This is a genomic window from Streptomyces sp. NPDC094147 (assembly GCF_044764265.1).
In the GTDB taxonomy this organism is placed as follows: domain Bacteria; phylum Actinomycetota; class Actinomycetes; order Streptomycetales; family Streptomycetaceae; genus Streptomyces.
Map to the genome: position 1 here is coordinate 171432 of NZ_JBIWHT010000011.1, position 55933 is coordinate 227364.

Consider the following 55933-nt stretch of genomic DNA (forward strand, 5'->3'; position numbering starts at 1 on the left):
GATCTGTCCAACTACATCGTGGCCGACGCCATGCGGGCTCTGTTCGAGCACGACGTCGACCCGATCGTGCCCGGCGAACCACGCCTGCACGCCCATGCCGTCTCCAGCGCCTTCGGGCTGCTCGGCTACCACACGGGCCGGGACCTGCTGGAGACCGCGGGCGAGGCCTCGTCCGCACAGCGCCCGGAGTCCTTTCTCGTCCAGCACCTGCACACCCCGGACATGGTGCTCAGCCAGCGCTTCGGCAGCTTCGACCGCCGCAACGCGCCCTCGTACGCCTGGGATCCGCAGCTGCGGCTGTACCGCCAGGACACCGAACCGTGCTTCCCCTACGCGACGGACAGCCCGAGCGAGATTCTGGATCCGACCTTCTACACCCATCGGCCGCCCACCGCGGATCGCATGAACGACATCATCGCCAAGTTCGGCGGTGGCGGAATCGTGGTGTCACGGCACGAGTGCTTGCAGCATTACCAGGCCATCCGCGATGAACTGGCCGACGCCGGGTTCTCATTGCCCGAGAAACCGGACCAACTGGCCGAGTGGTCACTGGTGATGGCGATGACCGGTGTACGCGAGGGTGTGCGGCGCGGGCTCATCGGTCCGGAGCGGACTGTGGTGATCCACGCCTCGGGCAGTTACACGCGGGGCGACTACGAGCCGTTGGAGGACGACGAGGTGCATGTGGTGCAGGACCTCGCCGACGTGGCCGCCGTCCTTGTAGGCGCCGGCTGAATGACCCTCGCACGGCTCAACCCGGTCACCGGCAGTTCCCCTGCTCGCCTGATGTGAACTCTGCCGCGCGGCACCGGCCGGGTACGGCATGTACGCGCCGTACCCAGTCGCTCCCCCGGCCGCCCGACCGCCCAAGCAGTACCTCCAGCCGCTCACCGCGTCGCACGAAAGGTTGGCGCCAGTGGAGTTGGGAACCCACCCGTGGCCCGGTGTCCCTCCCTTCCCTACAACGCACCGCAGTTCCCCGGACGACATCTGCCGGGTGCTCCGCCACGAGCTGCGCGACTGCGGAACGTGGCTGCACGTCCAGCCGGTCCCCCTGGAGCCGTTCGCGGTCTCCCGGTCCGCCTACGACGAACTGTTTACCGCCGCCCGGGAGTTGCTGAACCTGCTGCGCCGGGCCGTGCTGGAGGCAGCACCCACCCGGCAGGGCAGACTCGCGGCCGTGGGCGTCAGGCCCACCGCTCACACCTTCCCGTTCTTCGTTGACGACGACGCCTTCGAGCTGCGCCACTGCGACGCCATGGCGCGCCCCGACGTGGTGATCGGGCCGGACGGCCCACGCTTCGTGGAGTTCAATGTCAGCGGAGCGTTCGGCGGCCCCACCGAGACACACGGGTTCGGGCAGGCCTGGACACGCCTGTACGGCGGCCCGGGAGGGACGCTGCCCTTCACGGTGGACGACCCGTTCGCGGCCCGCGCCGACCTACTTGAGGAGGTGTGCGCGGAACTCGCGCTGCCGAGGGCGGTGGCGTTGGTGGGAAACCGGGTGGACCGCCGCGGAGAGACAACCCGCTATTTCGACGGCGAAGCCACGTATCTGCGCGAGCGGGGTTTCGACTCCGAGGTTCTCGAACCGCACGACCTGCCGCAGAAGATCGGCCGCCCTGGCAGCTTGCGGTTCCCGCTGGCGCTGCGCTACTTCTCCCCCGGCGACTGGGTCTCGCGCGGTGAACCGCTCGGCCCCGTGCACGCCATGATTGCCGCGGGCTGCATCCTCTACCCGTCGGAAAGCAGCTACCTGCTGGCCAACAAGCGGCTGCTGGCCTGGCTGTCGGAGGGACAGCCCTGGATGTCCGACGACGACCGGCGGCTGGTCCACCGGTACGTGCCCTGGACCCGCGTCGTCCAGGAGGGCAAGGTCCAGTGGAGGGGCGATCCGGTGGACCTGCGCCAGCTCCTGACCGCACAGCGGGAGTCGTTCGTGCTCAAGCCGGCGGTGGGCATGGTGGGCCGCGGAGTGGTGCTCGGCAGTTCGTGCCCGGAACCCCAGTGGGAGGCGAACGTCACCCGGGCGTTGGGCGCCCGTGACGCGATCGTGCAGGAGTATGTGGAACCGGTCCGCTACCAGCTGGAGATGGTCAGGGACCCCGGCACGCCGCCGTACCGCGTCGCGGTTGCCCCGGTCCTGAGTCCGCTGCTCTTCGGCGGCCGGGCGGGCGGGGTGTACGCGCGCTACTACCCGGACGGACGCGGCGGGGTGATCGGTGTGGCCCAGGGCGGCGCGATGGAGAACGTGGTGCTCGCCGCCTCCGCCTGAGCCCTCACAGCACAGCTCGAATCCATGGGAACGAGGAGGTGGCTGAGCCACATGTCGGACGGTACGTGGAGAATCGATCGACTCACCGGGAGCATAGGCGCACAGTTGTCGGGGCTCGACGTCCGCCGGGCGGGGTCGGCCGACACGGCCCGGCTCCGCGAGCTGGTCACAGAACACGGCGTGCTCTTCCTGCGCGGCCAGCCGGCCGACCCTGCGGCTCTGGCCGACTTCGCCGCCCTGCTCGGCGACGCGCTGCCCGCCCACCCGCTCAAACACGGGCTGCCCGACCACCCCGAGGTGCTGGCGAACCAGACGGGGAACGTGCGCCCGCAGGACACACGCTGCCGGGACGCGCACAACAGGCACGGCACCAACTGGCACGTGGACGGCACTTTCGTCCGCGAGGTGCCCACATACTCGCTTCTCCAGGCTGCACGCGTGCCGCAGGTCGGCGGCGACACCCTCTTCGCCGACCTGGCGGGGGCCTACGCCGCGCTGTCACCGCCCTTGCGTACCCTCGCGGACGGCTTGAGCTGCCGTCACGATGTGCGCCGCCTGTACGCGGAGTGGCTCGCGCCGGACGCCGACCCGCTCCAGCGCGAGCGGCTGCTGGCCATGCCCCTGGTGAGCCACCCTCTCGTCGCCGTCGACCACGGCGCCGACGGCCGCCGCTCCCTGATCCTCAACCCCAACTGCGTAACCACGATCGAGGGCCTGTCCGACCTGGAGGGCCACACCCTGCTGGAACTGTTCATGCATCACGCCCTCGTTCCGGAACGGACGGTGCGCTGGAGGTGGGCCGTGGGTGACATCGCCGTGTGGGACAACGTCCGTCTCCTGCACAACTATGTGCTGGATCACGGCACTTCCGACCGCCTGATCCACCGCGCCCTGGCCGGTTCGAGGCCGCTGACCGGCGTGAGTTCCAAAAGCCATGAGATAGCCCCGACCTCGGACATGCCGTACAGCCGATGAGGATCCTGCCGCGATGAACTCTCCGCCCGACCACTCGGACAAGGTGCCACCGGACTCGGTCCTTGAGCGCTTCCACCTCCTGGTGAACGCACCGGCCCTCTTCAACGCCCTGGCCACCGCACTGGAACTGGACCTGTTCACCACCCTGTCGGGACGGCCTTCGTCGTTCGACGATCTGCGAGCCGCCACCGGACTGCCACCGCACTCTCTGCGCGTACTGCTGCATGCCGTCTGCACCACCGGACTGCTCGAACGGCACGATGGCCAGTACCAGAACTCTCATGTCGCCGAGGACATGCTCACCGGCGACAGCCCCGACAGCTGGCGGCACATTCTGATCGGCTGGCGAGAGGTGTACTACCCCGCCTTCACCCACCTGACCGACGCGCTCAGAGCCGGTACGAACACCGCCCTGGACGCGTATCCGGGCAGCGAGCCGACGCTCTACCAAAGGCTCCCGCACAGACCCGAATTGGAGCTCGTCTTCCACCGCGCCATGACCGCCTTCACCCTGCGCAGCGTGGACGCGCTGGTGGACAGCGGCCAGTTCGCCTCAGTGCGTCGGCTGCTCGACGTGGGCGGCGGCGACGGCACCACCAGCGGTCGGCTCGTCGCGCGCCACCCGGAACTGACCTCGACCATCTTCGACATTCCGAGTGTGTCGCGCATCGCGGAGCGGACCATCGCACCGGACTTCGCGGGCCGGATCACCATCCACCCGGGCGACCTGTTCGCCGACCCCTTCCCGGCGGGCGCCGACACCGTGCTGTTCAGCCACGTACTGGAGATCTTCTCCCCTGAGCAGATCACCGCTTTGCTGGTGAAGGCCCACGACGTCCTGCCGGCCGGTGGACGGGTCCTGATCTACGGATACAACGCCTCGGACGACGAGACCGAGGGCTGGTACTCGGCCCGCCTCTCGCTCTACCTCAATGCCCTGGCCAGCGGTCAGGGCATGGCGTACCCGTCGTGCGATTACGAAGAGTGGCTGCGACGGGCGGGGTACCACCAGGTCCGCACCCTCAGGGGCTTTCCTTACGAACACGGCTTGCACATCGGGGTGAAGTGAACCGCCCAGCCGCTCGCCCTGGTTGACGGCATCCCTCCCGCCGCCCCGGGGCGGCGGCCGCCCGCGAGCCGGTCGTGACCTCCCTATGTGCCCCCGCACAGCCGCCAATCCCCTCGCTTGTGCGATACAACAGGAGACTTTCTCCTCGCATCTGCGGCAGAGTGACCGCTCGACAAAGGCGCCGGCGGGGCCTCACCGCGCCGGCCCTGATGTGCTCGAACTGCCGGGTGGCTGTGGGGTCTTCGCGACTCAGGGGCGTCAAGGACATCACTTCCCCTCCTTCACGTCGCTGCTTGCGGACCGCGCTGCCGTGCCGCGTTCACCACGTAGCGATGACAGAGGGAGAATCGGATGGGCAAGAAGGTCCTGTGGCGCTCCGCCGCAGGGAAGGCGCTGATGCTGGGCGCCCTGCTGGTCGTGGCGGTGCCGGGAAGCGCCTACGCCAACACCGTGAGCGTCACCGTGAAATCCCCTGGGGCCACCAGCGGCCCGACCACCATCGACTCCGAGATCTCGACCCACGCGGACTGCGGCAGCGGCCTCATTTCCGGCGGCGGGGTCAACCAGGCCATCGGCACCGGCGCGGGGCTGAACGGCAACCACGTGATGGGCACCTCGCCCAGCCCCGACGGCACCACCGAATACACCGGCACCACCGGGGTCGTCGGCACCGACGTGACGCACTGGCTGGCCATCGGCGGAAGCGGGGGCCAGGTCAACTCCTCGTTCTCCACCACCCCCTACGCGATGTGCTTCACCAGCAACCTGATCAACCACACCCAGGTCGTCATGAACAAGGTCAACGCACCCACCACGGCGACGACGGTGGGCCTCGTCACGGCGAGCTGCCCGGTCAACACCCGCCTGATCGGCGGCGGCGCCCGCACCACCCCGGCCAGCGTGGGCAACTTCAAGGTGATCGCCAGCTTCCCCACCTTCAACGACTCCGCACACGACTTCGGCAAAAAGGCCGCGGCCGACGGAGACTCCAACCCCGACTCCTGGACCGCCGTCGGGTGGGACGCCGGCGCCGGCAACACCAGCAACGAGACCTACGCCTACGCGATCTGCAGCGGAAACGGCATCAGCGTCAGCGGCGCCACGGTGAAGGTCCGCCACAGCGAGGTGAGCGGCCCGACCACCGGGAGCACCGGCCAGACGGCGACCGTCGGCTGCGGCACCGGGGACGGGAACCTGATCAGCGGGGGCGCGGCCATCAGCGGTGGCAGCGTGACGACCACCGACTTCACGGGACCGGGTGCGGGCGGCGACCACCTCAACGGGAGCTTCCCGAGCGACTCTTCCGGCAACCCGGTCGGCGACGGGACCACCACGGCGGCGTACTGGACGGCCTCCACCCATACCGGAGGCCAGAGTTCGGCCAATACCCACTCCGACGTCTGGGCGCTGTGCGCAGACGACGGCGTCTGACACACCGGCCACGACGATCCGCCGACGGCCACAGCGCCGAGCACGGCACTCGTTCGAGCCTGTCCGGACATCGGTTCTTCGCTGTGGCCGACGCTGTCCGGACCACCTGCCGCACCACATTTCGACGTTGACAGAGGACAGGGAGAATCCGATGAATGGCAAGGTCCTGCGGGGTTCCGCCGCAGGTAAGGCGCTGATGCTGGGCGCCCTGCTGGTCGTGGCGGTGCCGGGAAGCGCGTACGCCAAAACCGTGAGCGTCACAGTGAACACCCCCGGGGCCGTCACTGGCCCCGCAACCCCCTTCACCGGGGTCTCGTCCCACGCGGACTGCGGCCGGGGGCTGATATCCGGCGGCGGGGTCGACCAGGCCATCGGCGCGGACGTGAGTTCCAACGGCAACCATGTGATGGGGATTGCGCCCAGCCCCGACGGCAGTACCGAATACACCGGATCACCCGGAGTCGTCGGCACCGACGTGAAGCACTGGCTCGCGTTCGGTGGCAGCGGGAGCCACAGCAGCCCCTCCTTCTCCACCACCCCGTACGCGGTGTGCTTCACCAGCCACCTGATCAAGCACACCCAGGTGGTCATGAACAAGGCCGCCGGGCCCGCAACCGGGCTGACGGACCGTCTCGTCGTGGCGACCTGCCCGGCCAACACGCGCCTGCTCGGTGGCGGCGCCCGGACCACCCCGGCCAGCGTCGGCAGCCTCAAGCCGATCGCGAGCTTCCCCACCTTCAACAACGCGGCACACGACTACGGCAAGAAGGCCGCGGCCGACGGCGAGACCAACCCCGACTCCTGGACGGCCGTCGGGGGAATCGGCGGCGGACGCGACAGCAACAACACCACCTACGCCTACGCGATCTGCAGCGGAGACCGGATCAACGTCCGCGACGTCACCACGCGCGTTCACTTCCGGGAGGTGAGCGGCCCGAGCGAGGCTGCCACGGGCCGGACGGCGACCGTCGGCTGCCCCAGCCGCCGCAAGGACGGGAGGCTGGTCAGCGGGGGTGCCGCCATCAGCGGTGGCAACGTGACGACGGCCGACTTCACGAAGACGGCTTCGGGCGGCCCCCACCTCAACGGAAGCTTCCCGAGCGATTCTTCGGGCAAGCCGGTCAGCGACGGGACCGCCGGGCCGGCGTACTGGACGGCCTCCACACACGCCGGGGGCTCGCCCTCACCGAACAGCTACACCGATGTCTGGGCGCTGTGCCTGAACATCCACCGCGAGCGCGGAGAGTAATGGGTTCCGCCGCGTGATGACAGCCGCTGACGGATGGTCAGCGGCTGGCAGCGCGCTGCCATAGTGGGGCGGACGGCGTCACAATCGCGGATACGCCGCCCGTCCCACCACGGCCACTCCACTCCCCCCGACGTGTGATCGATGTCAACCATGGGCACCCCCTAACGGCGAGCGCCAAGACGCCGCCGAGGCCGGATCGCTGTTGCTGATCAACAGTCCGGCCTGCGCCGCTGCGGGGGAACCTGATCGTTCACGGAAGCCGCCTTCCCGCAGGCGTCTCTGTGATGATGTGGCCTTCCGTGTCCGAGTCCAGGGAGGCCTCAGTGTCCCGAACGCCGCAGGAGATCTTCCAGAGTTACCTGTACGCCGGTTCCATGACCCGGAACGCCGATGCCCTTGCCGAGAACTTCACCGAGGACGCTGTCTTCGAGGCGCCGCTCATGCCCGCCGGCGCCGCATTCCCCCGGCGGTTGGTGGGTCGTGAGGAGATCCGTAGCGCCATGTCGGCGTACTACGAGCAGCAGGTGAAGGGCGGCGACCACTCACCGAACCTAGAGAAGTCCGGCTACGTACTGCACACCACCGCCGACCCCGACGTGTTCATCGCCGAGATCGACACCGTCTTCGACGGGGACGGGGACGGGGACGACGTGACTATCTCGCTGGTACAGATCTTCCGCATCCGCGACGGGAAGATCGCCCGGCTGCGCGACTACTTCGCGCCCGAGCTCATGAGCTGAGTACGTCCGAGCGGTCTCCGCCACAAGCATGCCCTCGGTGGGGCACTCGGGCCAAGGCTCATCACCGGCACGACGACAACTTTCGTGACCCGGCACCCCGTTGAACCGCCATGCCTTTAGCGCCGTGACACCCTCCAACTGGCTTGCTTTTCAAGGGCTTTCCAGGAAATTAGCCCTCTCTTGCCGGGGTGCGGCGACCTTCACCAAACCGCCACATGACGGACGCATGACAAACCCACGGCCGATCTATGCGCGTAAACCAAGCGCTGCCAGACTGCCCGGTGCACTCGCGGTACGGGCGTCTCCGGCACCTCTGACGCCTCCGGCACAGAAGTTCCCCAGCTCCTCCCGCACCCCCCGCTTCCGTCCGACCCCGGGAGATCCCCGCCATGCGCACTTCCCTCATACGTCGCGCCGCACTCACCCTCGCAGCCTGCGGCACCGCACTGGCGACCACGCTCGCCGCCACCCCGGCCCACGCCGCCGGTACGTACTCACTGCTGGTCTTCCCCGACCAGAGCCACACCAGCGTCTACGACTTCATCAACTCCGCGTCGAAGTCCATCGACCTGACCATGTACGAGCTGCGGGACACGACCGCCGTGACGGACCTCATCAACCGGCAGAAGGCCGGCGTCACGGTCCGGGTGATCCTCGACGCCGCGCACACCTCGGTCAACGGCTCCGCGTACTCGAAGCTCAAGGCCGCGGGCGTCGGCGTCACGTACTCCTCGTCGTCCTTCGTCTACACCCACCAGAAGACGCTCACGGTGGACGGCACCACGTCGCTGATCCTGACGGGCAACCTGGACTCCACGTACTACTCGTCCAGCCGGGACTACGGGGTCTTCGACTCCGACGCGGCCGATGTCACGGCGATCGAGGACGTCTTCGCCGCCGACTACGCGCAGACCGCGATCACCCCGAGCGACGGTGACAACCTCGTCTGGTCGCCGACCGACTCGCAGGACCGGCTGCTCGCGCTGATCAACGGCGCCCAGCACTCGCTCGACGTCCAGCAGCTGGAGTTCGGCGACGCGGCACTGGTCGACGCCATCGTGGCGGCCGAGCAGCGCGGGGTGACGGTGCGGGTCGTCGGGATGAACCCGAGCAGCTACGGCACCGAGTTCCAGAGCGTCGTCGACGCGGGCGGCAAGGTCGTGACGTACAGCAGCACGACCGGCCTGTACATCCACGCCAAAGCGATCGTGGCCGACGCCGGCACCGCCACCGCGAAGGTGTTCGCGGGCTCGGAGAACTTCTCCGACAACTCCCTCAACAACAACAGGGAGTTGGGGCTGATCACGGACGACGCCGGCGTGTTGGGCGGCATCGAGTCGACGTTCGGCACCGACTTCACCAACGGCACGCCGTACGGGGCCTGAGCACTCAGGTAGCGGCCGCGCCGGGCCGGCGGGCACCCGAGGATGCCCGCCGGCCGGTCAGCATGGCGCGAGCCGCGCGCAGTATTTCGTGGCACCGAGGTACCGGCCCTCCAACAGGCCGACTGTGATGGGTAGTTGGAGGCAGTGGACTGCCCATAGAGCCGCAGCTCCGTCCCACGCCCGGCGCGGGCGGCGGCGGTCCGGCAACGCCGGAAGAAGAGCGCAGGCACTCCCCCTCCCTTGGCGCTTGGCGCTTGGCGCTTGGCGCTTGGCGCTTGGCGCTTGGCGCTTGGCGCAGAAAAGCCCCTCGGAAACCGAGTAGCCGACAGCGACGTCCTATCCCAATGCCTGCCGAGAGTCTCTGCCAGAGGCTGCCGGCAGGCCCAGGCACGTCGAAGTCGGCGCTCAAGGAGAGGCACACACCGATGGCAACCTCCGCATCCAACCGGCAGCAAGACGCGAACCAGGCCCGGATCGCCGCCACTCTGACAACCCTTCAGGCCGACCTGGCGCGTTCCGACACCAAAGCGAGCCTGCTGCTGGCCTTGACGGGAGGCGCCCTGGTGGCCCTGGCCTCGACGGCATCGAGCCTCCATCCGACCGCCCCGGCTGCGGTGTTCACGTCCCTCGCCACCGCCGCGATGCTGGCCGCGACCGTGATCCTGCTACTCCCGGTCCGTCCGCACCTTGGAGGCAGCGGCTGGACAAGCTGGTCCCGGCTCGACACCGACCAGCTGCACGATCGGCTGGCATCGGGCTACCAGGAGGAGCACCTCAGCTTCATCGCCACACTCGCCATGCGGAAGTTCCGCCTCATTCGGGCGGCGGTTGACTGCATGCTCGCCGGGCTGGGCCTCCTGGCACTCACGGCCACCCTCGTCGCAACCGCTTGATCTCGCTTTCCCAAGCGGCTGGGACGGCATCCGTCGCGTACGCCCCCCCCACGGCACGACACCTAGGTCCCGTCTCCTCGATCACGAGCGTAGCCAGATGAGGAGTGCGGCCACGGTGACGGTGGCCGTGGAAGGCCCCGGAGTCCCAGCTCAGACACCAGCCGCGCACTAGCGGTCAGGACTTCATGACGGCGGTCTTCTTCGGCTGGCGGGGCACGGTCTTGACCTTGTCGAGGTGTCCGTACACCGTCGACCGGGGCACTCCGAACAGGTCGGCGATCTGCTGGACGGTCTTCTCACCGGCGTCGTAGAGCTGCTGGGCGAGCGTAGCCTGCTCCTCGGTGAGCTTCGGGCGTCGCCCGCCGACGCGGCCGCGGGCCCGTGCGGAGGCGAGTCCGTCGTTGGTGTTCGCCACGATCAGCTCCCGCTGGAGCCCTGCCAGTACGGACAACATCCCGAACATCGCCCGGCCCTCCACGGTGGCGGTGTCGATGCCCTGGGCGGTACGCCTTCGCGCCGCTGGCGACGTCGACGTTGATTTCCGACGCGAGTTGCCCACCGTGCACACCTGCGGGTCCGCGACCCCGGCCATGACCCACCGAACACCCCCTAGACCGGTCGCCGTTGCACGACGTCGGCGATGACCGCTGTGACGAGCTTGTTGACGACTGCCGTGGCCGGCGGGCCGGGGTCGCGGTCTGCGAACAGGAGATGCCCGCCACCGACCAGGGAGAGGGTGAGCGAATCGATGTCGGCGTCGGCCGCGATGCGGCCCAGTTCACGCTCGGCGGCCAGATAAGCGGAGATTGCGGTCGTGGTCTGAGCCAGGATCGCGATGCCGCCTCCGGGCCTCGCCTTCCGCAGTCGTGCGCGCAGCTCGTCCCGAAAGGTGATGAGCGGGATGATTGCCACCGGAATCGGTCCGAACAGGGTGGTCAGCGCGCTGGTGAGGTTGTCGGCCACCGTGCCGGTGCCGGTGGACTCACGCAGTGCACTCGCCTGCCTCTCAAGCTGCGCGGCCCGGTCCAGCACAAGGTCGGCGAGGAAGGCGTCGAAGTCGCTGAAGTGCCGGTGCAGAACGCCTTTGGCGCAGCCCGCTTCGTCGGTGACGGCCCGGCTGGTCAGCCCGTTCGGCCCGTCCCGCAGAAGCACGCGTTCGGCAGCGTCGAACAACTGCTGCCGCGCGTCACGAAGGTGCACCCCAGTCGGCACTCACAGATCCTCTCGTGCGTCAGCCTGCCGGCATCCGTTGCCCAGTGGGCATGCGCCCACTAAAGTGGGCACATGCCCACCTTACCGCGAGAACAACCAGAACCGTCCCCGGCGGAGCCGCATAAAGCCCGGCTGATGGCCGAGTCGTTCGGCGTGGACGCGCAGCGCTACGACCAAGCCCGGCCCGGCTACCCCGATGCGTTGGTGGCACGGATCGTCGCTGGTAGCCCGGGGCCTGACGTGCTCGACGTCGGCTGCGGTACCGGCATCGCAGGCCGCCAGTTCCAGGCCGCCGGCTGCGCCGTGCTCGGCGTGGAGCCCGATGCGCGGATGGCCGACTTCGCGCGAGCCCGTGGCCTGGAGGTCGAGGTGGCGGCCTTCGAAGCCTGGCAGCCGGCCGGCCGGACGTTCGACACGGTCGTCGCCGCCCAGTCGTGGCACTGGGTGGATCCGGTCGTCGGTGCGGCGAAGGCGGCCCGTGTGCTGCGTCCAGGGGGTCGGCTGGCGATCTTCGGGCACGCGTACGAGCCGCCTGCTGAGGTGGCCGAACCGTTCGCCGCTGCCTATCGGCGGGTGGCGCCCGACTCTCCGCTCAACGGCCAACCCGCCCGACGTCCGCTCGGCCTCTACCAGGCGGCATACTCGAAGTTCGCCGACAAGATCCGCGAGACCGAACGGTTCAACGATCCCGAACAGTGGCGATTCGACTGGGAGCAGTCCTACACACGCGACCAATGGCTGGACCTGCTAGCCACCACCGGCGGCCTCACCCAACTCCGTCCAGATCAGCTGGCCGAGATACTGGACGCGGTCGGGCGCGCCATCGACTCCCTGGGTGGACGCTTCACGATGGACTACACCACCCTGGCCGCGACCGCCGTATGCGTCGGCGTCGCCTGAGTCCATCCGCGTTCCTTGCCTCTGACGCCGCCGGCTACATCACCGGGGACAACCTCATCGTCTCCGGAGGCATCGGCATCCACGCTCGCCCCGCCTGGCATCAGACCCACATCACGTTGCGGGACGGGTGGGGTGACGGCGTCGCGCGCCGACCGGTCTGAATGACCGTCAAGGGACTACTGGGACCGGGTCTCGCCAGATGTCCATCGGAACGGCGCGGACCGCGCGTCCGTCCGCGTCCAGGATCCGGCCCATCCGTTTCACGGTGCGCAGCGACACGTGGCGCTCGGCCACCTGGAGATCGGGGAACCTGTGGACGAGTGCGGCTTCCAACCGCTGACTGTCGGCGAGGGAGCGCAGCCAGACGGAGAGGACGAAGTTGTGCGCGCCGGTGACGGACGCGCACAACCGGGCCTCGGGGAGTCGGGCGAGCTGGGGGCCGACCTCGTCGAGCCGGTCCGGGGGAAGGACGACCCTGAAGGTCGCCAGGACCGGCCGTCCGGCATCGCGGGCGGCGATCTCGCAGCGGAAGCGGATCGTGTCGGACGCGGCCATCCGGTCGAGGCGGCGGCGCACCGTGGACGGGCTGAGCCCGGTGGCGGCGGCCAGCTCGGCTTGGTCGAGACGGCCGTCGATGCCCAGCCGTATGAGCAACTCCCGTTCCTCTTCCCGGACTTCGGCCGATGACCCGTTGCTCGCCTGGTGATCGTGGCGCAGCTTCAGTCGCTGGGCGGGGGCCAGTGAGTCCAGTCGCCAGCGTTTCCCCTCGGAGTAGAAGCCGGTCGCCAGGTGGACGCGGACGGAGTTGATCCCGGGGAGCAGGCCGAGCCGTTCGGTGCTGTACCGGGAGACCATCGCCAGGTCGGTGAAGGCCGCGGTGACGACGAGGTCGCAGCCCTGGGAGAGATGTTCGATGCCCAGCACGTGCGGGTCCTCGGCCAAGTCGTCGGTGATCTGCCGGAGCCGGTCGGGAGCGCAGTCGAGGTCGAGGAAGGCGATGCACCCGCGGTCCTCGGGGCCCGGCAGTCCGTAGGCGGTCGCCCAGGCGATCCCGGCCTCCGAGAGCCGGCGCCAGCGGCGGGCAGCGGTAACCGGGCTGATCCCGAGGGTGTGGCCGAGCAGCGACCAGGGTGCCCGGGGCCGCAGTTGCAGCGCGTTCACCAGGGCGAGGTCCAGCTCATCCACCCTCACGTCGGGGCCGGTGGTCACCATCGGCTGCCGGTGGATTCGTTCATCGGAGAGCCTCCTCATGGCGTGATCCTGCGAAATCGCTTGAAAGTCCTGCCGAGAGATTCAGAATCACCGAACAAGATCGCACCGCACAAGATCCCACCGCACGCGGGGTCGATGGGAGATGCCTGTGTCCCTGCACGACGACGCTCTCGGGCTGGCCCCGGACCTGGTCCGGCTCCGCCACGACCTTCACCGGTTCCCCGAGTTGGGCCTCGATCTCCCGCGCACCCAGGAGCGGGTGCTGGAGGCGCTCGACGGACTGCCGCTGGAGGTGAGCCGGGGCTCCGCGCTGAGTTCGGTCACCGCGGTGCTGCGCGGCGGCCGACCGGGGCCGGCGGTGCTGTTGCGCGGCGACATGGACGGTCTGCCGGTCGCCGAGAAGGCCCCGCTGCCGTTCGCCGCCGACAACGGCGCCATGCACGCCTGCGGCCACGATCTGCACACCGCCATACTCGCGGGTGCCGCACACCTGCTGGCCGCACGGCGGGAGCAGCTCCACGGCGACGTGGTCTTCATGTTCCAGCCCGGCGAGGAAGGTTGGGACGGAGCCGGCGCCATGCTGGCCGAGGGCGTGCTGGACGCGGCAGGCAGGCGCCCGGTCGCCGCATACGCCTTGCACGTGGCGTCGGCCATGCCGCACGGGGAGTTCAGCTCCCGGCGCGGACCGATCATGGCCGCTTCCGGTGCGCTGCACGTCACCGTCCACGGTGCGGGCGGCCACGGCTCGGTACCTCATCGGGCCAAGGACCCCGTCCCGGCGGCCTGCGAGATGGTCACCGCCCTGCAGACCATGGTGACCCGCCGCTTCGACGTGTTCGATTCGGTGGTGATCACCGTCGGGCTCCTCCAGGCCGGCACCCAGCGCAACGTGATCCCCGAGACCGCCCGCTTCGAAGCGACCGTACGCACCTTCTCCGCCCAGGCGCAGTCCCGGGTCGCCGACACCTCGGTGGAGCTGGTCAGGGCTGTCGCGGCCGCCCACGGCCTGCGGGCGCGGGTCGAGTACGTTCCCGAGTACCCGGTGACCGAGACCGACGGGGCCGAGACCGACTTCCTGGCGGACACCGTCCGGGAGGTCTTCGGCGAGGAGCGCTTCCGGCCGATGCCGAACCCGATGACCGGGTCGGAGGACTTCTCCCGGATACTCGACGCGGTTCCCGGCTCGTTCGCGTGGCTCGGCGCCGCCCCGAAGGGGATCGACCCCGAGAACCTGCCGCTCAACCACTCGCCGTACGCGGAGTTCGACGACGCGGTGCTCGCCGACGGCGCCGCGCTCTACGCCGAACTCGCCGCCCGCCGTCTCGCGGCCTGAACCGTACGTCAGCGCTGCCACGCACAAAGAGCTAAGCCGGTCGAGAGAGCGATGCGCGTCAATCGCCTGCTCCGCCGACGCGGCCTAGGTGGTCGATGAGCGACAGGGCAGCAGGAGATGACGGGACGTTCAGGCAAGGAAGGAATGATCATGCGCATGACCGATCCGCGCGAAGTGGTCGAGCAGCAGCTCGCCGCCTACAACAGCCACGACATCGACGCCTTCGTCGCCACCTATGCCGAGGACGTCCTGGTCCAACGGCGTAACGGCAGCCGACTGCAAGGCCGTCAAGCTCTGCGTGACACGTACGCCGGACTCTTCGCAGAAGGCCGCTGCCGGGCGGAGATCCTGGCGCGGCTCAGCGAAGGCGACTGGGTGGTCGACCACGAACTCGCCCACGGCCTGGCCGACGATCCGATCCGCGTCCTGGTGGCCTACCGCGTATGCGAAGGCCTGATCGACCGCGTCGACTTCCTCGGCTGAGTCCCTCCCACGTAGCGGCTCGTAAGGTGCAGGCGGAACCGACAGCACGGCGCTCGCCACCGTCGGCGCGCGCCGCCTTCGCGCCTCACCCTGCTCCCCCGAGCGGCAACTCCACGTCGTGACTGAGCAGTGCGAGATGCTCGGCCCCGTCCAGATCTCACACCATGGCTGATGACACGGGCATCGGTGTCGGACCCCTGGGTGAACGAGCGCTTCCTCGACGTGATGAACATGAGACGTCATCCCTCCAGCCTGAAAACGCCCCGGTTCTGGGCCCGTGTCGCTCGCGCACTGCTCGCCCAGCGCCAGCTCTGAGCGGCCGGCTCACCGGCGCACAGTGCCAACCGCCGCCATCAACTCTGCTTCCTGACGGGCTTGTTGGGAGTCAGTGCCCTTTTCGTGTGGTCGGCGCATCCCCGATGGGATGCGTGACCGACTCGCGTCGTGGCAGCAGGGCCGCCGCGCCCAGCGCCATGGCCACCAGGAGGCAGGCGGCGAGCACGAGGCTCTCCCGCATGCCTTGTGCGAAGTCCCCTGCGAGGAGCGCGCCGAAGACGGCGATGCTGAGCGCTCCGCCCGTCTGGCGGCTGGTGTTGAGAAGTGCTGCTGCCGTGCCGGCCCGCTCGGCGGCGACGCTGTCGAGCATCAGGGAGGTCAGCGCCGGCATGGCCAGGGAGCCGCCGGTGCCCAGCGGGATCATCAGCAGGGCAGTGACCCACGCGGGCGTGCCCGTGTCGACGGCGAGCAGCTCGCCGCAGCCCAGCGCGCAGGTCAGCAGGCCTGCGACGACCACTGTCCGTGGGCCGAAGCGGGCGACCGCACGCGGCGAGAGGTAGTTGAAGTTGGCGGTGATCAGCGCCATCGGCACGAACATCAGCCCGGCCGAGAACGCCGACTGCCCCCGCTGCTCCTGGAAGAAGAGGCTGAGGACGAACACCCCACCGTAGAAGGCTGCGTTGAGGGCGAAGCCCGCGATGACCGGCACGGTGACGCCGCGCTGCCGGAACAGCTCCAGCGGCAGCATCGGGGCGCGTCGCCGTGCCTCGATGGCCACGAAACCGGCCCCGGACACCACCGCGACCCCGGCCGCGGCCAGCACGGTGCCGGTGAGCCCGTGGTGCCCGCCCTCGATCACGGCGAAGGTCAGTCCGGCCAGCGCGAGCACCGCCGTCAGCTGCCCAGGCAGGTCGAACGCGGCACGGTGGCGCGGGGAGCGCGCCGCCCGGAGCAGGGTCAGGGACGCGGCGATCCCGGCAGGCGCGTTGAGGCAGAACACGGCGCGCCAGGTCCACGCCGTGGTGAGCAGCCCGCCCAGAACGGGCCCGGCGGCGATGGCCACCGCGCCGCCGACCGTCCACAGGGCGATGCCACGTGCCCGCGCGGCCGGTTCGGGGAACGCCTGCCGGATCAGCGCCAGCGAGGCGGGCACCATCACTGCCGCCGCGCTCCCCTGCACCAGGCGCGCCGCCGTCAGCGTCCCGAGCGTCGGTGCCGCCCCGCACACCAGCGAGGCGAGGGTGAAGACGCCGAGTCCCCAGCCGTACGCGCGCCGCGCGCCCACTGCGTCCGAGAGCACACCGGCGGAGAGCATCAGGGCCGCGAACATCAGCGTGTAGCTGTCGGCGACCCACTGGAGCCCGGACATTGAGCCGCCGAGCTCTTCACCCATGGCGGGCAGCGCGACGTTGACGCCGGAGACATCGAGTGTGATCACGAAGAAGCCGAGGACGGCGGCGACCAGAGCTGCTGCGGCAGAACCTGGCCGCTCCGACTCACCCCGGGTGCCTGCCCTCGCCCCAACTCCCGTGCCTGCCCCGGCTTTCGCCACACTCATCGTGCACTGCTCCTCACCGCGCCGCCCCTGTCGGACACGGAAGCAGCATGCTCGGCGCGTGCGAGCCCCGGAAGACCGAGCTGTACGGGGGAGCGCTGTTCCTGGCCCTGATACGGCCCCCCTGCACGTCTGGCCCTTTGCGACAATGTCGGGATGAGCGAAGGTACGGAGCTGGGCCGCTTCCTCCGCGCCCGCCGCGGGCAGATCCGCCCGCAGGACGTGGGCCTGCCCGCCGGCACAGGCATCCGCCGCACTCCGGGGCTGCGGCGCGAAGAGCTGGCGACGCTGGCCGGGGTCAGCGTCGACTACTACACGCGCCTTGAGCGCGGCAGCGAGACCCGTCCCTCGCCCGCCGTCGTCACCGCGCTCGGCAAGGCCCTCCGGCTCGCCCCCGATGCTCTGAAGCGGCTGCACGAGCTGGTGGCGCTCGCCGCGGGCCAGACGCCGGCGCCGTCCCCGGGCCCGGCGCGTGAGGTGCGGGAGTCGGTTCACCTCCTCCTTGAGACGCTGCGCCCCTCACCGGCGTACGTCGTCACCCGCGCCAACGACCTGCTCGCCGCCAACCGGCCCGGCCTGCGCCTCTTCCCCGGCATCACGGACTGGCCGCCGGAGCGCCGCAACGTCACCCGCTACATGTTCCTGCACCCCATGGGCCGCAGCCTGTACCGCGACTGGGAGAAGATGGCAGCGCACAGCGCGGCCCACCTGCGTGCGATGGCGGGCGCCGACCCGGACATGCCGGAGCTGGCCCAGCTCGTCGGCGAACTCGTCGTGAAAAGCCCGGAGTTCGCCCGTCTCTGGGAGCGGTACGACGTACGGGCGCGGGGCGGCGGACAGAAGCACTTCCAGCACCCGGAGGTCGGCTCGATGTGCCTCTCCTTCGAGGTGATGGCGATCTTCCACACGGACGGCCAGCGCCTCGTCACCTACCAGGCGCCGCCCGGCACCCCGGACCACGACGCGATGCTGCTCCTTGACATGGCCAGCCCCAGGGAGACAGCACCCTCCGAGGGGGCCGAGCGGTAGCCGACCGGACCAACCGGATTCCGCTGCCGGGCGCAACGCGGCTGCCACGACCACCGGGTGCGCCGGCTGGCGGATGGCTATTCGGCCCAGGGGGAGTCCAGGATCGTGCGGACGAAGTCCCCGCGCTCGAAGCCGGGCACGTAGTGCGCAAGCACGTCGGCATTGACGGTGCCGAACGTGGTCTGCGGCCTGGTCTGGAAACCGTCGGTGAAGGCCTCAAGGATCCGCTGTTTGAAGCGGGGGCGCGGGTGCAGGGCGACGACTGCGGCGCGGTCCGTCTCGTCGACGTCGTGGTATCGATGCCGAGGACGTCGTACTCGACGCCTGCGGTCACCAGGGCCACCTCTGGCTCCATGAACTCGGGGATGCCCGGGGTGGTGTGCAGGGCGATGGCGGTCCACACCCGTCGGATGCTGTCCTCCGGCAGCTGGTGGCCCTGCAGGAAGCGGCGGGCCTCATCGGCGCTGTCCACCTCGAAGCGCCGCCCGCTGCCCCGGAAGGGCCGGCCGAGGCCGAGGTCGTGGAACATGGCCGCGATGTAGAGCAGCTCGGGGTCGAAGCCGAGGTCGCGGTTGCGACCCTGGAGGCTGCCGAAGAAGTACACACGGCGCGAATGGTCGAAGATCAGCTCCTCGTGCTGTCCCGTACGAGTTCGGTCGCCTCGCGCGCGAGCTTCGAGTCCGGCACGCGTACCCCGGCCGGTGCGGAGAAGTCGCCAGTAACTGCCATCACCTGCTCCCTTTCGGCCTGCCGGTCGCTCCGGCGCCACTTCCAGTCTCCGAACCATCGCATCGCTGCGCCATGACTGTGCGGCTGTATGGCCCACGGTGGTGGTGACCCGTGAGTCGTATCCAGAGCGAGGAGCTGTGCGAAACCGGCTCCCCGGGGCCTGTGAAATGGTGCGGAGTTGTGCGCTTTTGCTCGCAGCCCGGGGCAGTCCCCAGCGGGTCGGCTCACAGATGCAGATGCGCGAGCAGACGGTCCAGCGGCCGTGGTACTTGGGTCAGGTCCAGGTCATCGATGAGCGATCGTGCGTACTGGCTCTTGCGGCCGCTGATGGTGCCCATGAAGCGCCGCAGCTGCTGCTCGACCTTCCGCTCCCGCTGGGCGGGCTGCTTCTGGAAGATGCGGAATGCCCGCAGGTCGCCTTGGGCGTCGAGGACCTGTTGCACGGAGTCGGCACCGAGAGAGCGGATCAGCTCCTCTTCCAGGTCGGCGACGCACACGTAGAAACCGAGCGGCTCCATGTCGGCGCGAGCGAGGCCGCAGCCGAGACCTGCTCGCTCCAGGGCGCGCGAAAAGTGGCCTTCCTCTCCGGCGTCGCACAGGCCCGCCAGTGCGACGTCGAGCCCCTGGGGACCCAGCAGATTCAGGAATCTGCCGATACTGGTCGCGCCGCCGAGCGGGATGACGGCGATGCCCTCGGCACCGAGGGCGCGGCCGTGACGCGCAGCCAGCGCTTCGAGCGCGACTTGGTCGCTGACCCCTTCGACGAGTACGGCCGTACGCACAGCGGAGGCGGCAGCCAGCTCGTGTGCGGCCACGGCGGCGGCCGGTGCCCCCGCACCGCCGGCCGCCCACTCGATGACCGCCAGTCGGAACCGTGTTGTCGCATCCACAGTCCCTAGTCTCTCAGCCACGGCCGGGCAGTCCGCAATGAACTTTTTGCGCGGAGGGCAGGCGCACGGGCAGGGCGAGCCTGCCTGTGCGGGCCAGGTGGAGGACCAGCGCGGACATGGCCAGCCAGCCCGGCCGGCCCGCGAGGCTCATGTACAGCGGGTCCAACTCGGCGTCCGGTGCGGCGAATTGCTTGACCATGCTCACTCCGGCCGAGCTGAAGAAGGCGTGGCCGACGAGCAGAAGGGGCGACATCGCCACCCACATGCCCAGACAGGCGCTCCCGAGATAGTCGAGCACCCATCGGGAGCGGGTGCGCAGCGGGCGGGTCGGTAGGGCGGTGGTGGCCATGCACTTGACCCTAGGGGCGGGCGCGGCGGGCCATGAGGAAGCCCGCTCCTGTTCCTGTGGTGGGGCCTGCCCCACCACAGGAACAGGGTTGATCCGCAGGACAGTTGCCGCGCCGGGGGCCGGCCGTCTACCGCGCGGGTGAGGGAGGGCTACCGGCCGGCCAGTGCGGCCAGGCTGCCCGGGTAGAGGTACTCCTTCGGCGGGATCGTCGTCCCGTGGGCCCACGCGTCGAAGAAGCCCTTGAGGTCCTTGCCCGACACCTTGGCCGCCAGCGCCTCGAACTGCGGAAACGAGGCGTTGCCGTAGGCGTGGTCACTGGTCCAGCGCCGAAGCGTGTCGAAGAACGCCTCGTCGCCCACCGTACGGCGCAGCGCGTGGAACATCAGGGAGCCCTTGAAGTACAGGGCACCGTCGAGTTCCTTGCCCTTGCCCGGGTCGTACAGCGGCGTGGACCAGAAGGACGGCTTGTCCTTGTTCTCGGCGACCGTCCTGGCATAGAAGCCGGTGTCCAGGTTGGCGCCGCTGTGCTCGTCCCACAGCTGGTTGGCGTACTGGGCGACGCACTCGGCGATGCAGCCGTCGCGCCAGTCGGTGAACGAGACACTGTTGCCGAACCACTGGTGGGTGTACTCGTGCACCATCCCGGCATCGTTGAGGTCGCCGATGTAAGTGGGCCGGCTCTGTGTCTCCAGGGCCCCCGCGCGGGGCTGCGGGCCCTGCGACGCGCCGACGACGATGGCGCCCGCCGAGGAGAACGGGTACGGGCCGAACTTCGAGGCCAGGAAGGCCAGGATGTCCCGCTGCTGGGCCTCGGTCGCCGCGTCGATCGGGATCCCCGGGCTGTACGCGGTGATGACCGGCGTACCGTCGGGCAACTCCGTCCGGTGCACGGTGAACTTGTCGATGGCGACCGTACTGAGATACGTCGCCATCGGCCTGTCCTCGCGCCAGCGGAACGTCGTCGCGCCGCCCTCGGCGGTGGTCGGTCCGGGCCGGCCGTTGCCGATCACGGTCCAGCCGTCGGGAACGGTCGCGGTGAGGGCGAAGGTGGCTTTGTCGGACGGGTGGTCGTTGGACGGGTACCAGGAGGTCGCGGAGTGGGGTTCGCCCGCCGCGTTCGCGCCGCCGTCCGCGAGGATGTGCCAGCCCTCCGCGTCGGGCTTGCCCGCGTACGTCACCCGGACCGCGAACGTGGCGCCCCTGGCCACCCGGTGGGCCGGTTCGACGACCAGCTTGTGCGCGCCGGACCGCGAGAACGACTTCGCCGGGGTGCCGTTCACGGTGACCGAGGCGACCTCGAAGCCCTTCAGGTCCAGATCGAAGCGGTCCAGCGCCGTGACGGCGCGGGCGGTGACGGTCGTATCGCCGTCCAGGTGGTCGATGTGCGCCGGGTCGTAGGCGATCTTGACGTCGTAATGTGCCACGTCGTAGCCGGAGTTGCCGTCGTCGGGGAAGTACGGGTCCTTGGGTCCGGTCGCACCCGCGGCGGAAACGGCCGTCAGGGCGACGCCGAGGGCGGTCGCGGCCGCCAATACGGTGGTGCTCCCCCGACGGTGGCTCAGTAATCTGCGCATCTCTGCTTCCTCGGGTCGGGGGTCAGGGCCGGTTGGTGGTGGGGGCGGTGGCGGCGAGCTGCCACACCACGCCGATCAGGGCGTTGGTACTGGTCGTCTCCGTCGCGGGGTCGACGTTGGCGAGGGTGTCGCAGGCGTTGTGGATGCAGTCCGAGATGCCGGTGCTGAAGCCGGACGACGGGATTCCGGCCTTTCCGAACGACTCGTGGTCCGAGCCGCCCACGCCGATGTCGAAGGTGGCGATGCCCCGGGCGGCGAACCACGCCTCGAACGCCTGGAAGGCGGTGCTCTCACCGTGCTGCGCGTCGTTCACCACCAGCCACTGCTTGGTGTTCTTGCTGCCTGCCTGGTCGAGGTTGAGATACAGGTCGATGGCGTTGCGGTCGGTGGTGGAGAGGCCCCGGACGTAGTCCGCCGATCCGATCAGTCCCGCCTCCTCCGCTCCCCACCAGGCGAACCGCAGGTGCCGCGCCGGCTTCAGGCCGGCCTCGGCCACCTGAAGGGCGGCGGTCAGGACCGCCGCCGCGCCGGAGCCGTTGTCGTTGATCCCCGGGCCCGCCGCGACGCTGTCCAGATGGGCGCCGGAGAGCAGCACGTGGTTCGGGTCGCCGCCCGGCCAGTCGGCGATCAGGTTGTAGCCGTCCGCGCCGCCGTACGAGAAGTGGCGCAGCTGCGTGTGGAAGCCGGCCCGGTCCAGCGCGTGCCGCATGTAGGCCACCGACTGCGCGTACCCCCGGGTGCCGTGCGCGCGGTTGCCGCCGTTGCGGTCGGCGATCCGCTGCAGTGCCTGCAGGTGCGGCATCACGTCCGCCTCCGCGACGGTCGGCGCGGCGGGTGACGTTCCCAGGGGTGTTGTGGTGTACGGGGCCACCGCCTGCACGGCTGTCGGCATGAGTGCCGCACACAGGGCCAGGACCGCCACCATGAGGGCTGTCCGTACCCCCTGGCCGCGCCGTTCCGAAGAGGGGGAAGGGTAATTCAGCAACTAGGACCTCCGCAGGCCGCTGGGACGAGTGATGCTGTCAAGGACGTATGCCAACGCCCTTCGCCCCATACGACGTGCCACCCCCGGCGGGGTTGCGCCCCTCCGGAAAAATCTCCGCCGGGTCGTGCTCCCCACACGTGCCCGGTTCACACCTCACTCCGTCTGGTGTGATCCCGCGGGATCCCGCGCCTCCTGCTGCTGGAGCAGATAGCCGAGTTGTACGCGGTTGCGGGCGCCGAGGCGGTTCATGATTTCGGTGATGTGGCGCTGGCAGGTACGGATGGACATGCCCATGCGCCGGGCGACGGCCTTGTCCTCGTCGCCCGCCGTGAGCAGCCGGACGATGTCGGCCTTGATGTTCTCGGAGGCGGCGATGGCCTCGGCCCGGCCGTGTGCGGTGGGGAACGGGACGGCGGCCGCCCAGGCCCGCTCGAAGGACGCGACGATGAAGTCGACGGCGTGCGGGTCGCGGATCAGGGCCGCGCCCAGCGGGTTGCCGCGCAGCTGGATCACCGCGACCTCGCGGTCGAAGACGATGAGCTGGTTGAAGCCGTCGCCCAGGGTGCGGATCTCGGCGCCCAGCGGGGCCACCTGGTCGACGTAGGCGACGGTGCTCTGGCTGAACTGGGCGGTGTGCTGGTACAGGGTGCGCATCGCGATGCCGCGTGCGAGGACGGCCTTGGTGCGGCCCATCGCCTCGGTGAGGACTTCTTCGGGACGGGCCCCGCCGGGCTGTGAGGTGAGTACCTCGCTGCGGGCGCCGGCCGCGAGTTCGGCGAGGCGCTGGCGTACGGCCGCGAGTTCCGGCACCACTTCGACGCCTTCGCGGCGCAGTTGGTGGGCGGCTCCCTTGTCGTACAGCGGGACGAGTTGGTCGAGCTGGTCCCGCAGCCGGTCGGCGTCCGCCTGGAGCCGGGAGATCTGCCGGAGCACCGGCCGGGTGATCTGCTCCCGGGCACTCTCCGGGGAGACCGTGGTGAGCAGGTCCGGATGTGCGGTGCTGCGGCGCAGGAGCCGCAGCGCGGTCAGGCGCTGGAGCACCGGCTCCACCTCGGCCTCGGACAGGCCCATCTCGGCGGCGAGGTCCCCGACGGAGAACCTCGGGAAGCCGGCGGCACATTCATACACGCGGAGCTCGTTCGGGCCGAGGCTGGGGTGGGCGATGGAGGGCGAGTCATCCTGATTGTGCACGTTCGTTCACCTGTCCGGATACGTTCTGTCGCAAAAGGATACGTGAATCCGGATGACTATGCAGTCATGGGTGGTCAAGATGAAGTCATCCGCAGGCCGGGAACAAGCCCCTGGACGCGGGAATTCACCCGAACTTGACGCCGATTGGTGACGTGATGAGGCAGCGCAGGAACTTCAGGACCCTCCTTCTCGGGCTGGCCGCACTGGCCGTCCCGCTCGCCCTTCACCTCGGCGTCACCGCGCCCGCCGACGACCACCGGGCCCCCGACGTCGCCCGAGCGGCCGTCACCGCCGCCGGTCCGGCCGCCCAGGCGGTCACGCAGGACGATCTCGGCTGGGGCTGAGCGGCGGTGCGGCGTGTCGGCGGACCTCTCGTCCACGAATTGGGCATAGCGGAGGGCAGGCAGCTGGAGAACCTGGTCGAGGACCTGCTCGACCACTGGCTGGACCCGGCCCGCAGCGCGCTCTACGCGCATTCCTGGGAGCTGGTCGCCCAGGCCCCCGCCGGGCTGCGCAAGGCACTGTACGAATTCCGCACGGCCGAGCCCGGGGCCGTCCAACTGGTGCTCGGGATGCACGTGGACGACGCGTCGCTCGGCGCCCTGCCCACCGCCTCGGAGGGAACGGACCCCGGATGTCGCACCCGGCGCGAGGAACTGCTGCTCGCCCTGGTGGCGATGTGCCTGGGCGAACCCTTCGCCCGCGCCGGTGAGCAGCAGGGCCGGATGGTGCGGAACGTGGTCCCGCCCGCCGGGCCGGATGGGCCGCATTGGCGCACCGCCGATGGGCCCGGCCCCGACCGCGCCGACTACCTGGGGCTGTTCGCCCTGCGCTGCCCCGGCGGCAGCCGCGTTCCGGTGGCCGAGGTCAGGGACGTGCGACTGGCCCAGGAGCATGCGGAGGTGCTGCGGCAGGGGCGGTTCACCGCGGGGGGCCGCACCGGTCCCGTCCTGCGCGGCGCTGCCGACGACCCGTACCTGCTGCTCGATCCGTTCCGTGCCGGAGCCGACGACGCGGCGGCGGCAGCGGCCCTCACGGCCCTGCGGGACGGCCTGGACGCGGTCCGCCACGATCTCGTGCTGGACCCGGGCGGTGTGCTCGTCGTCGACAACTTCCGGGCGGTGCACGCCTGCCCCGGCCGGCCCGGCCACTGGCTGAAACAGATCCTCGTCGCCCGTGACCTGCGCACCCCGCGCGGACCGCGGGCCGCCCCCGGAACCCGAGTGCTGGACAGTGATGAACGACCGTAAGAGATCAGTCCGGATGGGGCTCAACCTCACCCTGCAGTATCCGCCCGGAGAGGACGCCGGGCGGGCGCTCGACGACCACCTGCGCCTGGTCGACGCCGTGCGCGCGGCCGGCTGGGATTCCGTCTTCGTGGCTCAGCACTACCTGAGCGAGGAGATGGCGCACCTCCAGCCGCTGCCCCTACTCGGCCGGCTGTCCGCCGTCGCCCAGGGCATGCGGCTCGGCTCGGGCATCTGCCTGCTCGCGCTGCAGAACCCGGTGGACGCCGCCGAAGCGTACGCGACTGCCGACGTACTCACCGGTGGGCGGCTCGTGTTCGGCGCGGGGCTCGGCTACCGCGAGCTGGAATACGACGCGTTCGCCGTGCCGAAGGGCGGCCGGCTCAGCCGGTTCACAGCCAACCTCGACCTGGTCAGGCGGCTGTGGGCGGGCGAGGCGGTCGACGCCGACCTGCCCTGGTGCCGGCTGGACGGCGCCCGGCTCTCGGTCCTGCCCGTGCAGCGGCCCGGACCGCCGGTCTGGCTCGCGGCCAACAGCGACAAGGCGGTGGCCCGCGCGGCCCGGACCGGCGACGCGTGGATGATCAATCCGCACGCGGCGATGACCACGGTGGAACGGCAGTTGGCCCTGTTCCGCGCGGCCCGCGCCGAGGCCGGGCTGCCCGCCGCGACCGACGTGCCGCTGATGCGTGAGGTCGTCTGCGCACCCGACCGGGCGACCGCCGCGGCCCGCGCCTGCCGCCACCTGGCCGCGAAGTACGCCGTCTACAAGGACTGGGGGCAGGACACCGTGCTGCCCGAGGGCGACCATTTCGACGCCGACCTCGCCGAACTCTCCCGCGACCGGTTCGCGATCGGCGACCCGGGCGACTGTCTGCGCACCCTGCGCGAGTGGACCGGCCGGACCGGTGCCACCGAGCTGCTGCTGCGCGTGCACTGGGCGGGAGCCCCGATATCGGAGGCGCTGGAATCAGTGGAACTGCTCAGCAATGAGGTTCTGCCGTACTTGTGACGGCTGCGAAGGAGACATGGAAAGAACATGGAACAGACCCCCATGGCTGAGCCGCCGACCCCAAGGGTCCTGGTGATACGCCCGGCCAAGGAACGCGAATCCGCGCTGCGCACCCTCGCCCGCACCGGCGCGGAGATAGTGGTCGCGGACCACCCCGACAACGACTTGGCGGGCTTCGGCGACGCCCAGCTGCTGCTGCCCCGCGTCCCGACCGCGTTCCGTACCGACCGCGTGGGCGACCTCGAACAGCGCATCGCCGACTTCCACGAAGTACGGCCCTTCACCGCCGTGTTGGCCGACTTCGACTACCTGCTGCCGCTGGTCGGCCGGCTCAACGAGCGGTTCGGGCTGCGCGGGCACACCGAGCGGTCCGGCCTCGCCTGCTCCAACAAGAGCCTTCAGCGCGCGGCCCTGGACCGGGCCGAGGTGCCCCAACCGCGCTGGGCGGCCTGCCGGGACCTGGCCGCCGCACGCGACTTCGCGAAGACGGCCGGCTGGCCCGTGGTGGTCAAACCCTCGGACCGCGCCGCGAGTTGTGCGGTGTCCGTGGTCCGTTCGCAGGCGGAGCTGGACGCGGCCTTCACGGCGGCGTTCGACGAGTCGTGGGAGTCGGAGGTCATCGTCGAGGAGTACCTCGACGGACCCGAGTTCAGCGTCGAGGCGGTCGTCGCCAACGGCGTCGTCACCACCGTCGCGGTCACCGGCAAGGGCATCGGAGGCCGGACCGGCACGCTCAAGCTGGACGCGGAGATTCCCGCCCGGCTCACCGCCGCGGACCGGGCGGCCGTCGAAGAGGTCGCGGCCGGGGCCGTACTGGCCTGCGGTCTGCTCGACGGCCCCGCCCACACCGAGGTCCGGCTCACCGCCGCGGGACCGCGCATCGTCGAGGTCAACGGCCGCATCGGCGGGGTCTTCATCAGCCACATGGTGCGCGCCGTCACCGGCGTCGACCTGTACCGCGCCTGGTACGACGTGCTGCACGGCGAGATGCCCGAACTCGCCGTCCAGGAGCGGGGGTTCGCCGTCCGGCGGTGTGTGTCGGAGGTCGAGGGCCTGGTCGAGGCCGTGGACGTGGGCGAGCTGTCGCCCGAGCTGCGCGAGCGGCACGTGCTCACCCGCTGCTTCGTCCACCCGGGCGACCGGCTCGCCCCGATCGAGAACGGCAACGAGATGCGGGCGGCCGTCGTGGCGTTCGCCGCCGAGCGGGCGGACGCCGTGGCCGCGGCCGACGCCCTCGCCGCGAACCTGACCATCCGCACCAGCGGGGAGGCCGGCGCATGAGCAAGGTCCTGATCCTCAACCGGTACCGGCTGCAGTCCGCCGCCTTCCATCGCTGGCTCGACCCCGGCCACGAACTGTTCCTGCTGAACTGCGCCACCCGGGCCGTCGACCGCCACCCGGAGGCGGAGGCGATCCGCGAACGCTACACCCGCATCGCCGAGTTCGACGACTACATCGCCAACCCGGACGTCCTGGCGACGGCCCGCGAATGGATCGGCGCGTACGGGATCGACACGGTCATCGCCTGCTCCGAGCACGACGTGCTGCGCGCGGCGGCGCTGCGCGACGAGTTCGGCCTCGACGGGCAGGGCACCGAGAGCGCCGAGGCCTACCGGGACAAACTGCGGATGAAGCGGCTCCTCGAAGCAGCCGGGCTGCCGATCGTCCCGTACGCCGGCCTCCAACTACCCGGCGATCTGGAGGAGTTCGCCGCGAAGGCCGGTTATCCCGTGCTCGCCAAGCCGCGCACCGGCACCGGCTCCCGCGGCATCGAGCGAATCGCGGACGCCGCCCAGGCCGCCGAGTTCACCGCGCGACAGGGCGACCGGCTGACCGACTACCTCGCCGAGGCCTTCACACCGCACGAGCTCCTGCACTGCGACGGGGTGCTCGCCGACGGGCGGGCCGTGTTCGCGGAGGTCTGGTCGTGGTCGACGACCATGCTGGAGGTCCGCGACGAGCCCGTACCGACCATGGCGATCACCCTGGACGCGGACGACCCGCGGCGCGCGACCGTGGTGCGGCTCGCCGAGGAGACCCTGCGCGCGCTGCCCACGCCCCGTGCCACCGCCTTCCACATCGAGTTCTTCGACACGGCCGACGGCATCGTCGTCAATGAGGCGGCGAGCCGCGTCGGCGGCGGCCGCATCCAGCCGACCCTGCGCCGGCTGCACGGCGTCGACCTGGTCGAACTGGCCGCCCGCCACCAGACGGGCTCCTCCCCCGAGACGCTGGTGCCCGAACGCGCCGCCTCCACCGCCGGGTTCCTGCTCGCGTACGACACCGACGACGCCCGGGGCTTCGCCCCCGCCGTGTGCCCGCTGCCCGGGATCAGCCACTACGAGAGTGTCCTGCCACCCGCCACGGGCGCGGCCGCCGACGTCGCCTCCTCCGCCTACCTGCTCAGCGGCGTCGCGCTCGGCGACAGCCGGGAGCAGACGAGCGAACGTCTGCTCGCCCTGCACCGCTGGTTCCTGGACGGCATCACCGCCCCCTGAACCGGGCCCGCCCACTGACCTGACGATCCGTCAACATCCCCGAAGGGACACTTCGCCATGCCCGGATACGACCCGAACGCCTACCGCATGGGCATCGAGTTCGAGTACCAGCTCGTCGACGCCGAAGGGCAGCCGCAGCACTGGAAGGAGCTCTCCTTCCCCGTCCTCAAGGACGTCATTTCCAGGTCCAACGCCCCCTCGAACGACTACATGGCCGTCAAGTACCCGGGCTCCAACCAGCGCAGCTTCTACCTGGAGGGCTACGACCTCACCGACGAGCGGGGCGACATCACCGACCTCCACGTCAAGGGCATCGAGATCAGCACGCCGATCGCCTCGGACGTGTACGAGCAGCAGGAATACCTGGTCCGGCACTACGAGGAGATGCAGACCCTGCTGGCCGAGGCCGGCCTGCGCGGCAGCGCGTACGGCGCCCACCGCTCCACCGAGGAGTACCGAGGCCCGCGCGGCGGCCGGGGCGTCGAGGGCTGGGCCGCCGCCGAGACGGCCATGATGACCTGGGGCATCCACGTCAACGTCAGCTTCCCGGAGGCCGTCGAGAAGGGCCTCGACCGCGACTACCTGCACGCGAAGTTCGACTGGTTCGGCCCGGCCCTGATCCTGCTCAGCGCCAACACCCCGGTGCGCGGCGAAGGCCCCTGGACGGTCGACGGCGTGGTCGGCAAGTCGGAGCGCTCCTACCGCCGCAGCTTCACCCGCCGCCCGCTGTACTTCCGCGACGACCAGTACTTCCGCAAGGAGGTCACCTGCATCGACATCACCAACCGCCTCGACCTGGTGCGCGGCTACACCGCCCTGGTGGCCGGACTCATGCTGGAGAAGGGCGAGTTCTCGTACGTGGCGAGCCCGTTCGCCGACCAGAACATGCGCCAGGCCGCGATCCACGGCTACCAGGCTCCGCTGATCGACCGGCACTTCCAGCCGGTGGACGCGGGCGCGCTCGTCGACGACGCCCTGGACCGGGCCGCCAAGGGCCTCGCCGACCAGGGCCTCGACACCTCGGCGCTCGACGCGCTGCGCGCCCTCGCGGACCGGCGCCGCTGCCCCGCCGACGACACCCTCGACACCTGGTACGCCAACCCGGACTGGGCCGCCTTCCTCGCGCACCACGCCGACCTGACGGGTCACTGACCAGCGGGCAGGCGTGACCGGCGGCCCGCCCCGATGCGGGCCGCCGGTCCCCACCGCACCACCCACCACTCACCGTAAGGACGAATACCGCACCATGTGCCGCATCTTCGGCCTGCTCGACCCCCGCCTCAGCCACGACGAGCTGCACGGTCTGGGCGAGGAGATGGCCCATCTCCTGCACCACGGCGGCCCCGACGGGCACGCCCACAGGGTCTTCGACGGGGTCCTGGCCGGCGGCACCCGGCTGGCGATCTCCGACCCGGCCTCGGGCTGGCAGCCGTTCACCGCCGAAGGCGTCACCGTCTTCTACAACGGCGAGATATACAACGCCCCGGAGCTGCGCCGCCGGCTCGCCGCCGACGGGGTCCAGTTCCGCACCGATTGCGACGGTGAGGTGCTCGCGCCGCTGTTCGCCCGGCACGGGGCCGCCGCGGCCCGTCTCCTCGACGGCATGTTCGCGATCGTCGCCTACGACCACGCGAGCCGCCGCCTCACCCTGGTCCGCGACCAGGCGGGCATCAAGCCGCTGTACGTATTCGCCGAGGCCGGCCGGCTCGGCTTCGCTTCCGAGATCCCGGCCCTGCTGCGACTGCGCGGCGGCGGGGTCCGGCTCGACGCCGACGGTCTCGACCGCTACCTGCGTTTCAAGGCGGTGTACGGCGCGGTGCCCGAGCCGGGTGCGCTCGGCGACCCCACCCTGATCGAGGGCGTGCGCTCGCTGCCGCCCGGCCACGCCCTGGAGGTCGTGCCGGGCGGCGCCCCCGTCGTCAGTCGGATCGCGGAGGTCCGCGCGGCCCAACTCACCGATCCTGTCGATGAGTTGAGCGCACGGCTGCCCGAGCTCGTGGCGGGCATGCTGCCTGCCGACGTGCCGTACTGCGCGGTGCTCTCCGGCGGGCTCGACTCGTCCATCGTCACCACGCTGGCCGCCCGCGCGGCCGGTCCGCTGCAGACCTTCACCGTCGTGCCGCGCACGCCGTCCGCCTATGACGAGCTGCCGTTCGCCGAGCTCGTGGCCAAGTCCTCCGGCTCCCGCCTGGAGCAGGTCCACGTCGGCGGCGCCGACCTCCCCGAGCTGCTCCCGGCCGTGGTGCGCAGCCTCGGACAGCCCAACTCGGACCCCATCATCGTCAGCACGTACCGGCTCTTCCAGGCGGTGCGCGAGGCCGGCTACCCGGTGGCGCTCACCGGGGACGCCAGCGACGAACTCTTCGGCGGATACGACCGGTTCAAGGCACTCGCCCGCAGCGGCGACAGCGACGCCTACCGCAGCGCCCTGTCCGGCCTGCCCGCCGAGTGGCACGAGGCCCTGTACACCGGTCAGGCCCGGGGCCACCTGCGCTCCGTGCGGCGGCCCGACGACGGGCCGTGGGCCGCGCCGCTGCCGCCCGGGGTCTCCCCCGCCGAGGCGGCCACCGAGTTCGAGCTGCGCCACCGGCTGCCGGTCTACCACCTCCAGCGCGTGGACCACCTCAGCGCGGCGCATTCGGTCGAGGCGCGGGTGCCGTTCTGCCGGAACGACGTGACGGGCCTCGGCCGTGCGCTGCGGCTCGGCGACAAGATCGGGGCCGACGGCACGGTGAAGGTCACGCTGGCCACGGCGGCCGCCCGCAACGGTTGGGCCCCGGAGGCGGTCATCAACCGGCCCAAGCAGCCCTTCACCTTCCGGCTCAGCGACCACCTGCTCGACGCCGGCGGGGTCGCGCTCGACTGGGCTCGCCAAGTCCTCACCGACCCGGCCGCCGCCCGGCGCGGGATCTTCGAAACCACCCAGATCGAGAAGGTGCTCGCCCAGTTCGAGGAGCGGCGCACCGAGCCACTGGCGCACACCGTGTGGGCGCTGCTGGTCCTGGAACTGTGGCTCAACGAGACGGCCGGGGGCGCCCGATGACCGCCACCGCAGTCGAGGCGACGGCCGGGCTCGACGCCGGGGCTGCCGCGGAGGGCGAGGCCGCGGTGGAGCGCGTGCGGGCCGTGGGAGTGGACATCGGGTTGTGGAGCGTCGGCGGAGCCGCCGCGCCCACCCTCGTGGTCGCCAGCTCGCGCCGCCTCGCGGATCCGCTGCCCGTCCTGGAGACCGCCGTGGCCACCATCGGACGGCCGGTCGCCAAGGTGGCGCTGGCCCACCCGGCCGCCGACGACCTGGACGTCGCCGCCGAATACGTCTTCGCCCAAGTCGTGGAGCGCGGCGGCAGCCAGGTCCTTGATCTGACTCCGGAGTGCGGGCACTCCATGCTCGCCACCGCCACCCACCTGCACGCGAGCGGCCGGGGCCCGGCCGACGGCGGACCGCTCAGACTGCTCACCCACCGCTCCGGAGTACGCCGGATCATCAGCTGCGACATCCGTACCCTCGACGCGACCGCGGGCGAGCACGGCGCCGGTCTTGGCTTCCCGCTCGACGACCGGGGCACCGCTTTTCCGCTGGGTCGCGCCCCGATCGTCCTTGACTGCGCGGGGACGAAGGTGACGGTCACCGTCGTCGACAGCGGCAACCCGTACGCGTTCGTGGACGCCGCCGCTCTGGGCATGGGCGACGGTGCGGCCGTCCTGGCGGCGGGCGACGACATCAGGGCCGTACTGCGGGACGTGCGCGCCCAGTTGGCGCCCCGGCTCGGCATGGGCGAATCCGAGGTGCTACCCAAGCCGGCCCTGCTGCTGCGTTCCGACGGCGCAGGGCTGCACGCGCGGGCCCTGTCGACCGACGACTGGCACCCGGGGCTCGCCCTCACCGGCCTGGTCGCGGTCGCCACCTTGGTGGCCGGAGACACCCCGGGCGACGCCGACCTCGCCGTACGGCACTCGGGCGGAACCTCGACGGTCGGGCTGCGCGCCCAGGCGGACGGCACCCGCCACCTCACCGTCAGCGACCGGCGGGTGACCCGGATCGCCCAACTGCCCTTGGAGGTTGAGCATGCGCTTCATACCGGATGACCGGACCCAGCGACGGCTGGCGCTCGGGAATCTGGTGAGCATGACCGGCACGGGGGCCACGATGTCCGCCCTCGTGGTCTTCCTCTCCGCGGCCAAGCACCTGCCGCTGGGCCAAGCCGCGTCATTGCTCGCCACGAGCGGACTGGTCGGGGTCCTGGGCGCGGTACCGGTCGGCCAGCTCAGCGACCGGTACGGAGCGCGGTCCCTGGCCGTCGTCACGGAACTGGTCTGCGCCCTGGCCACCGTGCTGCTCCTGGCAGCGGCCTCGCCGTGGCTGCTGGCGCTCTGTCTCGCCGTACGGCAGCTGGCGACCAGCGGGAACACCGCGGCCCGCGCCACGCTGATGGGCAAGCTGGTACCGCCCGAGGGCCGCACCGCCCTGCGCGCCTACCAGCGGTCCGTCTCCAACATCGGCTTCTCCGTCGGCGCCCTGCTCTCCGCGCTCGCCGTGTCCACCGGCACGACCTGGGCGCTGTACGCGCTTCTGGCGCTGGACGCCGCCACGTTCTGCGTCAGCGCCCTCACCACCTCCCGGCTCCCGGCGACCGCCCGCGGCGCCACGGGCAGGGGCCTCGGACGGGACGCGCTGGGCGACGGCGGCTACTTGACGGTGAGCCTGCTCAACGCGGTGCACGCGCTGAACCGCGCCGTCGTCTCCATCGGCGTGCCGCTGTGGATCGTGTACGGATCGGACCTGCCGCCCTGGACGACCTCGGCGGCGATGATCCTGAACACGGCGGTGGTCGTCGCCCTGCAGGCCCGGCTGAGCCGCCCGGCGAAGGACCTCGCCGGGGCGCGCCGCGCACTGCTCGCGGCCGGGGCGCTCACGGCCGTGGGCTGCGCGGCGCTGGCGGCGGCCGAACGGGCAGTGTGGCCACTGTTCGTGACGGCGTGCCTCGCCTTGGCCCTGGGCGAGATTCTGGGTGCCGCCGCGGGCTGGACCCTGTCCTACGACTTGGCCCCCGACCATCTCTTGGGCCAGTACCAGGGAATGTGGCAGCTCATCGCGGACGGCTCGGCGAAGGCGGCCGGCCCGGCGGTCATCGGCTGGACGGTCGCCGCGGGCCCGGCGGGCTGGGCCCTGCTGGCGGCCGGCTTCGCAGGTGCGGCCGCGGCGAGCCCACCGGTGGTGACCTGGGCGTCCGCCCGAACGCGCAGGCTCAAGACCGAAGTTACAGGCTGATGAGGGCCCAGCGCCGGCGGCCGCCGTCCGCCTGATCGGTGTCCGTGCCGCAGGAGACCACCCCGAGCCCCGTCACCTGGCGCAGCAGGTCCTCGCCGTCGGGTGCGTGGCCGGGCTGGTGGGAGAGGACCAGGATGAGGGCTTGATGGTCCTGGTCGGCCAGGTGGAGACTGATGCGCCGTCCGCCGTCGGTGAGCGCGGCCCCGGCCAGGAGTTCGGTCACCGCGACGATGCCGGTGGTGCGGGCCTCACCCAGCTGGTAGCCCCACTCCTCCAGCTTCGCCGTTACGTACCGGGCCGCCTTCGCCGGGGACCAAGGGCCGTTCTCCAGCGTCCAGTTCGCCGCCCTGCGGTTCGCGATCCGCGCCGACAGCCGCGGCCGCGCCAAGACCGGGCCGGGAGTGGATCCGGCCGGGCGTGGTGGCTCGACCGGCTTCTTGGGCGGGGGCGGGGTCTTCGGCGGGAAGTCGGGGCGGTGACTGTCCTCGGCATCCGGCGGTGCTCCCACAACTGCCTCCCCACGACTGGATGTTCAGGGCGCCAGGCCCGTACTTCCCATCGTAGACGCCTCTTTGGGAGCCAGGCGGAAAGACGGGTTCGCGGAGGCAGAGAGCGCCGAGAGGCAAGCCGAGGATCTCGCGTTCTCGCGCGGTCAGGCGGTTGCCCCGTCCGTCGGGCGGCCCGGTGCCGGCCGACATCACCACCAGGGTGCGGCTGCGCGCACCAGGAGTTCGACGCGCTCGGTGTGCCGTTCACCACGTGCGGCAGACTGACCGGCGAATACCTGGCCGCCCTGGCGCGAGGCACTCACCGCCGTGGCCACACACTGGAGGACACCCACATGATCACCACCGCCGACGAGCAACTCCTGCGCCGCGCGATCGCCATCGCGGCCCAGGCCATCACCCTGGGCGACGCGCCGTACGGCTCCCTGCTGGCGGGCCCGGACGGTGTGATTCTCACCGAAGCCCACAACACGGTGCGTCGCGACAATGACATCAGCGCCCACCCGGAACTGAAGCTCGCCCGCTGGGCGGCGCGCGAACTCGACCCCCGCACGGCCGCGCACACCACCATGTACACCAGCTGCCAGCCATGCGGCATGTGCGCGGGCGGCATCGTCCGCTCCGGACTCGGCCGTGTCGTCTACGCGCTCTCCACCGAGCAACTCATCGAACTCAACCCGAAGTCAGGCGCCTGGCCGGCGATCGTGCAGGACGGCCCGGCCCTGTTCGAGGAGGCCCGCGCGCCTCTCGACGACTACTACCAGCCATAACCCCGCCAGCGCAGCCGCCGCAGCGGCGGACCGAGCCCTGTCGCGGCCGGGCCCGCCGCCGTCTTCCGCGAAGAAAGAATGGCTCATCCAGGGTCTCCGCGAGGCCGGTCACGAGGCTGCCGCGGTCCGACCTGGCGCTCGCCGGGTGCGTGTACGCCTCCACGCGCATGCGCACCGGCCGGCCCCTGGCAAGCGACTCCCTCACGCCGAACGAAGACGCTCAGGAAGGCGCGCGCAACCACTGACTTCAGGGCGCCACACCGGGTACGCCAGAGTGTCGCCGCCACCAAGAACGTGGAGTTACGTTGGGAAAGCTCTGGCGGCCGGTGAGAGGGTCGGCGTGGCTGCGCCTTCGATGTCGGCGTATCCCGTCCTGTCCGGCTGCCGCAGCACTTCAGCTCGCCCCCGACGCCGGTCGCGGCGCCCGTGAGAGGAACCGATGCACGCCAACGAACAGGCCCAGACACCGGAGGGCAAGAAGCCTGCCCGCACTGCCACCAAGACCTCCGCGCCGGGTGGTGGAATACCTGCCGGACTCCCCGCCCTCCAGAGCACGGCGGGCAACACCGCGGTCGTTCAGATGCTCCGCCGGGCCGGCCACGCCTGGCCGCAGCCGGAACAGCACCAGCACGGTTCCGACTGCGGCCACCAGGGCGTCGAACGGCCCGCCGTGCAGCGCTCCGCCGTCCACGACGTCCTCCGCGCCGCCGGTCGCCCCCTGGACGACGCCACCCGTACCGACATGGAAAGCCGCCTCGGCGCCGACTTCTCCGACGTTCGCATCCACAACGACAGCGCCGCCAAAGCCTCCGCCGCCGAGGTCGGCGCCCGCGCCTACACCTCGGGCAACCACGTCGTCATCGGCGACGGCGGAGGCGACAAACACACCCTCGCCCACGAACTCACCCACGTCATCCAACAACGCCAAGGCCCCGTCGCCGGTACCGACAACGGATCCGGACTCAAGGTCTCCGACCCTTCCGACCGATACGAACGCGAAGCGGAAGCCAACGCAACACGGGTGCTCTCAGGGCCCGTTCCGGACGGTCCCGTGGCCGCCCAACGGGCCGTGGCCGCACCAACGTCGGCAGCGACGGCCGTCCAGCGGCGCGGGGACAACCCGTACGCCAAGCCCAAAGACCACAACGGGTGGACGACGACCGCGCACCACATCGTGGCCCACGCCACACTGTCCAATGCCCTCGGCAGGCTGAGCGAAGCCGAGAAGCTGGAGGTCCTCACGGACGCGGTTCCGAAAGAGATCACCGAAGAGATGCTGGCCAACCTCAAGGTGCTGGTACCGGACAGCGAGAACACCCTCCAATACCGGAAGACCCTGCGAAAGAAGCTTGCCGACACGACGATTCCGAACAACGAGACTGAGCGCGGGATCTCGTTCGCGGACATCCGCCACTCCTTCTTCGAATGGCAAGCGGGTAACCAGTTCGTCGGTCCCAACACGTCGATCCGGGCAGAGCCGACGGCGAACGGGGACGACATCGACACCGACGGCAAGTACTTCTCGTCCCTCAACACCAAGGATTTCGGCACTCTGACCACGCTGGGTGCGAGACTCAAGGAGGACGGCATCCAGAACGACGCGACCGTCGACACCCTGAAGAAGATCCTTGCTCTTACCAAGAACGCGAAGGTCGCCGACTTCGACCCGTCCGAGTGGACCGAGGTCGACAACAGGATGACCGTGGACAAGCTGGCCAAGGACGCGGGACTGAACCGGGATCACATCACGGCATACACCTACTTCAAGTTCTCGGCCCGCGACGTCCGCGAGCGCAAGCACCGCGACTTCCTTCCCGCCCCGACCGGTGGCGGCTACGAGTACTACGGAAAGCCGCTGACCGGGGTCCAGACCAGGGGGGACTTCGTCTACGTCCCGTACACGACGGAGGAGACCGCTCCCCCGAAGAACGTGAAGGGGGCCAGGGAGCGCAAGACGCTCCGCGCGTACTGCATGGACCACAATGTGCCCACGTCCACCTTCCTCCCGAAGAAGCCTCACAACCCCACCCGCAAGCCGCTGAAGAAGTGAGCGCACCTGCTCCGGCGGGCTGACCCGATCTGATCGTCGTGGACGAAGCGCACCGCACGTCGGGTGGATCGGGAAGCCGTCGGGGCATTCAACTCCTGGGCGCCGAAGACCACTCCGCCGCGGTGCGCGGCTCGCGGCCCTGAGGACAACGGCGGGTCGAGGGTGCCGGGCGCCGACTCCCTGCCCGGGTGGACCAACGGCGTCTTCGCCACCTGCGCCGCCCTGAAATGAGCGAGCAGCAGAACCAGGGCGAGCAGTATCCCTCCGTAACGCCGAGCGTTCAGTCCACGCACGGCACACCCCCCTCCTGTGACCTTCCGCTCCGCGCTTCCGGAGGAGGACCGGGTGGGTGAGGAGGGATGGGCCGCCTCTTCCCGGGGCCCGCGTCTCTCCGTCGCAGATCAAAACAGTGCGCGACTTCCACGGCGTACCGATCGGCTCCTCGTCCGCCCTCGGCGCCGACGCCGCCAAGTCCCGTGACCGCTCCGGGCCGTCCGCGCGGACGGCGTGGAACGGCCTGGAACGGCCCGGCGGTCACGCTCCGATGAAGCTCACTGTTTCGGTGATGTCCGCCCGCTCGGTACGCAGCCGTGGCACGCCTTCCTTCTCGAATCCCACCGCGATACCGCAGAACAGTGCGAGCCCATCCTCGGCTCCGACTATCTGGCTGACGGTTTTGCGATACATCGTCCACATCACCTGGGGGCAGCTGTGCAGCCCTTCCACCCTTAGCAACAGCATGACCGTCTGCAAGTACATCCCCGCGTCCCCCCACTGTCCCGGCCCCATCGTCCGGTCGAGGTAGCAGAACAGCACGACCGGCGCCCCGAACGCCTCCGAGTTCAAGGCGGCGATCTTCATGGGCCTGTCGGGGTCGTCGCGCTCGATTCCCAGTGCCTTGTACCGCTGGGCGGCCGCGGCGGAGAAACGGTCCAGATAGGGCGGGGTCAGTTCGGCCGGGTACATCGGATACTCCCGCTCATCACCCGGGTCTGCCGCCAGCGCCCTGGCCGTCGCGCGCTTCTTCAGTTCGGCCAAGGGCTCGCCGGTCACGACATACACATGCCACGGCTGGAGGTTCCCACTCGACGGAGCACGCGTCGCTGCCGCCAGCACTCGTTCGAGTACCACTTTGGATACCGGCTCATCGCTGAACGCCCGCACGGCCCGGCGACTGTCCACGGCTTCGTACACATCCACGTCTTCTCGTCCTCTCACTCAACGACAACCACCTCTCTACCCTCTTCAGCACGCACGAGGAGTTCATCGGGAGCTCGTGCTGGTGGTGGGCGGTCTGGTCAGTAGAGCCTCTGTCAGCGGCGACTTCGAGGTTGGTCAGGACGAGCAGGGCGCGCAGGAGCTGGGTGGTGCGGGCGGGGCGGTAGTGCGGCGTTTGGTGAGGATCCGCCAGTTTTTCAGGTGAGCGAAGCCGTGTTCTACGGGGGGCGCGTCCGGCCGCGAGGATCCGGTTGGCCTCCTTCTGGCTGGGCGTGAGCTTGCGGGCGCGGGTGACCTTGTAGCCGGTGACGACCACGGGATCGCCGGGGCGTCGTCCCGGCCGAGGAAACCGAGGTCTGCCGGCGCACTGAAGCCAGCGTCGCGCATATGGGCGAGGCGGTGGTCGCAGCGGGCGGCGGTGATGTCGTGGGTGCGGCCGGGCCGGGCGGCCGAGATCCAGACCAGTCGGCCCTTCTCGTCGGTCAGGGCGAGGACGTGCAGACCTTGGCGGTGGTGCTTGCAATCCCAACTGGCTTCGACAGCACCTGAGTTACGACTTTCGCCGCCCTGTGGCCAGGCGGCCGCCGCAGGTCACAGACGCGTGGCGAACCGGCCGTCTGCCGGCTTGGTCAGCTTCCCGCGCAGCGGCTCCATCTCGCCCAGGATGCCGGTGTCCAGCCCGAGCACCTCGCCAACCTGCCGGACCATGACCGGGCCGCCCGCCTGCCGGACGACGGCGAGGATGCGCTGGTAGTCCGGCGGGAGCGCCGACTCCTCCACACTCGGCCCGCAGTGCGGGACCAGCAGCACCGCGTGCCCCCCACCTGCGCGGACGCAGGCGCGACGGTTGCGCTCCTCGGCGATCTGCTCACTCCTGCGCTCCAGGGCCCGGTCGGTCGGCGACCGCGAGTTCGTCGCGTTCGGTCCGTACCTGCTCCAGCTGCTTGACCAGCTGTTCTTCCAGTCCGTCCAGTTCTGCGCGACGCGCGGCGACCCGTTCCAGCAGCTCGGGGTCGGTCATGTCCCGGATGGTAGAAGGAGCATCCGCGCGGACGGGCCGGAACCGGCGAATGCCTTCCAGGCAGACGATCTACAGGCCGGACTGCCGCCCGTCACCAGCACGAGCCCCCGGAGACGATCGCGGGGTTCAACGCGCTCAGCACGTACTGTCCCCAGTCAGTCCTGCCCCGAGTGGGTCCGGGAACGGGCCTCGGCCGTGGCCTTCAGCTCCTTCAGCCACTGCTCAAGACCTCCTCCGAGGTACTTGACGGAGGTGGGCACGTCCGCTTCTACCTGGGCACCGGTCCAGGTCTCCTCGGTCTGCACGAGGACACCACCCCGGACCTTGGTGAAGGTCCAGACGTGGACACCCCTGTCGATGCGCAGCCCCGTGCCGATCGCGGGCCCGGTCCAGCGGATGCACGTGCCGTGCCTGAGCTGCCGGACGGTCGAGGTGATGGTCAGGGTGGTGGCGGGCGTCGTGGACGTGGCGGGCACCGGGGTGGTCCACCGGAACCGGGAGCCCTTCCCCAGCGGACCCGCCTCCAGGCGCTTCATGCTGGTGACGGGCGGCTGCCAGGACGGCCAACGCTCCACGTCGGTCTGGAGATTCCAGATGGTGCGCAGCGGCGCGTGGATGACCGTCGCGGTCCGGTACCGGATCTTGGCAGCGGGATCGACGCCATTGCCCCGGCAGTTCAGCGAAGCACCTACGCTGCCGACGTGGTGGGCCCTGCCGACGTGAGCGGGCGCGGCGGCTTGGCTCGGTGCGCCAACACCGAGGACGCCGACAGCGGCCAGCGGCACGGCCAGCAGGGCTGCGCCCACGCGGCGGGCAGTTCGTAAAGTGACGGGCCGGGCCTGCTGGTTCAGCGTGTCGGACATAGTTCTCCTCCTTGTTAAATGCCTGCTACTTCAATGGCTGTTTGTTGAATGCCTGCTTGTTCAGTGCCGGGTCTGGCGACCATCGCATCGCTACGCACCCCGCCGGTCAACTTCGTCTCAATTGGCGGGGATTCACTCCCTGGCGGCTTTGAGTTCCTCGGTCAGGTAGTAAGCGCCGGTGAGGGACAGTGAGGTGCCGCGGCCGGAGAGCAGGGCCGCGCAGTGCGCGGCGTCGCCGACCAGGGCGATCCGGCCGGTGTGCCAGGCGGGCATGTGGATCTGGCTGACCGAGTCGAAGTAGCAGTCCTCGGCCGCCTGGACCGCGTCGAGCAGCTGCGGCACCTGACAGCCAGTGACCCCGGCGAAGGCCCCCCTTGAGGATTTTCTTCTGCGCGGCCAGGTCGTGGTCGTAATCGAGCGGATCGGACCGGAACATGCCGAAGGGGATGCGTTCCGCACTGGACCGCACGACGGGCGTGTCATGCGTGGCGCCCGCGGTGATCCCGGTGTTGAGCGTGAATCCGGGGTGGACGACGTTGACGCCGGACCTCGGGGCGTGGTCCAGCGCCATCGCGCGCGTGAGGTTGACCACCGCACCTTTGGCCGCGTTGTACGCGGCCATGCCGTAGTCACCGCCCAGCCCTCCCGCCGATCCGACATGACGATGCACCCTCGCGTGCGGCGCAGGTGCCGGAGTGCGGCTCGGCTGGTGTAGCAGAGGGCGTCGAGGTTGACCGCCAGCACTGCTCGCCACTCTTGCGGGGTGACGGCTTCGATAGTGCCGAACGACGGCGCTCCCGCGTTGTTGACCAGGACGTCGAGGCGCCCCAGATCGGCGACGACGGAGGCGATCAGCGCATCGGCCTCGTCCGGCACGGTGAGGTCGGCGGTACGCGCGAGGACGGCCGCCCGCGCAGGAGCGGCCGCGGCGGTCTTGTCGAGCTTCTCCCGCGTCCGCCCGACGATCACGACAGTCGCGCCTTCGGCGGCGAACCGGTGCGCGACCGCTGCGCCGATACCCGACCCTGCTCCGGTGACCACGACGACGCGGTCTGCTCGATCGGCGGAATCACTCACGATGTCCATCGTCTCCTGAGCCGGCGCTGCCGCACGGGGTGTACCCCTCAAGGCGCTGTGCGGCTGTGCGGCTGCGCCCACGCCAGGAAGAGTGGCACCGCCTACGCTTGAACGTCAGCGCCATATCGGGAGAACACGAGCGCCACGACGGAAGCGAGCCGCAGGCCGACGGCGCCGAGCCCGCTTGGGCCCCGCGCCGGCTCAGGCGGCGGAGGACCTCGCGGACCGCCGGCTCACCGATCCGGACCTCTCCCCCACGGCGCTCGCCCGCGAACTCACCGTCTCCGTACGCACGTTGCACCGGGCGTTCGCGGCGGCCGAGGGGACCGTCGCCGGATACATCCGCCGCAGCAGGCTCGAACAGGCCCGGCTCGAACTGCTCCCCCCGGCGGGCCGACCGTCTCGGAACTGGCCGCCCACTGGCCGTTCGCCGACAGCAGCCACTTCATCCGGGCCTTGAAGAGCCAGTACGGCCGGACACCCGCCGAGTTCGCCCCTACCACCAGCGGCGCGCAGCCGAGGTAGTGCTGGGCGGCTACTGGTTGTCCGGCAGGTGATGGCGGACTTCAGCCGGAGTCGGTACGGAAGGGGGTGCAGGGGGTTGGCCTGTGGCCTGCATGGGTGTTGAGGAACGTGAGGAGGTCGCAGAAGGACTGGCCGAGGACTCCGTCGTGGCCTACGCCGGGATAGGTGCGGGTGGCGATCGCGGGCGAGCCGAGACGGCGCAGGTTGCTTGCCACGGCGGCGGTCCACACGGGCGGCACATCGTGGTCGTCCTGGCCTTGAATGATCAGGACCGGGGTGGGGATGGCGGTGCGGTCGGGGTCTCCGTAGGCGCCCATCTGCGCTCCGATCCTGGCGAGTTGGCCGGTGCTCAGCGGCAGGGCCCGCTCGGTGTCGAGGTGGCGGAGCGCCGGGTAGCCGGCCGACTGGCATTGGGCGAGGACCCGGAGTGCGATGTCCGCCGTCTGGGCTCCGAGCAGCGCCGGCAAGGTGTGGGAGGGGTCGGTTGCGGTCAGACCGGCCAGTGCGTAGAACGCGAAGGACAGCTCGCTGGGCACGTGCGAGGCCTTGACGCCTGGCAGCATCGCTTCGAGGTGGCTGGCCGGGGCAAGGGCGACCGTACCGGCCAGGCGGGCGCCCCCTGCTCGGCCGGGAGCCTGGGCGGCGAACAGCGCGGCCTGCCCGCCCTGGGAGTGCCCGACCGCGAACCAGAGGTTTCCCAGGCCGGGCAGGAGGTGGCGGGCGGCGGTGACGATGTCCACCACCGCGTTGCCTTCGTCCACGCCCACCAGGTAGGTGTGCATGCCGGGGGTGCCCAGGCCCGGGTAGTCCGAAGCAGTCACCGCGTAGCCGGCCTGCAGCAGTGCGCGTACCTCCTTGGCATAGGCATCGGACCCCAGGTCCGTCATCTGCGAGGGTGCGCAGGCGTCGGCGACGCCCGTGGTGCCGTGTGCCCAGGACACCACCGGCCATCCGCCGCGAGGTGGTGCGCCCGGCGGGAGAAGCACCATGCCGCTGACGGGGACGTCGGCTCGGTGGGCGTTCACCGAGTGGTAGAGCAGGGTCCAGCGCCGGGCGCCATCGAAGCGGGTGTCGGGTCCGTGGTCGGTCGCGGCGATCAGCGTGCCCGGTGGACGGTCCGGCAGCGGCTGCGGCACCTCGTAGGTGTGATCGACCACTGATACCTGCGGCAGGGCGGATCTGTCAGCCGCGTTCGCGGCGGGCCCGGACGGGTCCCCGCCGCAGCCGCCTGCCGCCATGACGAGCACGCCCGTAACCGCCACCGCGAGCAGCCCCCTGGCGAGGCACGCCGCCCTCGCGACTGACCGACGCACTGAGAGGTGGGGGTTGCTCGGCGTCCTCACGGCGACCGTCCTTTCACAGCGCCCGACTGTGTCCACCGTGGCATCCGCAGCATCGGCGTGCACTCGGGACACCGCTATCGGACTGACAGGTGCGCGGCCCGGTGAAGCGACAGACCGGCCGTCCGCAACCGCCAGGCCATTCTGTTCGGAGCATCATCCTGGTCCAGGTGCCGTTGGCCGACGCGCAGTGGGCTCACCTGCCGGAGCGGTACGGCAACGGGCGCGGGGCTGCAACCGGCTACCAATGTGGGCCATCGCCGGCACCCGGGATTGGGTGTTCACGTGCTCATGGCGCGGGCCGACGCCGGGCCCTGGTACCGGGATGCCTCACAGATCGGTGGCCCGTTCGTGGCGAGGCTCGTACATGCCCACCTCGCCACCACCCGGCAGACGGAACCGGGTCAGGCGCCCCCAGCGCGCATCCGTGACCGGCTGCGTGAACTCCACGCCTTGCGCAGCCAGGCTCTGCACGGTCGCATAGACGTCGTCGCACATCAGAAAGAGCTCCTGGGATTCCGGGCCCTCGGTGGGATGGACGGCGATCTCGGCGGGCGGAAGTTTGAAGATCAGCCAGCCGCCTCCCACGTCGACATGCGGATAGTCCAGCACATCCTTGAAGAAGGCCCGGTCCGCCTCCGCGTCACGGCTGTAGATGATGACGTGTGCACCATTGATCATGCGGCCAGAGTAGGTCCCGGCACTGACACAGCAGTTCTGCGACGCTCAGCGTCGGACCGACCGTGTGTGGATCACCGCCCGGAAGGCCATCCGCGGAGGCCGCCCCGCGCCCCCGTGCCCTCAGCCCATCTCAGGTTGGGCCACTGAGGGCGTGGCCAGGTCTTGGCGGCGGGCAAGGGCGTCGGAGGTCTTGACCGTGATGTAGAGCGAGGCCACGAGAGTGAGGACCAGTGCGGCGCCCGCGGCGAGGATGCTGCCGCTCATGACGGGCGGCGGACTGCCGGCCTCGGAGCGGGCGGAGCCGCCGAGGAAGGGGACGACGGCCAGGACGGCGATTCCGAGGCCGACCTCGGCCCAGACGACCGCCGGGAAGTGCCGCAGTGTCAGGTGCAGCAGCGAGGCGGTGGAGTCGGCACGGCGCGCCTGGGCGATGCGAGGCATCAGCCAGAACTGGTTGAAGCCGCCGGCCGCCACCATGCCGAGAACCAGCGCGATCTTGATGAGCAGGAAGAACCCGTAACTCGTCGTCCACAGCTGCCCGATGCTGCCGACGTGCTTCCAGCTCATCCACAGCCCGGAGGTGAGCACCGCACCGACGCAGACCAGGGCGACGAAGCTGAATCGGCGCCAGAGGTCCGCCCACAACGCTCCGGCGCTCGCGCCGAGTCGTCCGCGAACTCGCGCGAGGGTGGCGAGCACGGCCAGACCGCCGATCCACACCGTGCCGCTGATGATGTGGACCTGGTCGAACACGAGGTCCAGCACCTTGTCCGCGTCCGTCGGCGCGGTAGCCGGTATCGCCGCGACGAGCGACACCGCGACCGTCAGAGGCAGGACGGTCAGAGCGATGACGTCGAGGTGTCGCCGCGCCCGGGGGAAGAACAGCGCGACCAGGGCGGCCGACGCCAGTACCAGGACGACGTTCTGGACCAGATAGATCGTGCCCTGGGCCACCCACGCCCCCTTCGCCGCGGGTGCGCGCAGGAAGTCCCAGATCCGCCCCGGCGCGAGGGCATCGCCGAACGGCATGCCCTTGCCGGCCCTGGCCAGGCGGGCAGCGAGCTGGAAGTAGCCCGCCACGAGCAGTGCAACCCCGGCCCAGGCCAGGTACGTCGCCGTCCGCCGACGCAGAACGTCGATGTCACCACGCTCGTTCTCCGACGAGCGGAGCGCCGGGCGGACCACTGCCGCGTACGTCACCGTGGCGCCGATGGCCCCGGACAGACCGACGAAATAGCCGGATTTGGTGAGGATTCGCCACAACGGAGGCGTGACGTAGCCGGCCGACGCGGCCAGATGAATGAGGCTCATAAAAGGTAAGGCTAACCTAAATAAGCGGGCTGTATGTCTGTGACGCCCGTCTCCTGGCCGTGGTCACCATCGAGATGACGCTGGCGGGGTGGCGGGGCGGTCCTCCCGTCGTGGCGCTGTCGCCCTCGTCATACCGCCAAAGTCGCCGCGGTCAATCCGCGATGGCCCGGGTGAGCATGACCACGGCGACGAAGCTGCGGTAGAGGCGGATCGGGTCCGTATGAGTGAGGTGCACGGTCAACTCGTCATCGCGCACTGCCCCGTTGATCCACGTCGCCATCTCGGCCAGGTCCGCGTTGCGGAACCGGACGGTGAGCGTGGCGGGGAGTTCGATCGTCGGCGCTGTGGCGTGCGGCAGGCTCTGGACCGCCTCGTGGGCGGCCTCCCTGATCACCTCGCGGGCCTGCTCCGGGTGCATGCTGTCGGCGGCGAAGCGGGACACCGAGGTCTTGACCACAGCGGCACGAATGCCGGGGCAGAACGGCTGCACCTCCTCGGCCGTAATCCGGTCACCTGTGATCAGCACCACCGGCACCTCGTGCCCGAGTGCCACCAGCGCGTTGATGCCGCTCTCTCCCGCAGGTACGCCGTTGAGGCGGACTTCGACGATCGCCTTCGGGTTGTAGGTGTGCGACAGCGTGGAGGCCGGACCGGACATCGACCCGTGGTAGGAGACGAAGAAGACGGCGTCGAACGAGGCGTCAAGACCCTGCATCATGTACAGCGGTTTGTGTCGGCCAGAGAGGTAGCGGGCGCGACCAGCGAGCTCGTCCGGGCGGAGGTTGGCCATCGCCGAGTGCGAATCGTTGACGAGAAACTCACTTGCGCCACCGGCCTGCGCACCCTCGATCGCGGCGTTCACCTCTCCTTGGAGCAGGGCGCGGAAATAGCCGTACTGGGTGCCCGAGGGCCTGCACTGGTCCCAGTCGACGACCCCCGCGGTGCCCTCCATGTCGGAGGAGATAAAGATCTTCACTGCGCATCCCTTCACCATGAGGTGCCGACCGCCGGATTGAGCGGCGGGCGAGCAACTCCGCCGCAGGGAGCCAACCATGGACGGGGCTCGCGTGGCAGGTGTCCCGCCGAGAAGGCGCCCTCGGTGGCCGAGGAAGTGGTATCCGTGCACGGGTCCGAGCCCCGCTTGCCATGGCCGCGCCCTGGAGCGCCGATCCCGGCAGCCCTGCCTCGCAGTCGTGCAAGGCCCCGCGCTTACAGGGAGTTTCCGCGCCACGAGGGCCTCCCGGCGGCCCGCCGCAGGGCGTTCGGAGCGGCCCCGGCCCGCCGATGCACTCGCCTTCGGCGGCCGCAGTCCGGGACGTGCCCGGCCTGCCCGGCGTGTGCCCCGTTCAGATCACAACTACCGGCCATTTTCCCGGTCGTGGCCATATCGTGCCCCACGAAACGGAATGATCAATGTGTGGGGCCATTGTGGTCCGCCGCAACATGCAACTTCAGGAGCGGATATGAGTGCACGCCAGTCTGGCACGGTGAAGTGGTTCAACGACGAGAAGGGATTCGGGTTCATCACCCCCGAGAACGGTCCCGACCTCTTCGTGCACTTCCGGTCGATCCAGGGGAACGGTTTCAAGAGCCTCAAGGAGGGTCAGAAGGTGTCCTTCGTAGCCGTGCAGGGGCAGAAGGGTATGCAGGCGGACGAGGTCCAGGCGGAGGACTGATTCTTCGGCCCTGGCGAGCCGACACGGCGGACGCCCTCGCAGCCGCTGGCCGCCCTCGCCCTAGCCCTGGGGAGCTCGGCGCCAGTCCCGTTCGGCGGCCCTCGCGGCCGTCGCCGGGGCCAGGGCACGGCCACGAAGCCGGACAGGGGTTTCGATCGCGCCGTCCCACCCCGTGATCAGGTCACGTTCCGCCTGGATGCGGCCGGCGTCGTGATGACTCGGAAGAGGTTGTTCCTGTCGGGTCGCTCGCCAGAGGCCGTCCGCTGCCAGTGTCCCGCCCGGGACAGCGGACGGCTGTCGCCGAGAAGGGAATGGCCCACTCCGATGCACCTCAGTCGTACCGTGTCGCGGACCGCGACTGCCGCCGCACTGGCCACCGCACTCAGCGCAAGCGCGATCCAGGGCGCCGCCGCCGCTCCCCTGGCTGACAAGGCGAGCACATACCCACACCGCCAACCAGCCGACGGCGACGGATGCCGGTGGCCGGAGCGTTGACGGTGTGTCACCGAACCCCGCCGCCCGAAAGCGCTCGTACGCAACCGCCTCAAACGCCCCATCCGCCGACGACTCCCACGACGGGGTGCGTCGCCTCGGATGGGTGACGACGTGAAGACACAGCCATCACAACTCCCCCCGAGTCACAGCTCGGTAACGTCCGGTCAGCACTCTAGCTGTAACATTGCACATGTCACATCATTCAGCTCATGAGAAAAGTGATAGCCCTGCTCGCGGCAGCCGCGGCCGTCGCCGCCGCGCTCGGCGGAACGTCCGCCAGCGCCGCGCCCAAGGCCGCCGCCCCTGAGGACACGGGGCAGGGGAAACTCGCCTGGAGCTCCTGCAACGACGCCAGCACGCCCGCACTGCAGTGCGCGATGCTCGACGTGCCGGTGGACTACGCGCACCCACAAGGCCGCAAGATCAAGATCAAGGTGAACCGACTTCCGGCCACAGCACCCAAGGACAAGCAGCAGGGCCCGATTCTGCTCAACCCCGGTGGCCCCGGGGACTCCGGACTCTGGATGCCCGCCTACATCTCCGGCCAGATCCCCAAGGACGTCGCCTCGACCTACGACTGGATCGGCTTCGACCCACGCGGCACCAACGCCAGTGAGCCCCATGTCGTGTGCGACGCCCACTACTTCGACGGCGCGCGTCCCGACTACCAGGTGAGCCAGGGCACTTCGAAGGCCTGGCTGGCGAAGGCGGCCGGGTACGCCGCCGACTGCACGGCCGACTGGTCCTGGCTGCTGCCGCACATGACCACCGTCGACAACGCACGCGACATGGACAGCATCCGGCGGGCACTCGGAACACCGAAGATCAACTTCTACGGAGGCTCCTGGGGCACCTCGCTGGGCTCCACCTACGGCCAGCTCTTCCCCTCGCACGTCCGGCGGATGGTGCTGGACAGCATCGTCGGCCCGACCATTACCTGGTACGACCACAACATCCTGCAGGACAAGGAACACCAGCGCCGTTTCGACGCCTTCGCCGCCTGGGCTGCCAAGGCCGACTCGGTCTACCACCTGGGCACGGACGCCGCCGCGGTCGAGAAGGCGTACCAGCAGGTCGAAGCCGCCCTGCGGACCAGCCCGGTGGACGCCGCCCCGGCCTCCGGCAAGATCGGCCCGGCCGAGTTCGAGGACACCTTCTACGGCGGCGGCTACAACTTCCTGCGCTGGCCCCGGATGGCCACCGTGCTCTCGGCTTACCTCACGCAGCACGACACCCGGCCGCTGAACATCGCCTACAACCACTATGCGGCGCCGGGCGCCGACGACGGCGCCTTCCCGGCGTACAACGCGGCGCAGTGCACCGAGAACGCCTGGCCGCGTGACTGGGAGTTCTGGAAGAAGGACCAGGCCAAGGTCAACGCCACCGCGCCCTTCTACACCTACAACAACATGTGGTACAACGCCGCCTGCATGTTCTGGCCCTACCAGGGCAACCCGGCGGGCCGTACGAAGATCACCGGCAAGGGCCTGCCGCCCGTCCTGCTCTTCCAGGCCACCGAGGACGCCGCCACCCCGTACGAGGGCGGGCTGGCCATGCACGACGCGCTCCCCGGTTCGAAGCTGGTCGTCCAGACCGGCGGCAGCTTCCACGAGATCCTCTTCCACGGAAACGCCTGCCTGGACGACACCTTCACCGCCTACCTCCGCGACGGCAGCCTCCCCAAGGGCAGCGGCCGCATCGCCAAAACGTGTGCCCCCGAACCCGATCCCACCCCCGTCTACGTGACCCCGTCGCCGGCCCTCACCGCCAAGACCGCCGCCACTCCCCTCCCGCCCACCGACCCCGAGGCCGTCCACGGCGTCCTCCGGTAAGCAACCGATCAACCACCCCCAACCAAGCGGCCGTTGGCGCCCAGCCAGCGGCCGCCAGCCACCTCGGGCAGCCAAGACCGTGTGCCCTACGGCACGCCGGTGGGTCTCTCGCTCGGGCAGATCGCGAGCGCGCTGGTGTCGGCGTGGACGGACCGGCCCGTCGGCGATCCCCCGGTGGCCGGCGCGACGGCCCTGCACGAGCGGCTGCGGGCCGAGCTGAAGCGCCCGGAGCTGCTGCTGCCACTACCGACCGCGGAATCCTGGGAGCGGATGTCGTGCGGGCAGGATGGTGGCCAGTAGGGCGTGTGGCAGAACTGTGTACGGCGGCTGGTGTGGCGTAGTAGTCCTGGAAGTCTCAGAGACTCGTCCGTTCTCACTTGGAGTTGTCGATGGCCGTTCGCCGTGTCGTGCCCAACGTCCAGTCGGAGGCTGTGCAGGAGAGCCGGGAGTTCTATGGCCTGCTGGGATTCGAGGAGGTCATGAATCTCGGCTGGATCATGACGCTCGCTTCCCCCTCCAGTCCGGCGGCGCAGGTCAGCTTCATGGCCACCGACAAGACCGCGCCGGTCACGCCCGACCTGAGTATTGAGGTGGACGATGTGGACGCGGCCTATGCGGTCATGCGGGAAAGAGGCGCGGAGATCGTGCACCCCTTGCAGGACGAGGAGTGGGGGGTGCGCCGGTTCTTTGTCCGTGACCCCAACGGCCGGGTGGTCAACGTGCTGGGCCACCGCTGACGATCTTCCCGAACTGTAGGTGAAGGCGCTGGTCACACCCGCTCGTTGACGGCCGCGACCAGGACGGGCGCTTCGTAGCGGACGGTGGTTCCTCGTTGCGGGTGGCCACCGCCCGGTGCCTGTTGAGGTGATGGGTGCTGTCCGGCACAGTGATGCTCCTGGATTACGCATGCACATGTGACTGCTACCGGACGCCACACACCTCGCCCAGACCATGGACACCCGGCGTGATCAGCCACGGACATGGCGATCGGGCCTGTCCAACCGTCGTTCTTGAGGGCGACGGTTGGACAGGCCCGGCGTGGGCAGCCTGAGCGCCATCGAGACGTAGCCGGAGCAGTCTGGTGCACGTGGCCCGCGCCCAGCAGGCCGGCGATGAGGGGCGACCGGTCCGGGTTCCCGTCCAACGGATCAGCGATTGGCGGGGCGGGAGCGCTGTACCGGCCCAGTTCGCCCCGTTGGCCGCAGTGCTGGGCGTGCTGATCGGAGAGGCCCGCCGGGCGCGCCCGCGTCCAGTCGAACCGGGCCTGTACGACGTGCCCCACTGGCGCGCGTTGTGGCAGCAGGCAAGAGACACGGCGCCCGCTCCCTGCCCGTACCGGGGGTTGGCCGCCTACCGCGCCGAGGATGCCGGGTGGTTCTTCGGCCAAGAGCAGGACACCGCCGCGCTGGTTGGCGAGCTCAGCCGCTGCCTGGACGGAGATGGCCTGCTGATCCTCCTCGGCGGATCCGGCGCCGGGAAGTCCTCGCTGCTGCGAGCCGGCCTGCTCCCCGCACTCGCGGGTGGCGCGTTGCGCGGTTCCGACAAGTGGCCGGTGGCGGTGCTGACCCCGACCGGTGACCCCCTCGCCGCGCTGGTCCATGCGACCGCAAGCGCCCTCGGATGCTCGCCCGCGGTACTGCGGAACGCCGCCGAAGCGGCACAATCCCGGGCCGTCGGGCTCGCCGGGAGACGGTGGACGTCGCGGATGGCGGGGTGGGCAAAGCAGCCGCAAGACCATCAGCCTGTTCGCGCCGCTGCCGCAGCGTACCGGCCGTCACTTCGGGAACGCTTCAGCTCCGGCTGAGATGGCATCAACTTCCGTCTCCCACAGGCCGATTGGTTGCCATACTCCGACGTGGCCCAGCGAGGAGGGACGGCAGCGATGTCGACATCATCCAGTATCGAGACGTCCGAGCAGATGGACGTGCCGCAGCTCGATATCCCCGAGTTGGCGGCACCGGCCGATTCCATGGAGGCCGAGCGCGAGCATCGCAAGCGGCAACTCGCCGTGACATTGCGCCTCTTCGGCCGGTACGGCTTCGACGAGGGGATCGCCGGGCATGTGACGGCCCGGGACCCGGAGTGCCCCGACCGGTTCTGGGTGAACCCCTACGCCGTGCACTTCTCCCGTATGCGGGTCAGCGATCTGCTGCTCATCGACGAGGAGGGGCACATCCTCGAAGGGGAACGGCGAACCAACAAGGCCGCCTTCTGGATTCACTCCTCGATCCACCGCGCCCGCCCCGACGTTGTGGCCGTGGCCCATGCCCACACCATTCACGGACGGGCGTTCGCGTCGCTGGACAAGCACCTCGCCCCGATCGTCCAGGAGTCCTGCGCCTTCCACGACGACCACGTACTTTTCGACGAGTACAAGGGACTGGTGCTGGAGAGCACGGAGAGTGAACGGATCGCCGCCCGCCTGGGCCATCGGCGGGCCGCGATCCTGCGCCATCACGGCCTGCTCACCGTGGGCGGTTCGGTGGCGGAGGCGGCCTGGTGGTTCATCGCCATGGACCGCGCCTGCCAGATGCAGCTCCTGGCGGACGCCGCCGGCAGCCCCCGCCACATGAGCGACGAGGAAGCCCGCCTCGCCCACCGCCAGTTCAGCAATGCCAACATGGCCCGGCACAACTTCCAGATCCTCAGCGACCTCGTATGCGAGCAGGAAGCGGACGTACTGGACTGAGGAGGACATGGCTCCCCCGTGGAAAGCTGGGACGACTCCGGTGCCCGTCAGGTGAACGGTTGCCCAGGTGCGTCTCTCGCGGCGATCCGCGCTCCGGCGGGCCCTTGGGCGGGGCACCCCTACCTCGGCCGTACGAGCCGGGTTTCGTAGGCGAAAACCACGGCCTGGACCCGGTCGCGCAGCTCCAGTTTGACCAGGATGCGGTTCAGATGGGTCTTCACCGTCGCCTCGGCCAGGTGCAGCACGGCGGCGATCTCCGTATTGGAGAGACCGCGGCCGACCTCCGTGAGCACCTCGCGTTCGCGGGCGGTGAGCCTGCCGAGCCGGTCGTCGCCGCGGCCGGTGCCGGACGGGAGTTGGTGGGCGAAGTTCTCCAGGAGCAGCCGCGTGATGCGCGGTGCGACGACCGCGTCGCCGGCCGCGACGGAGCGGATCGCGGCAAGCAGTTCCTCGGGGAGCGCGTTCTTGAGCAGAAAGCCCGAGGCGCCGGCCCGCAGCCCGGCGAAGGCGTACTCGTCGAGGTCGAACGTGGTCAGGATGAGGACTTTCGACTCCGGGGACTCGGCGACGATGCGCTCCGTCGCCTCGATGCCGTCGGTGCCGGGCATCCGTACATCCATCAGTACGACGTCGGGCCGCAGCTCGCGGGCGAGCCGGGCGGCCTCCGCGCCGTCGCCGGCCTCGCCGACCGGCTCCATGTCGGCCTGCGCGTCGAGCACCATGGTGAACGCCATGCGCAGCAGCGGCTCGTCGTCGACGAGAAGGACACGAATGGTCATGCGGCTACGCTTCGATTCCGTTGAGGGCGAGCACGGCGCGGACCTGCCAGCCGCCGCCGGCTCGCGGCCCGGCCGTCAGTTCGCCGCCGTAGGCCGCGGCCCGCTCCCGCATTCCGTGCAGACCGTGACCGGTCGTGGTGGCGGGGAACTCGGTGGTGGGGCCGTTGTCGGTGACGTCGACGATGATCTCCTGGGGGCCGCAGCTGACGCGCACTGCGGCCCGGGTGCCCTGGGGCGCGTGCTTGAGGGTGTTGGTGAGGGCTTCCTGAACCAGGCGGTAGACCGTCAACTGCGCGGCGGCGGGCGCAACCGAGGGATCGCCACCGACCTCCAGGAGGGTGGGCAGTCCGGCGGCGCGCACCTGGTCGGCCAGCGGTTCCAGCTGAGCGATGGCCGGCATGGGGTGGCGCAGGGCGTCGGGTTCGTCGGCCCGCAGTACGCCGAGGAAGCGCCGCATGTCGGTGATCGCCTGGCGTCCGGTGGTGGAGACCTGGCGCATGGCCGTGGTGGCCCGCTCGGGCGCGCGGTCCTGCGCGAAGACCGCGCCGTCGGCGAGCGCCACCATGACGGACAGGTTGTGCGTGACGATGTCGTGCATCTCGCGGGCGATCCGGGAGCGCTCTCCGGCGACGGCGAGCTGTGCCTGCTGGTCCCGCTCGCGTTCCAGGCGCAGCGCCCGCTCTTCGAGGAACGCCATCTGGGCGCGCCTGCCGCGCATGTTGATGCCGATGACCGAGGCGGCGACGACCATCGCGGAGAGCCCGATGAACGTCTCGGCGGCCCTGTCTTCGGGCGCCCAGCGGATCGCGGCCAGGAGCACCCCGCCTTCGAGCACGCCGATGGCCAGCCAGGTGCGCTGCCTGCTCGCGTACGCGGCGACCGTGTACAGGCCGATGAGCAGCGCGATGTCCGCCGGGAGCCGCAGGTCGGCGAGCCACTGGGCGAACGCGACCGCCGACATCGTCAGGAACACCGCGAGCGGCGCCCGCCTGCGCCACACGAGCGGCAGCACCATCGGGGCGGTGAAGCCCACGATGGCCCAGGGGTGATCGTGCAGCGGTCGGCGTGCCATGCCCGTGAGGGCCATGAAGACGGCGGCCGCGAAGAGCGCGTCCACGGCGAGCGGCGAAAGCCGGGCGCGGGCCCGCAGCCGGGCGCGCACCGCGAGGGCGCGCCACGACTCGGCCCGCTGCCGCACGGCGGCCACGTGCGCGTACGTCATGACCGCGCCCGGCCGGGCCACGCGGAACCGGCGGCGCGGCTGCGGCACGGCGTCGGCTCACCCGCGCCGTGACCGGAGCCGGTCGCCGCCGGCCTCATCAGGCGTCCCGCCGCTTGAGCGCCACTCCCGCCCCGGCCAGCGCGACCAGCGCGTACAGGCAGAAGAATGCGAATCCGGTCCATGGGGCCAGCGTATGCGGGGCCTGATGGATGTGGAGCAGCCCCTGTCCCGCGGTGCTCGGCAGGTACGGATTGATGTGCTGGAACCACGAGGACGGCAGGGCCTCCGCGAGCACCGGCAGGACGAGCAGCACACCGAAGACGGTGGCGATGCCGCCCGCCGTATTGCGGATCAGGGCGCCGAACGCCACCCCGAGCAGGCCGACCACCGTCAGGTAGAGCCCGGCGCCGAGGACCGCCTGCAGCACTCCGGGGGCGCTCAGCGAGGTCCCCAGGTGGTGCCCGGACATCGCGGCCTGGCCGATCAGGAACGCCACCAGCGCGGCGACCGTCATCAGCGCCCACGCCACCACCCCGTACACCAGGGCCTTGGCCCACAGGACGGGCAGGCGGCGGGGCACGGCGGACAGCGAGGCGCGGATCATGCCGGTCGCGTACTCACCGCTGACCACGAGGACACCGAGCACGCCGACGGCGAGCTGGGCCAGGTAGAAGCCGCGCAGGCTGACCAGGGTCGGATCGAAGTTGGCCTTCTCGTCGGCGGGCAGATGCGCCCAGCGGTCGGCCGTGAAGTAGCTGAACAGCAGGCCGAGGCCGATCATCGCGAGGACGGCGGCGAGCAGCGTGAAGAGCGTGGAGCGCAGCGAACGCAGCTTGATCCACTCGGAGTGGATCACCCGGACCTGGGTCACCTCGCCGCGCGCCGCCGCCGGGATGATGGATGCCGTCGTCATGCCGCACTTCCTTCGCTGCCCGCGGCGACCAGTTCGGGCGCCGGAGCCTGGTACTCCACTGCGTCCCTGGTCAGCTCCATGAACGCCTCTTCGAGCGAGGCCTGCTGCGGGGTGAGCTCGGCAAGCGCGATGGCGTGGTCGGCCGCGATCCGGCCGATCCGGTCACTGCTGAGACCGCTCACTTCGAGGACCCCCGGCTCCTGCGAGCCGACCGTGACATCGGGGCCCGCGAGCAGGCCGCGCAACTTCTCCGCCTCGTCGGTGCGTACCCGCACCAGGTCGCCCGCGGCCTGGGCCGTGAACTCCGCCACCGAGGTGTCGGCGATCAGCCGGCCGCGTCCGATCACGATCAAGTGCTCGGCGGTCAGCGCCATTTCGGACATCAGGTGCGAGGACACCAGGACCGTACGGCCCTCGGCGGCGAGCCCCTTGAGCAGATTGCGTATCCACAGGATGCCCTCGGGGTCGAGGCCGTTGACCGGCTCGTCGAGGATCACCGTCGCCGGATCGCCCAGCAGCGCGCTGGCGATGCCGAGCCGCTGGCCCATGCCGAGGGAGAAGCCGCCCACCCGCTTCTTCGCCACCGCGCGCAGGCCGACCAGGTCGATCACCTCGTCCACCCGGCCGGCCGGGATGCCGGTGGTGGCGGCGAGGGCCAGCAGGTGGTTGTACGCGCTGCGCCCGGTGTGGATCGCCCGTGCCTCCAGCATCGCCCCCACCTCGTGCAGCGGCGCCCGGTGCTCGGCGTAGCTCTTGCCGTTCACGACCGCGCGTCCCGAGGTGGGTGCGTCGAGGCCGAGGAGCATCCGCATCGTGGTGGACTTGCCCGCGCCGTTCGGCCCGAGGAATCCGGTGACGATGCCGGGGCGGACCGTGAAGCTGAGGTCCGCGACGGCGGTGCGCTCGCCGTAGCGTTTGGTGAGGGAATGGGCTTCGATCATGGAAAGTCCTAGCGGAAAAGGGCATCGGGGGTCCGAAGCGGACACTGCCCACGCTAGGTCCGGCCCCCGGCCGGGACGACGCCCCACGGACCGACATTGCGGCGCCGTCCGTGCACCCCGGGATTGAACGCACCTACACCCGGCGATGTACGCGCCCGGCCCCGACCCGGTATCCCGGCCGCCTGACGCCCTGTCAGCCTCGGGACGCCGGCTTGAGGGCGGTCGCCAGGCCGTTGGCCCAGAGGCTGTCCACCTGGGCGCGC

Annotated in this window: 57 protein-coding genes and 2 pseudogenes (2 of these 59 only partly in view); 32 read left to right on the forward strand and 27 right to left on the reverse strand. The window is 70.3% G+C overall.

Annotation, left to right across the window (positions count from 1 at the left end):
• The 9 genes from ACIQ8J_RS19000 to ACIQ8J_RS19040 form a co-directional block, all read left to right on the forward strand.
• Positions 1 to 735, forward strand: the 3' portion of a protein-coding gene (locus ACIQ8J_RS19000; RefSeq protein WP_403273143.1) for a DUF6002 family protein. The gene continues 618 nt to the left of window position 1, outside the view; only the last 735 of its 1353 coding nucleotides appear in the window; the start codon falls outside the window, past its left edge; the stop codon is at positions 733 to 735.
• Positions 736 to 997: 262 nt separating this feature from the next.
• Positions 998 to 2275 carry a hypothetical protein gene (locus tag ACIQ8J_RS19005; RefSeq protein WP_403273141.1) on the forward strand — a complete coding sequence of 426 codons (1278 nt, stop codon included), beginning with the start codon at positions 998 to 1000 and terminating at the stop codon, positions 2273 to 2275.
• 51 nt (positions 2276 to 2326) lie between these two features.
• A complete protein-coding gene (locus tag ACIQ8J_RS19010) occupies positions 2327 to 3250 on the forward strand; it encodes a TauD/TfdA dioxygenase family protein (protein WP_403607873.1) in 924 nt (307 codons plus the stop codon).
• Positions 3251 to 3263: 13 nt separating this feature from the next.
• Positions 3264 to 4319 (forward strand): methyltransferase, encoded by a 1056-nt coding sequence (locus ACIQ8J_RS19015; protein ID WP_403273139.1) that lies wholly within the window; start codon positions 3264 to 3266, stop codon positions 4317 to 4319.
• A gap of 351 nt (positions 4320 to 4670) precedes the next feature.
• Positions 4671 to 5750, forward strand: a complete 1080-nt coding sequence (locus ACIQ8J_RS19020; RefSeq protein ID WP_403273137.1) for a hypothetical protein — start codon at positions 4671 to 4673, stop codon at positions 5748 to 5750.
• A 151-nt stretch (positions 5751 to 5901) separates the two neighbouring features.
• Positions 5902 to 6999: a hypothetical protein gene (locus tag ACIQ8J_RS19025; RefSeq protein WP_403273136.1), complete on the forward strand. Its 1098-nt coding sequence runs from the start codon at positions 5902 to 5904 to the stop codon at positions 6997 to 6999.
• A 323-nt stretch (positions 7000 to 7322) separates the two neighbouring features.
• Positions 7323 to 7739 (forward strand): nuclear transport factor 2 family protein, encoded by a 417-nt coding sequence (locus ACIQ8J_RS19030; protein WP_403273135.1) that lies wholly within the window; start codon positions 7323 to 7325, stop codon positions 7737 to 7739.
• A gap of 389 nt (positions 7740 to 8128) precedes the next feature.
• A complete protein-coding gene (locus ACIQ8J_RS19035; RefSeq protein ID WP_403273134.1) occupies positions 8129 to 9124 on the forward strand; it encodes a phosphatidylserine/phosphatidylglycerophosphate/cardiolipin synthase family protein in 996 nt (331 codons plus the stop codon).
• Positions 9125 to 9549: 425 nt separating this feature from the next.
• Positions 9550 to 10017, forward strand: coding sequence for a Pycsar system effector family protein (locus tag ACIQ8J_RS19040; protein WP_403273132.1), 468 nt, complete (start codon positions 9550 to 9552; stop codon positions 10015 to 10017).
• A gap of 175 nt (positions 10018 to 10192) precedes the next feature.
• Here the strand turns inward: ACIQ8J_RS19040 and ACIQ8J_RS19045 are convergent, their stop codons facing one another.
• Both ACIQ8J_RS19045 and ACIQ8J_RS19050 read right to left on the reverse strand, forming a co-directional pair.
• Positions 10193 to 10609 carry a helix-turn-helix domain-containing protein gene (locus ACIQ8J_RS19045; RefSeq protein WP_403273130.1) on the reverse strand — a complete coding sequence of 139 codons (417 nt, stop codon included), beginning with the start codon at positions 10607 to 10609 and terminating at the stop codon, positions 10193 to 10195.
• Between the two features lie 17 nt (positions 10610 to 10626).
• A complete protein-coding gene (locus tag ACIQ8J_RS19050) occupies positions 10627 to 11229 on the reverse strand; it encodes a TetR/AcrR family transcriptional regulator (protein ID WP_403273129.1) in 603 nt (200 codons plus the stop codon).
• A gap of 72 nt (positions 11230 to 11301) precedes the next feature.
• On the opposite strand from ACIQ8J_RS19050, the gene ACIQ8J_RS19055 reads away from it, so the two are divergent.
• A complete protein-coding gene (locus ACIQ8J_RS19055) occupies positions 11302 to 12129 on the forward strand; it encodes a class I SAM-dependent methyltransferase (protein ID WP_403273127.1) in 828 nt (275 codons plus the stop codon).
• Between the two features lie 168 nt (positions 12130 to 12297).
• Here the strand turns inward: ACIQ8J_RS19055 and ACIQ8J_RS19060 are convergent, their stop codons facing one another.
• Positions 12298 to 13380 (reverse strand): Lrp/AsnC family transcriptional regulator, encoded by a 1083-nt coding sequence (locus ACIQ8J_RS19060; RefSeq protein WP_403273126.1) that lies wholly within the window; start codon positions 13378 to 13380, stop codon positions 12298 to 12300.
• A 109-nt stretch (positions 13381 to 13489) separates the two neighbouring features.
• Between ACIQ8J_RS19060 and ACIQ8J_RS19065 the strand changes: the two genes are divergently transcribed.
• Positions 13490 to 14674 carry a M20 family metallopeptidase gene (locus tag ACIQ8J_RS19065; protein WP_403273124.1) on the forward strand — a complete coding sequence of 395 codons (1185 nt, stop codon included), beginning with the start codon at positions 13490 to 13492 and terminating at the stop codon, positions 14672 to 14674.
• A gap of 156 nt (positions 14675 to 14830) precedes the next feature.
• The gene (locus ACIQ8J_RS19070; RefSeq protein WP_403607875.1) at positions 14831 to 15157 is read left to right on the forward strand and encodes a nuclear transport factor 2 family protein; all 327 of its coding nucleotides are present in this window, start codon (positions 14831 to 14833) and stop codon (positions 15155 to 15157) included.
• Between the two features lie 385 nt (positions 15158 to 15542).
• On the opposite strand, the gene ACIQ8J_RS19075 is transcribed toward ACIQ8J_RS19070, so the two are convergent.
• Positions 15543 to 16991, reverse strand: a complete 1449-nt coding sequence (locus ACIQ8J_RS19075) for an MFS transporter (RefSeq protein WP_403273118.1) — start codon at positions 16989 to 16991, stop codon at positions 15543 to 15545.
• Between the two features lie 153 nt (positions 16992 to 17144).
• Here ACIQ8J_RS19075 and ACIQ8J_RS19080 point away from each other — a divergent pair, with 153 nt between their 5' ends.
• Complete coding sequence (locus ACIQ8J_RS19080; protein WP_403273117.1) at positions 17145 to 18017, forward strand: helix-turn-helix domain-containing protein; 873 nt, start codon at positions 17145 to 17147, stop codon at positions 18015 to 18017.
• Between the two features lie 77 nt (positions 18018 to 18094).
• On the opposite strand, the pseudogene ACIQ8J_RS19085 reads toward ACIQ8J_RS19080, so the two are convergent.
• The 6 genes and pseudogenes from ACIQ8J_RS19085 to ACIQ8J_RS19110 form a co-directional block, all read right to left on the reverse strand.
• Positions 18095 to 18746 (reverse strand): annotated as a pseudogene (locus tag ACIQ8J_RS19085) (HD domain-containing protein).
• A 224-nt stretch (positions 18747 to 18970) separates the two neighbouring features.
• Entirely contained in the window at positions 18971 to 19636 is a 666-nt protein-coding gene (locus ACIQ8J_RS19090; RefSeq protein ID WP_403273116.1) for an ATP-dependent endonuclease, read from the reverse strand.
• Between the two features lie 13 nt (positions 19637 to 19649).
• A complete protein-coding gene (locus tag ACIQ8J_RS19095; RefSeq protein ID WP_403273115.1) occupies positions 19650 to 19985 on the reverse strand; it encodes a hypothetical protein in 336 nt (111 codons plus the stop codon).
• Between the two features lie 149 nt (positions 19986 to 20134).
• The gene (locus ACIQ8J_RS19100; protein ID WP_403273114.1) at positions 20135 to 21559 is read right to left on the reverse strand and encodes a M1 family metallopeptidase; all 1425 of its coding nucleotides are present in this window, start codon (positions 21557 to 21559) and stop codon (positions 20135 to 20137) included.
• A 22-nt stretch (positions 21560 to 21581) separates the two neighbouring features.
• The gene (locus tag ACIQ8J_RS19105; protein WP_403273113.1) at positions 21582 to 22484 is read right to left on the reverse strand and encodes a M20/M25/M40 family metallo-hydrolase; all 903 of its coding nucleotides are present in this window, start codon (positions 22482 to 22484) and stop codon (positions 21582 to 21584) included.
• A gap of 213 nt (positions 22485 to 22697) precedes the next feature.
• Positions 22698 to 23735, reverse strand: a complete 1038-nt coding sequence (locus ACIQ8J_RS19110) for a LuxR C-terminal-related transcriptional regulator (protein ID WP_403273112.1) — start codon at positions 23733 to 23735, stop codon at positions 22698 to 22700.
• A gap of 155 nt (positions 23736 to 23890) precedes the next feature.
• On the opposite strand from ACIQ8J_RS19110, the gene ACIQ8J_RS19115 reads away from it, so the two are divergent.
• The 9 genes from ACIQ8J_RS19115 (at position 23891) to ACIQ8J_RS19155 (ending at position 33761) form a co-directional block, all read left to right on the forward strand.
• Positions 23891 to 24079: a hypothetical protein gene (locus ACIQ8J_RS19115; RefSeq protein WP_403273110.1), complete on the forward strand. Its 189-nt coding sequence runs from the start codon at positions 23891 to 23893 to the stop codon at positions 24077 to 24079.
• Between the two features lie 39 nt (positions 24080 to 24118).
• Positions 24119 to 24985: a hypothetical protein gene (locus tag ACIQ8J_RS19120; protein WP_403273108.1), complete on the forward strand. Its 867-nt coding sequence runs from the start codon at positions 24119 to 24121 to the stop codon at positions 24983 to 24985.
• Positions 24986 to 24998: 13 nt separating this feature from the next.
• Positions 24999 to 25994 carry an LLM class flavin-dependent oxidoreductase gene (locus ACIQ8J_RS19125; RefSeq protein ID WP_403273107.1) on the forward strand — a complete coding sequence of 332 codons (996 nt, stop codon included), beginning with the start codon at positions 24999 to 25001 and terminating at the stop codon, positions 25992 to 25994.
• Between the two features lie 42 nt (positions 25995 to 26036).
• Positions 26037 to 27275, forward strand: coding sequence for an acetyl-CoA carboxylase biotin carboxylase subunit family protein (locus ACIQ8J_RS19130; protein ID WP_403607877.1), 1239 nt, complete (start codon positions 26037 to 26039; stop codon positions 27273 to 27275).
• Positions 27272 to 28492: an acetyl-CoA carboxylase biotin carboxylase subunit family protein gene (locus ACIQ8J_RS19135; RefSeq protein ID WP_403273103.1), complete on the forward strand. Its 1221-nt coding sequence runs from the start codon at positions 27272 to 27274 to the stop codon at positions 28490 to 28492. Before ACIQ8J_RS19130 ends, ACIQ8J_RS19135 begins: the two co-directional genes overlap by 4 nt.
• Before the next feature lie 57 nt (positions 28493 to 28549).
• Positions 28550 to 29644, forward strand: a complete 1095-nt coding sequence (locus ACIQ8J_RS19140) for a glutamate-cysteine ligase family protein (protein WP_403273101.1) — start codon at positions 28550 to 28552, stop codon at positions 29642 to 29644.
• Between the two features lie 94 nt (positions 29645 to 29738).
• Positions 29739 to 31535, forward strand: a complete 1797-nt coding sequence (asnB, locus tag ACIQ8J_RS19145) for an asparagine synthase (glutamine-hydrolyzing) (protein WP_403273100.1) — start codon at positions 29739 to 29741, stop codon at positions 31533 to 31535.
• Positions 31532 to 32578 (forward strand): PrpF domain-containing protein, encoded by a 1047-nt coding sequence (locus ACIQ8J_RS19150; protein ID WP_403273098.1) that lies wholly within the window; start codon positions 31532 to 31534, stop codon positions 32576 to 32578. The genes asnB and ACIQ8J_RS19150 overlap by 4 nt, the downstream gene beginning before the upstream one ends.
• Positions 32559 to 33761: an MFS transporter gene (locus ACIQ8J_RS19155; RefSeq protein ID WP_403273097.1), complete on the forward strand. Its 1203-nt coding sequence runs from the start codon at positions 32559 to 32561 to the stop codon at positions 33759 to 33761. The genes ACIQ8J_RS19150 and ACIQ8J_RS19155 overlap by 20 nt, the downstream gene beginning before the upstream one ends.
• Here the strand turns inward: ACIQ8J_RS19155 and ACIQ8J_RS19160 are convergent.
• Positions 33751 to 34269, reverse strand: coding sequence for a hypothetical protein (locus tag ACIQ8J_RS19160; protein ID WP_403273095.1), 519 nt, complete (start codon positions 34267 to 34269; stop codon positions 33751 to 33753). The two genes, ACIQ8J_RS19155 and ACIQ8J_RS19160, sit on opposite strands and share 11 nt — an antisense overlap.
• Positions 34270 to 34602: 333 nt before the next feature.
• Here ACIQ8J_RS19160 and ACIQ8J_RS19165 point away from each other — a divergent pair, with 333 nt between their 5' ends.
• Together ACIQ8J_RS19165 and ACIQ8J_RS19170 are read left to right on the forward strand one after the other, a co-directional pair.
• Entirely contained in the window at positions 34603 to 35037 is a 435-nt protein-coding gene (locus ACIQ8J_RS19165) for a nucleoside deaminase (RefSeq protein WP_403273094.1), read from the forward strand.
• Positions 35038 to 35476: 439 nt separating this feature from the next.
• Positions 35477 to 37087, forward strand: a complete 1611-nt coding sequence (locus ACIQ8J_RS19170) for a DUF4157 domain-containing protein (protein ID WP_403273093.1) — start codon at positions 35477 to 35479, stop codon at positions 37085 to 37087.
• A 534-nt stretch (positions 37088 to 37621) separates the two neighbouring features.
• Here the strand turns inward: ACIQ8J_RS19170 and ACIQ8J_RS19175 are convergent.
• The 7 genes and pseudogenes from ACIQ8J_RS19175 to ACIQ8J_RS19205 form a co-directional block, all read right to left on the reverse strand.
• Positions 37622 to 38287 carry a nitroreductase gene (locus ACIQ8J_RS19175; protein WP_403273092.1) on the reverse strand — a complete coding sequence of 222 codons (666 nt, stop codon included), beginning with the start codon at positions 38285 to 38287 and terminating at the stop codon, positions 37622 to 37624.
• Positions 38288 to 38422: 135 nt separating this feature from the next.
• Positions 38423 to 38806, reverse strand: a complete 384-nt coding sequence (locus ACIQ8J_RS19180; protein WP_403607885.1) for a transposase family protein — start codon at positions 38804 to 38806, stop codon at positions 38423 to 38425.
• A 90-nt stretch (positions 38807 to 38896) separates the two neighbouring features.
• A complete protein-coding gene (locus ACIQ8J_RS19185; protein WP_403273091.1) occupies positions 38897 to 39115 on the reverse strand; it encodes a hypothetical protein in 219 nt (72 codons plus the stop codon).
• 58 nt (positions 39116 to 39173) lie between these two features.
• Positions 39174 to 39326: a hypothetical protein gene (locus ACIQ8J_RS19190; protein WP_403273089.1), complete on the reverse strand. Its 153-nt coding sequence runs from the start codon at positions 39324 to 39326 to the stop codon at positions 39174 to 39176.
• A gap of 155 nt (positions 39327 to 39481) precedes the next feature.
• Positions 39482 to 40189 (reverse strand): SRPBCC family protein, encoded by a 708-nt coding sequence (locus ACIQ8J_RS19195; RefSeq protein ID WP_403273088.1) that lies wholly within the window; start codon positions 40187 to 40189, stop codon positions 39482 to 39484.
• A 106-nt stretch (positions 40190 to 40295) separates the two neighbouring features.
• The gene (locus ACIQ8J_RS19200; RefSeq protein WP_403607887.1) at positions 40296 to 40811 is read right to left on the reverse strand and encodes an SDR family oxidoreductase; all 516 of its coding nucleotides are present in this window, start codon (positions 40809 to 40811) and stop codon (positions 40296 to 40298) included.
• A 95-nt stretch (positions 40812 to 40906) separates the two neighbouring features.
• Positions 40907 to 41275, reverse strand: a pseudogene (locus ACIQ8J_RS19205) (SDR family NAD(P)-dependent oxidoreductase); the annotation flags it as partial.
• A 175-nt stretch (positions 41276 to 41450) separates the two neighbouring features.
• On the opposite strand from ACIQ8J_RS19205, the gene ACIQ8J_RS19210 reads away from it, so the two are divergent.
• Positions 41451 to 41726 carry a hypothetical protein gene (locus ACIQ8J_RS19210; protein ID WP_403273087.1) on the forward strand — a complete coding sequence of 92 codons (276 nt, stop codon included), beginning with the start codon at positions 41451 to 41453 and terminating at the stop codon, positions 41724 to 41726.
• Positions 41675 to 41791, forward strand: coding sequence for a hypothetical protein (locus tag ACIQ8J_RS19215; RefSeq protein ID WP_403273283.1), 117 nt, complete (start codon positions 41675 to 41677; stop codon positions 41789 to 41791). Before ACIQ8J_RS19210 ends, ACIQ8J_RS19215 begins: the two co-directional genes overlap by 52 nt.
• Before the next feature lie 41 nt (positions 41792 to 41832).
• On the opposite strand, the gene ACIQ8J_RS19220 is transcribed toward ACIQ8J_RS19215, so the two are convergent.
• The 4 genes from ACIQ8J_RS19220 to ACIQ8J_RS19235 all read right to left on the reverse strand — a co-directional run bounded on the left by ACIQ8J_RS19220 (position 41833) and on the right by ACIQ8J_RS19235 (position 46099).
• Complete coding sequence (locus ACIQ8J_RS19220; protein WP_403273085.1) at positions 41833 to 43053, reverse strand: alpha/beta hydrolase family protein; 1221 nt, start codon at positions 43051 to 43053, stop codon at positions 41833 to 41835.
• A gap of 408 nt (positions 43054 to 43461) precedes the next feature.
• Positions 43462 to 43812 (reverse strand): VOC family protein, encoded by a 351-nt coding sequence (locus tag ACIQ8J_RS19225; protein ID WP_403273083.1) that lies wholly within the window; start codon positions 43810 to 43812, stop codon positions 43462 to 43464.
• A 120-nt stretch (positions 43813 to 43932) separates the two neighbouring features.
• Complete coding sequence (locus tag ACIQ8J_RS19230; protein WP_403273081.1) at positions 43933 to 45123, reverse strand: copper resistance D family protein; 1191 nt, start codon at positions 45121 to 45123, stop codon at positions 43933 to 43935.
• A gap of 151 nt (positions 45124 to 45274) precedes the next feature.
• Complete coding sequence (locus ACIQ8J_RS19235) at positions 45275 to 46099, reverse strand: M55 family metallopeptidase (protein ID WP_403273080.1); 825 nt, start codon at positions 46097 to 46099, stop codon at positions 45275 to 45277.
• Positions 46100 to 46586: 487 nt separating this feature from the next.
• Here ACIQ8J_RS19235 and ACIQ8J_RS19240 point away from each other — a divergent pair, with 487 nt between their 5' ends.
• From ACIQ8J_RS19240 to ACIQ8J_RS19265, 6 genes are all read left to right on the forward strand, one after another.
• A complete protein-coding gene (locus ACIQ8J_RS19240; RefSeq protein ID WP_403273079.1) occupies positions 46587 to 46799 on the forward strand; it encodes a cold-shock protein in 213 nt (70 codons plus the stop codon).
• A 704-nt stretch (positions 46800 to 47503) separates the two neighbouring features.
• The gene (locus ACIQ8J_RS19245) at positions 47504 to 49126 is read left to right on the forward strand and encodes an alpha/beta hydrolase (RefSeq protein ID WP_403273078.1); all 1623 of its coding nucleotides are present in this window, start codon (positions 47504 to 47506) and stop codon (positions 49124 to 49126) included.
• An 81-nt stretch (positions 49127 to 49207) separates the two neighbouring features.
• Positions 49208 to 49426: a hypothetical protein gene (locus tag ACIQ8J_RS19250; RefSeq protein ID WP_403273077.1), complete on the forward strand. Its 219-nt coding sequence runs from the start codon at positions 49208 to 49210 to the stop codon at positions 49424 to 49426.
• Between the two features lie 89 nt (positions 49427 to 49515).
• Entirely contained in the window at positions 49516 to 49863 is a 348-nt protein-coding gene (locus ACIQ8J_RS19255; RefSeq protein WP_403273076.1) for a VOC family protein, read from the forward strand.
• Between the two features lie 476 nt (positions 49864 to 50339).
• Positions 50340 to 50930, forward strand: a complete 591-nt coding sequence (locus tag ACIQ8J_RS19260) for a hypothetical protein (RefSeq protein WP_403607879.1) — start codon at positions 50340 to 50342, stop codon at positions 50928 to 50930.
• A gap of 78 nt (positions 50931 to 51008) precedes the next feature.
• Positions 51009 to 51815, forward strand: coding sequence for a class II aldolase/adducin family protein (locus ACIQ8J_RS19265; protein WP_403273075.1), 807 nt, complete (start codon positions 51009 to 51011; stop codon positions 51813 to 51815).
• 119 nt (positions 51816 to 51934) lie between these two features.
• On the opposite strand, the gene ACIQ8J_RS19270 is transcribed toward ACIQ8J_RS19265, so the two are convergent.
• The 5 genes from ACIQ8J_RS19270 to ACIQ8J_RS19290 all read right to left on the reverse strand — a co-directional run.
• Positions 51935 to 52594 (reverse strand): response regulator, encoded by a 660-nt coding sequence (locus tag ACIQ8J_RS19270; RefSeq protein WP_403273073.1) that lies wholly within the window; start codon positions 52592 to 52594, stop codon positions 51935 to 51937.
• 4 nt (positions 52595 to 52598) lie between these two features.
• Entirely contained in the window at positions 52599 to 53864 is a 1266-nt protein-coding gene (locus ACIQ8J_RS19275) for a sensor histidine kinase (RefSeq protein ID WP_403273071.1), read from the reverse strand.
• Between the two features lie 49 nt (positions 53865 to 53913).
• Complete coding sequence (locus ACIQ8J_RS19280; RefSeq protein WP_403273069.1) at positions 53914 to 54729, reverse strand: ABC transporter permease subunit; 816 nt, start codon at positions 54727 to 54729, stop codon at positions 53914 to 53916.
• A complete protein-coding gene (locus ACIQ8J_RS19285; protein ID WP_403273067.1) occupies positions 54726 to 55670 on the reverse strand; it encodes an ATP-binding cassette domain-containing protein in 945 nt (314 codons plus the stop codon). The genes ACIQ8J_RS19280 and ACIQ8J_RS19285 overlap by 4 nt, the downstream gene beginning before the upstream one ends.
• A gap of 193 nt (positions 55671 to 55863) precedes the next feature.
• Positions 55864 to 55933, reverse strand: partial view of a hypothetical protein gene (locus ACIQ8J_RS19290; protein ID WP_403273066.1) — the final stretch only. The gene runs 80 nt beyond the window's last position; 70 of the gene's 150 nt are visible here — the last part of the coding sequence; its start codon lies beyond the right edge, outside the window; the stop codon is at positions 55864 to 55866.

Bases quoted from the DNA above. Each gene is read 5' to 3' on its own strand.
- ACIQ8J_RS19125 (WP_403273107.1), top strand. From the start codon at position 24,999: ATGGGGCTCAACCTCACCCTGCAGTATCCGCCCGGAGAGGACGCCGGG.
- ACIQ8J_RS19020 (WP_403273137.1), top strand. From the start codon at position 4,671: ATGGGCAAGAAGGTCCTGTGGCGCTCCGCCGCAGGGAAGGCGCTGATG.
- ACIQ8J_RS19195 (WP_403273088.1), bottom strand. From the start codon at position 40,189: ATGTCCGACACGCTGAACCAGCAGGCCCGGCCCGTCACTTTACGAACT.
- ACIQ8J_RS19105 (WP_403273113.1), bottom strand. From the start codon at position 22,484: ATGGTGGCGGTCCTGGCCCTGTGTGCGGCACTCATGCCGACAGCCGTG.
- ACIQ8J_RS19240 (WP_403273079.1), top strand. From the start codon at position 46,587: ATGAGTGCACGCCAGTCTGGCACGGTGAAGTGGTTCAACGACGAGAAG.
- ACIQ8J_RS19080 (WP_403273117.1), top strand. From the start codon at position 17,145: ATGAGCGAAGGTACGGAGCTGGGCCGCTTCCTCCGCGCCCGCCGCGGG.
- ACIQ8J_RS19270 (WP_403273073.1), bottom strand. From the start codon at position 52,594: ATGACCATTCGTGTCCTTCTCGTCGACGACGAGCCGCTGCTGCGCATG.
- ACIQ8J_RS19200 (WP_403607887.1), bottom strand. From the start codon at position 40,811: ATGGCCGCGTACAACGCGGCCAAAGGTGCGGTGGTCAACCTCACGCGC.
- ACIQ8J_RS19190 (WP_403273089.1), bottom strand. From the start codon at position 39,326: ATGACCGACCCCGAGCTGCTGGAACGGGTCGCCGCGCGTCGCGCAGAA.
- ACIQ8J_RS19245 (WP_403273078.1), top strand. From the start codon at position 47,504: ATGAGAAAAGTGATAGCCCTGCTCGCGGCAGCCGCGGCCGTCGCCGCC.
- ACIQ8J_RS19015 (WP_403273139.1), top strand. From the start codon at position 3,264: ATGAACTCTCCGCCCGACCACTCGGACAAGGTGCCACCGGACTCGGTC.
- ACIQ8J_RS19115 (WP_403273110.1), top strand. From the start codon at position 23,891: ATGAGGCAGCGCAGGAACTTCAGGACCCTCCTTCTCGGGCTGGCCGCA.
- ACIQ8J_RS19230 (WP_403273081.1), bottom strand. From the start codon at position 45,123: ATGAGCCTCATTCATCTGGCCGCGTCGGCCGGCTACGTCACGCCTCCG.
- ACIQ8J_RS19095 (WP_403273115.1), bottom strand. From the start codon at position 19,985: ATGGCCACCACCGCCCTACCGACCCGCCCGCTGCGCACCCGCTCCCGA.
- ACIQ8J_RS19060 (WP_403273126.1), bottom strand. From the start codon at position 13,380: ATGAGGAGGCTCTCCGATGAACGAATCCACCGGCAGCCGATGGTGACC.
- ACIQ8J_RS19140 (WP_403273101.1), top strand. From the start codon at position 28,550: ATGCCCGGATACGACCCGAACGCCTACCGCATGGGCATCGAGTTCGAG.
- ACIQ8J_RS19130 (WP_403607877.1), top strand. From the start codon at position 26,037: ATGGCTGAGCCGCCGACCCCAAGGGTCCTGGTGATACGCCCGGCCAAG.
- ACIQ8J_RS19070 (WP_403607875.1), top strand. From the start codon at position 14,831: ATGACCGATCCGCGCGAAGTGGTCGAGCAGCAGCTCGCCGCCTACAAC.
- ACIQ8J_RS19225 (WP_403273083.1), bottom strand. From the start codon at position 43,812: ATGATCAATGGTGCACACGTCATCATCTACAGCCGTGACGCGGAGGCG.
- ACIQ8J_RS19155 (WP_403273097.1), top strand. From the start codon at position 32,559: ATGCGCTTCATACCGGATGACCGGACCCAGCGACGGCTGGCGCTCGGG.
- ACIQ8J_RS19075 (WP_403273118.1), bottom strand. From the start codon at position 16,991: ATGAGTGTGGCGAAAGCCGGGGCAGGCACGGGAGTTGGGGCGAGGGCA.
- ACIQ8J_RS19170 (WP_403273093.1), top strand. From the start codon at position 35,477: ATGCACGCCAACGAACAGGCCCAGACACCGGAGGGCAAGAAGCCTGCC.
- ACIQ8J_RS19100 (WP_403273114.1), bottom strand. From the start codon at position 21,559: ATGCGCAGATTACTGAGCCACCGTCGGGGGAGCACCACCGTATTGGCG.
- ACIQ8J_RS19040 (WP_403273132.1), top strand. From the start codon at position 9,550: ATGGCAACCTCCGCATCCAACCGGCAGCAAGACGCGAACCAGGCCCGG.
- ACIQ8J_RS19045 (WP_403273130.1), bottom strand. From the start codon at position 10,609: ATGGCCGGGGTCGCGGACCCGCAGGTGTGCACGGTGGGCAACTCGCGT.
- ACIQ8J_RS19055 (WP_403273127.1), top strand. From the start codon at position 11,302: ATGCCCACCTTACCGCGAGAACAACCAGAACCGTCCCCGGCGGAGCCG.
- ACIQ8J_RS19255 (WP_403273076.1), top strand. From the start codon at position 49,516: ATGGCCGTTCGCCGTGTCGTGCCCAACGTCCAGTCGGAGGCTGTGCAG.
- asnB (WP_403273100.1), top strand. From the start codon at position 29,739: ATGTGCCGCATCTTCGGCCTGCTCGACCCCCGCCTCAGCCACGACGAG.
- ACIQ8J_RS19025 (WP_403273136.1), top strand. From the start codon at position 5,902: ATGAATGGCAAGGTCCTGCGGGGTTCCGCCGCAGGTAAGGCGCTGATG.
- ACIQ8J_RS19280 (WP_403273069.1), bottom strand. From the start codon at position 54,729: ATGACGACGGCATCCATCATCCCGGCGGCGGCGCGCGGCGAGGTGACC.
- ACIQ8J_RS19150 (WP_403273098.1), top strand. From the start codon at position 31,532: ATGACCGCCACCGCAGTCGAGGCGACGGCCGGGCTCGACGCCGGGGCT.
- ACIQ8J_RS19035 (WP_403273134.1), top strand. From the start codon at position 8,129: ATGCGCACTTCCCTCATACGTCGCGCCGCACTCACCCTCGCAGCCTGC.
- ACIQ8J_RS19010 (WP_403607873.1), top strand. From the start codon at position 2,327: ATGTCGGACGGTACGTGGAGAATCGATCGACTCACCGGGAGCATAGGC.
- ACIQ8J_RS19265 (WP_403273075.1), top strand. From the start codon at position 51,009: ATGTCGACATCATCCAGTATCGAGACGTCCGAGCAGATGGACGTGCCG.
- ACIQ8J_RS19165 (WP_403273094.1), top strand. From the start codon at position 34,603: ATGATCACCACCGCCGACGAGCAACTCCTGCGCCGCGCGATCGCCATC.
- ACIQ8J_RS19135 (WP_403273103.1), top strand. From the start codon at position 27,272: ATGAGCAAGGTCCTGATCCTCAACCGGTACCGGCTGCAGTCCGCCGCC.
- ACIQ8J_RS19285 (WP_403273067.1), bottom strand. From the start codon at position 55,670: ATGATCGAAGCCCATTCCCTCACCAAACGCTACGGCGAGCGCACCGCC.